Annotated in this window: 57 protein-coding genes (1 of these 57 only partly in view); 35 read left to right on the top strand and 22 right to left on the bottom strand. The window is 72.9% G+C overall.

Going from position 1 to position 55791, the window contains the following annotated elements:
• On the bottom strand, positions 1-967 hold the 5' portion of the coding sequence (locus tag DEJ23_RS11660) for a peptidoglycan DD-metalloendopeptidase family protein (protein WP_220034230.1). The gene continues 191 nt to the left of window position 1, outside the view; the window shows 967 of its 1158 coding nt (coding positions 1-967); the start codon lies at positions 965-967; its stop codon lies beyond the left edge, outside the window.
• Positions 968-1278: 311 nt separating this feature from the next.
• On the opposite strand from DEJ23_RS11660, the gene DEJ23_RS11655 reads away from it, so the two are divergent.
• From DEJ23_RS11655 to DEJ23_RS11615, 9 genes are all read left to right on the top strand, one after another.
• Complete coding sequence (locus tag DEJ23_RS11655) at positions 1279-2937, top strand: ABC transporter substrate-binding protein (RefSeq protein WP_111240420.1); 1659 nt, start codon at positions 1279-1281, stop codon at positions 2935-2937.
• The gene (locus tag DEJ23_RS11650; RefSeq protein ID WP_111240419.1) at positions 2934-3887 is read left to right on the top strand and encodes an ABC transporter permease; all 954 of its coding nucleotides are present in this window, start codon (positions 2934-2936) and stop codon (positions 3885-3887) included. The genes DEJ23_RS11655 and DEJ23_RS11650 overlap by 4 nt, the downstream gene beginning before the upstream one ends.
• Positions 3884-4759: an ABC transporter permease gene (locus tag DEJ23_RS11645; RefSeq protein ID WP_258375487.1), complete on the top strand. Its 876-nt coding sequence runs from the start codon at positions 3884-3886 to the stop codon at positions 4757-4759. The genes DEJ23_RS11650 and DEJ23_RS11645 overlap by 4 nt, the downstream gene beginning before the upstream one ends.
• A gap of 4 nt (positions 4760-4763) precedes the next feature.
• On the top strand, positions 4764-6671 hold the full coding sequence (locus tag DEJ23_RS11640) for a gamma-glutamyltransferase family protein (RefSeq protein ID WP_111240418.1): 1908 nt from the start codon (positions 4764-4766) through the stop codon (positions 6669-6671).
• 10 nt (positions 6672-6681) lie between these two features.
• Positions 6682-8346 carry an ABC transporter ATP-binding protein gene (locus DEJ23_RS11635; protein WP_111240460.1) on the top strand — a complete coding sequence of 555 codons (1665 nt, stop codon included), beginning with the start codon at positions 6682-6684 and terminating at the stop codon, positions 8344-8346.
• A gap of 46 nt (positions 8347-8392) precedes the next feature.
• A complete protein-coding gene (locus tag DEJ23_RS11630; RefSeq protein WP_258375485.1) occupies positions 8393-9094 on the top strand; it encodes a GntR family transcriptional regulator in 702 nt (233 codons plus the stop codon).
• A 242-nt stretch (positions 9095-9336) separates the two neighbouring features.
• Positions 9337-9777, top strand: a complete 441-nt coding sequence (locus tag DEJ23_RS11625) for an OsmC family peroxiredoxin (protein ID WP_066651628.1) — start codon at positions 9337-9339, stop codon at positions 9775-9777.
• A gap of 29 nt (positions 9778-9806) precedes the next feature.
• Positions 9807-10184, top strand: coding sequence for a hypothetical protein (locus tag DEJ23_RS11620; protein ID WP_146240284.1), 378 nt, complete (start codon positions 9807-9809; stop codon positions 10182-10184).
• Between the two features lie 55 nt (positions 10185-10239).
• Positions 10240-11748, top strand: coding sequence for a threonine/serine exporter ThrE family protein (locus DEJ23_RS11615; RefSeq protein ID WP_111240416.1), 1509 nt, complete (start codon positions 10240-10242; stop codon positions 11746-11748).
• 149 nt (positions 11749-11897) lie between these two features.
• Here the strand turns inward: DEJ23_RS11615 and DEJ23_RS11605 are convergent, their stop codons facing one another.
• Together DEJ23_RS11605 and DEJ23_RS11600 are read right to left on the bottom strand one after the other, a co-directional pair.
• Entirely contained in the window at positions 11898-12092 is a 195-nt protein-coding gene (locus tag DEJ23_RS11605) for a DUF2795 domain-containing protein (RefSeq protein WP_111240415.1), read from the bottom strand.
• A gap of 76 nt (positions 12093-12168) precedes the next feature.
• A complete protein-coding gene (locus DEJ23_RS11600; protein WP_181429235.1) occupies positions 12169-12849 on the bottom strand; it encodes a TetR/AcrR family transcriptional regulator in 681 nt (226 codons plus the stop codon).
• Between the two features lie 163 nt (positions 12850-13012).
• Between DEJ23_RS11600 and DEJ23_RS15475 the strand changes: the two genes are divergently transcribed.
• The gene (locus DEJ23_RS15475) at positions 13013-13336 is read left to right on the top strand and encodes a hypothetical protein (protein ID WP_146240282.1); all 324 of its coding nucleotides are present in this window, start codon (positions 13013-13015) and stop codon (positions 13334-13336) included.
• Between the two features lie 82 nt (positions 13337-13418).
• Here the strand turns inward: DEJ23_RS15475 and DEJ23_RS11595 are convergent, their stop codons facing one another.
• Positions 13419-14360 carry an SDR family oxidoreductase gene (locus DEJ23_RS11595; protein ID WP_111240413.1) on the bottom strand — a complete coding sequence of 314 codons (942 nt, stop codon included), beginning with the start codon at positions 14358-14360 and terminating at the stop codon, positions 13419-13421.
• Between the two features lie 158 nt (positions 14361-14518).
• Between DEJ23_RS11595 and DEJ23_RS11590 the strand changes: the two genes are divergently transcribed.
• Entirely contained in the window at positions 14519-15325 is an 807-nt protein-coding gene (locus DEJ23_RS11590) for a hypothetical protein (RefSeq protein ID WP_111240412.1), read from the top strand.
• 61 nt (positions 15326-15386) lie between these two features.
• Here the strand turns inward: DEJ23_RS11590 and DEJ23_RS11585 are convergent, their stop codons facing one another.
• The 5 genes from DEJ23_RS11585 to DEJ23_RS11565 form a co-directional block, all read right to left on the bottom strand.
• Positions 15387-16169, bottom strand: a complete 783-nt coding sequence (locus DEJ23_RS11585; RefSeq protein ID WP_111240411.1) for an endonuclease/exonuclease/phosphatase family protein — start codon at positions 16167-16169, stop codon at positions 15387-15389.
• 26 nt (positions 16170-16195) lie between these two features.
• Complete coding sequence (locus tag DEJ23_RS11580; protein WP_220034229.1) at positions 16196-16756, bottom strand: sigma-70 family RNA polymerase sigma factor; 561 nt, start codon at positions 16754-16756, stop codon at positions 16196-16198.
• 84 nt (positions 16757-16840) lie between these two features.
• Positions 16841-18352, bottom strand: a complete 1512-nt coding sequence (locus DEJ23_RS11575) for an LCP family protein (RefSeq protein WP_111240409.1) — start codon at positions 18350-18352, stop codon at positions 16841-16843.
• Between the two features lie 81 nt (positions 18353-18433).
• Positions 18434-19084 (bottom strand): GntR family transcriptional regulator, encoded by a 651-nt coding sequence (locus DEJ23_RS11570; protein ID WP_111240408.1) that lies wholly within the window; start codon positions 19082-19084, stop codon positions 18434-18436.
• Between the two features lie 12 nt (positions 19085-19096).
• The gene (locus DEJ23_RS11565; protein ID WP_111240407.1) at positions 19097-21289 is read right to left on the bottom strand and encodes an efflux RND transporter permease subunit; all 2193 of its coding nucleotides are present in this window, start codon (positions 21287-21289) and stop codon (positions 19097-19099) included.
• A gap of 83 nt (positions 21290-21372) precedes the next feature.
• Between DEJ23_RS11565 and DEJ23_RS11560 the strand changes: the two genes are divergently transcribed.
• Complete coding sequence (locus DEJ23_RS11560) at positions 21373-21771, top strand: MarR family winged helix-turn-helix transcriptional regulator (RefSeq protein ID WP_111240406.1); 399 nt, start codon at positions 21373-21375, stop codon at positions 21769-21771.
• A gap of 68 nt (positions 21772-21839) precedes the next feature.
• Positions 21840-22883, top strand: a complete 1044-nt coding sequence (locus DEJ23_RS11555) for an LCP family protein (RefSeq protein WP_111240405.1) — start codon at positions 21840-21842, stop codon at positions 22881-22883.
• A 58-nt stretch (positions 22884-22941) separates the two neighbouring features.
• Here DEJ23_RS11555 and DEJ23_RS11550 read toward each other — a convergent pair whose 3' ends face one another.
• The 4 genes from DEJ23_RS11550 to DEJ23_RS11535 all read right to left on the bottom strand — a co-directional run bounded on the left by DEJ23_RS11550 (position 22942) and on the right by DEJ23_RS11535 (position 26678).
• The gene (locus DEJ23_RS11550; RefSeq protein WP_111240404.1) at positions 22942-23637 is read right to left on the bottom strand and encodes a transglycosylase family protein; all 696 of its coding nucleotides are present in this window, start codon (positions 23635-23637) and stop codon (positions 22942-22944) included.
• A gap of 347 nt (positions 23638-23984) precedes the next feature.
• Complete coding sequence (gene rlmC / locus DEJ23_RS11545) at positions 23985-25136, bottom strand: 23S rRNA (uracil(747)-C(5))-methyltransferase RlmC (protein ID WP_111240403.1); 1152 nt, start codon at positions 25134-25136, stop codon at positions 23985-23987.
• Between the two features lie 7 nt (positions 25137-25143).
• Entirely contained in the window at positions 25144-26019 is an 876-nt protein-coding gene (locus DEJ23_RS11540) for an SMP-30/gluconolactonase/LRE family protein (protein ID WP_309147084.1), read from the bottom strand.
• Between the two features lie 38 nt (positions 26020-26057).
• The gene (locus DEJ23_RS11535; RefSeq protein ID WP_111240402.1) at positions 26058-26678 is read right to left on the bottom strand and encodes a DedA family protein; all 621 of its coding nucleotides are present in this window, start codon (positions 26676-26678) and stop codon (positions 26058-26060) included.
• A 258-nt stretch (positions 26679-26936) separates the two neighbouring features.
• Between DEJ23_RS11535 and DEJ23_RS11530 the strand changes: the two genes are divergently transcribed.
• The 6 genes from DEJ23_RS11530 to mnhG are packed head-to-tail and all read left to right on the top strand — an operon-like array spanning position 26937 to position 33275.
• Positions 26937-29864 carry a Na+/H+ antiporter subunit A gene (locus DEJ23_RS11530; RefSeq protein ID WP_111240401.1) on the top strand — a complete coding sequence of 976 codons (2928 nt, stop codon included), beginning with the start codon at positions 26937-26939 and terminating at the stop codon, positions 29862-29864.
• On the top strand, positions 29861-30319 hold the full coding sequence (locus DEJ23_RS11525) for a Na(+)/H(+) antiporter subunit C (protein WP_111240400.1): 459 nt from the start codon (positions 29861-29863) through the stop codon (positions 30317-30319). The genes DEJ23_RS11530 and DEJ23_RS11525 overlap by 4 nt, the downstream gene beginning before the upstream one ends.
• On the top strand, positions 30316-32010 hold the full coding sequence (locus DEJ23_RS11520; protein ID WP_111240399.1) for a Na+/H+ antiporter subunit D: 1695 nt from the start codon (positions 30316-30318) through the stop codon (positions 32008-32010). The genes DEJ23_RS11525 and DEJ23_RS11520 overlap by 4 nt, the downstream gene beginning before the upstream one ends.
• Positions 32003-32584, top strand: a complete 582-nt coding sequence (locus DEJ23_RS11515) for a Na+/H+ antiporter subunit E (protein ID WP_111240398.1) — start codon at positions 32003-32005, stop codon at positions 32582-32584. The genes DEJ23_RS11520 and DEJ23_RS11515 overlap by 8 nt, the downstream gene beginning before the upstream one ends.
• Entirely contained in the window at positions 32581-32922 is a 342-nt protein-coding gene (locus DEJ23_RS11510; protein ID WP_258375483.1) for a sodium:proton antiporter, read from the top strand. Before DEJ23_RS11515 ends, DEJ23_RS11510 begins: the two co-directional genes overlap by 4 nt.
• Positions 32919-33275 carry a monovalent cation/H(+) antiporter subunit G gene (gene mnhG, locus DEJ23_RS11505; RefSeq protein WP_111240397.1) on the top strand — a complete coding sequence of 119 codons (357 nt, stop codon included), beginning with the start codon at positions 32919-32921 and terminating at the stop codon, positions 33273-33275. Before DEJ23_RS11510 ends, mnhG begins: the two co-directional genes overlap by 4 nt.
• A 29-nt stretch (positions 33276-33304) precedes the next feature.
• On the opposite strand, the gene DEJ23_RS11500 is transcribed toward mnhG, so the two are convergent.
• The 3 genes from DEJ23_RS11500 to DEJ23_RS15470 are packed head-to-tail and all read right to left on the bottom strand — an operon-like array spanning position 33305 to position 36222.
• On the bottom strand, positions 33305-34333 hold the full coding sequence (locus DEJ23_RS11500; RefSeq protein ID WP_111240456.1) for an NAD-dependent epimerase/dehydratase family protein: 1029 nt from the start codon (positions 34331-34333) through the stop codon (positions 33305-33307).
• A 34-nt stretch (positions 34334-34367) separates the two neighbouring features.
• Positions 34368-35606 carry an MFS transporter gene (locus DEJ23_RS11495; RefSeq protein WP_111240455.1) on the bottom strand — a complete coding sequence of 413 codons (1239 nt, stop codon included), beginning with the start codon at positions 35604-35606 and terminating at the stop codon, positions 34368-34370.
• Entirely contained in the window at positions 35584-36222 is a 639-nt protein-coding gene (locus DEJ23_RS15470; protein WP_146240281.1) for a hypothetical protein, read from the bottom strand. The genes DEJ23_RS11495 and DEJ23_RS15470 overlap by 23 nt, the downstream gene beginning before the upstream one ends.
• Before the next feature lie 113 nt (positions 36223-36335).
• Between DEJ23_RS15470 and DEJ23_RS11485 the strand changes: the two genes are divergently transcribed.
• On the top strand, positions 36336-36833 hold the full coding sequence (locus DEJ23_RS11485; RefSeq protein WP_111240395.1) for a MarR family winged helix-turn-helix transcriptional regulator: 498 nt from the start codon (positions 36336-36338) through the stop codon (positions 36831-36833).
• Between the two features lie 16 nt (positions 36834-36849).
• Here DEJ23_RS11485 and DEJ23_RS11480 read toward each other — a convergent pair whose 3' ends face one another.
• Positions 36850-37152, bottom strand: coding sequence for a Dabb family protein (locus tag DEJ23_RS11480; RefSeq protein ID WP_111240394.1), 303 nt, complete (start codon positions 37150-37152; stop codon positions 36850-36852).
• Between the two features lie 125 nt (positions 37153-37277).
• Here DEJ23_RS11480 and DEJ23_RS11475 point away from each other — a divergent pair, with 125 nt between their 5' ends.
• On the top strand, positions 37278-37634 hold the full coding sequence (locus DEJ23_RS11475; RefSeq protein WP_111240393.1) for a VOC family protein: 357 nt from the start codon (positions 37278-37280) through the stop codon (positions 37632-37634).
• Positions 37635-37720: 86 nt separating this feature from the next.
• Here DEJ23_RS11475 and DEJ23_RS11470 read toward each other — a convergent pair whose 3' ends face one another.
• Positions 37721-38608, bottom strand: coding sequence for an SDR family oxidoreductase (locus tag DEJ23_RS11470; RefSeq protein WP_111240392.1), 888 nt, complete (start codon positions 38606-38608; stop codon positions 37721-37723).
• A 136-nt stretch (positions 38609-38744) separates the two neighbouring features.
• Here DEJ23_RS11470 and DEJ23_RS11465 point away from each other — a divergent pair, with 136 nt between their 5' ends.
• Positions 38745-39563, top strand: a complete 819-nt coding sequence (locus DEJ23_RS11465) for an SDR family oxidoreductase (protein WP_111240391.1) — start codon at positions 38745-38747, stop codon at positions 39561-39563.
• 74 nt (positions 39564-39637) lie between these two features.
• Here the strand turns inward: DEJ23_RS11465 and DEJ23_RS11460 are convergent, their stop codons facing one another.
• Complete coding sequence (locus DEJ23_RS11460) at positions 39638-40369, bottom strand: trypsin-like serine protease (protein WP_111240390.1); 732 nt, start codon at positions 40367-40369, stop codon at positions 39638-39640.
• Positions 40370-40594: 225 nt separating this feature from the next.
• Here DEJ23_RS11460 and DEJ23_RS11455 point away from each other — a divergent pair, with 225 nt between their 5' ends.
• Together DEJ23_RS11455 and DEJ23_RS11450 are read left to right on the top strand one after the other, a co-directional pair.
• A complete protein-coding gene (locus DEJ23_RS11455) occupies positions 40595-41329 on the top strand; it encodes a copper homeostasis protein CutC (RefSeq protein WP_111240389.1) in 735 nt (244 codons plus the stop codon).
• Positions 41330-41388: 59 nt separating this feature from the next.
• A complete protein-coding gene (locus DEJ23_RS11450) occupies positions 41389-42354 on the top strand; it encodes a helix-turn-helix transcriptional regulator (protein WP_111240388.1) in 966 nt (321 codons plus the stop codon).
• Positions 42355-42370: 16 nt separating this feature from the next.
• Here the strand turns inward: DEJ23_RS11450 and DEJ23_RS11445 are convergent, their stop codons facing one another.
• Positions 42371-42997, bottom strand: a complete 627-nt coding sequence (locus DEJ23_RS11445) for a metal ABC transporter ATP-binding protein (protein WP_258375482.1) — start codon at positions 42995-42997, stop codon at positions 42371-42373.
• A gap of 50 nt (positions 42998-43047) precedes the next feature.
• Between DEJ23_RS11445 and aztB the strand changes: the two genes are divergently transcribed.
• From aztB to DEJ23_RS11415, 5 genes are all read left to right on the top strand, one after another.
• Positions 43048-43938 (top strand): zinc ABC transporter permease AztB, encoded by an 891-nt coding sequence (aztB, locus tag DEJ23_RS11440; protein ID WP_111240387.1) that lies wholly within the window; start codon positions 43048-43050, stop codon positions 43936-43938.
• Positions 43935-45125: an ABC transporter gene (locus DEJ23_RS11435; RefSeq protein ID WP_111240386.1), complete on the top strand. Its 1191-nt coding sequence runs from the start codon at positions 43935-43937 to the stop codon at positions 45123-45125. Before aztB ends, DEJ23_RS11435 begins: the two co-directional genes overlap by 4 nt.
• A complete protein-coding gene (locus DEJ23_RS11430; protein WP_111240453.1) occupies positions 45125-46027 on the top strand; it encodes a metal ABC transporter substrate-binding protein in 903 nt (300 codons plus the stop codon). The genes DEJ23_RS11435 and DEJ23_RS11430 overlap by 1 nt, the downstream gene beginning before the upstream one ends.
• Before the next feature lie 26 nt (positions 46028-46053).
• A complete protein-coding gene (locus DEJ23_RS11425; protein WP_111240452.1) occupies positions 46054-47238 on the top strand; it encodes a hypothetical protein in 1185 nt (394 codons plus the stop codon).
• Positions 47239-47369: 131 nt separating this feature from the next.
• The gene (locus DEJ23_RS11415) at positions 47370-48392 is read left to right on the top strand and encodes an alpha/beta fold hydrolase (RefSeq protein ID WP_220034226.1); all 1023 of its coding nucleotides are present in this window, start codon (positions 47370-47372) and stop codon (positions 48390-48392) included.
• A 9-nt stretch (positions 48393-48401) separates the two neighbouring features.
• Here DEJ23_RS11415 and DEJ23_RS11410 read toward each other — a convergent pair whose 3' ends face one another.
• On the bottom strand, positions 48402-49016 hold the full coding sequence (locus tag DEJ23_RS11410) for a GNAT family N-acetyltransferase (RefSeq protein ID WP_111240384.1): 615 nt from the start codon (positions 49014-49016) through the stop codon (positions 48402-48404).
• A 79-nt stretch (positions 49017-49095) separates the two neighbouring features.
• On the opposite strand from DEJ23_RS11410, the gene DEJ23_RS11405 reads away from it, so the two are divergent.
• A complete protein-coding gene (locus tag DEJ23_RS11405; RefSeq protein ID WP_181429234.1) occupies positions 49096-49704 on the top strand; it encodes a TetR/AcrR family transcriptional regulator in 609 nt (202 codons plus the stop codon).
• Positions 49705-49874: 170 nt separating this feature from the next.
• Here DEJ23_RS11405 and DEJ23_RS11400 read toward each other — a convergent pair whose 3' ends face one another.
• Positions 49875-50135 (bottom strand): hypothetical protein, encoded by a 261-nt coding sequence (locus DEJ23_RS11400; protein WP_111240382.1) that lies wholly within the window; start codon positions 50133-50135, stop codon positions 49875-49877.
• A gap of 220 nt (positions 50136-50355) precedes the next feature.
• On the opposite strand from DEJ23_RS11400, the gene msrA reads away from it, so the two are divergent.
• The 5 genes from msrA to DEJ23_RS11375 all read left to right on the top strand — a co-directional run bounded on the left by msrA (position 50356) and on the right by DEJ23_RS11375 (position 55709).
• Positions 50356-50877, top strand: coding sequence for a peptide-methionine (S)-S-oxide reductase MsrA (gene msrA / locus DEJ23_RS11395; protein WP_111240381.1), 522 nt, complete (start codon positions 50356-50358; stop codon positions 50875-50877).
• Between the two features lie 146 nt (positions 50878-51023).
• Entirely contained in the window at positions 51024-51755 is a 732-nt protein-coding gene (locus tag DEJ23_RS11390) for an OBAP family protein (protein ID WP_258375480.1), read from the top strand.
• A 73-nt stretch (positions 51756-51828) separates the two neighbouring features.
• Positions 51829-53847 carry a glycogen debranching protein GlgX gene (gene glgX / locus DEJ23_RS11385; protein WP_111240379.1) on the top strand — a complete coding sequence of 673 codons (2019 nt, stop codon included), beginning with the start codon at positions 51829-51831 and terminating at the stop codon, positions 53845-53847.
• Positions 53848-53970: 123 nt separating this feature from the next.
• Entirely contained in the window at positions 53971-54681 is a 711-nt protein-coding gene (locus DEJ23_RS11380) for a GntR family transcriptional regulator (protein WP_111240378.1), read from the top strand.
• Positions 54678-55709 (top strand): ADP-ribosylglycohydrolase family protein, encoded by a 1032-nt coding sequence (locus DEJ23_RS11375; RefSeq protein WP_111240377.1) that lies wholly within the window; start codon positions 54678-54680, stop codon positions 55707-55709. Before DEJ23_RS11380 ends, DEJ23_RS11375 begins: the two co-directional genes overlap by 4 nt.
• The last annotated feature ends 82 nt before the right edge of the window (positions 55710-55791 follow it).

Here is a 55791-nt window from a genome sequence, read left to right as displayed (position 1 = left end):
TGACGACCACGTAGTTCCCGTAGCTGGCGTGGTTCCGCACGACGGTGGTCACCGTTCCGCGGCCGGACGAGTACACCGGGGTCCCGACCTTCACGGGGGCGTCGGTGCCCTGGTGGTAGCGCGGGACGTGCCCGGCGCCACGGTCGTCGCCGTACCGCCCGGAGATGGTCGTGCCCTTCACCGGCCACAGCAGGCCGGTCACGGGCTTCGTCGACCAGGTCCGGGTGTCCGCGCTGCCGTAGAGCACGACGTTGCCGTCGACCTGCACCAGCAGCTGGCCGGCTCCCCGCCCCGTGGTGTTCGAGGCCCACAGGACCCGCCGGCCGTCCTTGCTGCGGACGACGAGGTTGCCGTCGGTCTGCACGGCCGCCGTCGCCCCGGCGTTGTTGAAGGTCTGCGAGGACCAGACCGCCTTGCCGCTGACGTACTGCACGAGGTTGCCGTCGGCCTGCATCGTGAAGGTGCGGGGCCCGCCGGCGTCCGACCGGAGGACGGTGCCGGGCAGGATGGTGCCGCCGGACGCGACACGCGACTGGAACGACTTGATCCGCCACATGGCGTTGTTGTTGGTCTTCCGCATCCGCAGCTCGCCGTCGGCGCGGACCCCGAAGTCCTTCGCCACCCCGGTGGTCCCCCACTGGGCGATCAGCTTGCCGCTGCGGACGAGCGACAGACGCCCGTCCGTGCCGACGACGGCCACCGCCCCGTACTGGTTCGGGGTGTTCGACGCCCACAGCACCGCGTTGCCGATGCCGTACTCGACGAGGTTGCCGTCGCCCTGCATGACGAGCCGGAACTGGCCGTTCGCCGACGTGACGACGTCGTTGACCTGCAGTGTCGTGCCGGCCTTGACCGTTCCCTTGTACGTGGTCGCGGCCTGCGCCGGCGACGCGGTGGCGACGAGTCCCGCAGCCGCGATGACGACGGCGGTGACGGCCGCGGCGAACTTCGCCCGTGCCCTGATCATGTGGTGGAACCCCTGCTCGTGGTGCCGCGGGCGTCGAGCGCCGGCGCGGTGCATGTCTCGGTGTGGCGGGCCCCTGAAACCCACCGAGGTTCGATGTTCGCAGGAGGTCATCCGCTCGAACAGCCCCCGGACCGGGGGCATGACACGACGCGTCGATCGTGCAGCGGTCCGGCATCGGCGGTCGAACTGTTACAGACCGGAAACACACTGTGTACAAACAAGCGCCATCAGTCGTGATTGTATGCAATCACCGCACTCCTGAGCGCGACTCCACAAGAGCCGCCACGCACACCGCACGCTCCAGGATCACGATGTCCCACATCACCGCTCGACGCCGCCGGACGCTCATCGCACTGCCCGCCGTCGCCCTGGCCGCCACGCTCGCCCTCACCGCCTGCGTCCCGGTCCAACGCTCGAAGGCCGGCGGCGCGACCGCCGGCACCGTCACCACCGTCGCCATCGGCGACCAGCAGGTCCGCGAGGGCGGTGACCTCGTCATGGCGCTCTCCGCCGAACCGGACCGGCTCGACCCGACGACGTCGTCGTCGCTCTACACCCGGTACGTCATGGAAACGATGTGCCAGAAGCTCTACGACATCGATGCCGAGGGCACGGTCGTCCCCATGCTCGCCACCGAGCTGCCGACGGTGTCCGACGGTGGGAAGACCGTCACGTTCCCGGTCCACACCGGTTACCGCTTCGCCGACGGGACCCCCTTCGACGCCGACGCCGTCGTGACGACGCTCGAGCGGAACCTGACGAAGGACGACTCGAGCAGGAAGAGCGAGATGGGTCCGGTGTCCAGCATCGAGGCGGCGGACGACCACACCGTCCGGATCCGGTACGAGACGCCGTTCGCCCCCATCACCGCCGCGCTCGCGGACCGCGCCGGCATGGTGATGTCGCCGACCGCGCTCGAGCAGGAGGGCGACGGCTTCGGCGACGCACCGGTCTGCATCGGTCCGTACAAGTTCGTCGAGCGCGTCCCGCAGACCTCGATCACGGTCGAGCGCGACCCGATGTACCACGACCCGGAGAGCGCCCACTTCGACCGCATCACGTACCGGATCATCACCGACGCGAGCATCCGCGCGCAGAACCTGAAGTCCGGCGACGTGCAGGTGGCCGACACCATCTCCACGCAGGACGTCGACGAGCTCCGGGAGCGGGAGGACCTCAGCATCCTGCGCACCGGGTCGCTCGGCTACCAGGGCATCACGATCAACCTGGCGAACCAGGACGGCGTCGGCACCGACCCGAAGCCGCTCGACACCCCGCTCGCGACGCAACGGAAGGTCCGGCAGGCACTGTCCATGTCGATCAACCGGGCCGAGCTCGTGCAGAGCGTGTTCCGCGGCTGGGCGGACGTCGCGTGCTCGCCGATCCCGGACACCAGTGCGTTCGCCACCGACGCGAGCAAGGCGTGCCCGGAGTACGACCCGGACCGGGCGAAGGAGCTCCTCGAGGAGGCGGGCGTCGAACAGCCGTTCCCGATCGAGATGGAGGTGACGAACACCCCCGACACGGTCCGCTTCGCCCAGGCGCTGCAGGCCCAGGCCCGCGCCGGCGGCTTCGCGATCACGATCACGCCGGTGGAGTACACGACGCTGCTCGACGACCAGACCCGCGGCGACTTCCAGGCGCTGCAGCTCGGCTGGTCGGGCCGCGTCGACCCGCACGGCAACATCGGCGCGTTCCTCGGCACCGGCGGTGGCAACAACTACCCCGGGTACAGCGAGCCCGAGGTCGACGACCTGATCGCCCGCGCGGCGCAGGCCACCGACCAGCAGGAGCGCGCCGACCTGTACGGCGAGCTCGTGACGAAGGTCCAGCAGGACGACCCGATCATCTACCTCTACCGGACCCGCAGCATCACCGGCGTCAGCACGGACGTCGCCGGTGTCTCCACCTACGCCGATGGCGTGGTCCGACTCAGCCAGGCAGCGTTCGTGGAAGGCGGCAGCAAGTGATCCGGTACGTGGTGACCCGGCTCTGGCAGGCGGCGCTCACGCTGGTCCTCGCCTCGATCGTGGTCTTCTTCGGGGTCCGGCAGCTGCCGGGCGACCCGGCGCTGGCGCTCGCGGGTGAGGAGGCGAGCCCCGAACGGCTCGCCGCGGTCCGCGCCGACCTCGGCCTCGACGACTCCCTCGTCGTGCAGTACTGGCGCTTCGTGGTCAACGCGCTGCAGGGCGACTTCGGGCAGTCGACCCGGACCGGCACCCCGGTCACCGAGCTCCTCGGCTCGACGCTCCCCGTCACGCTCTGGCTCGCGCTGTACGCGATCGTCGTCGCGGTCGTCGTCGGTGTCGCCCTCGGCACCCTCGCCGAGCGCTACCGCGGTCGCTGGCCCGAGTGGATGGCGAACGCCGCCGCGCTGGTCGGCCTGAGCGTGCCGAACTTCTGGCTCGGCATCCTCGCGATCGTCTGGCTCGCCGCCGGCCTCGGCTGGTTCCCGGCGTCCGGGTACGTCCCGATGACGAGCGACCCGATCGGGGCGCTGCACCACCTGACGCTGCCGGCCCTCATCCTCGGCACCTCGCTGGCCGCGGTCATCATGCGGCAGACCCGCGCGTCGATGATCGAGACGATGAAGACCGACTTCGTCCGGACCGCCCGCGCGAAGGGGCTGAGCCGTCCGCGGGTGCTGTTCCGCTACGGCCTGCGGAACTCGATGATCGTCGTCGTCACGATCGTCGGCCTGCAGCTGGGCGGACTCATCTCGGGCGCCGTCGTCACGGAGCGGATCTTCGCGCTCCCCGGCTTCGGCAAGCTCACGCTCGACGCCGTCTTCACGCGCGACTACCCGGTGATCCAGGCCGTCGTGCTCGTGATCACCCTCGGGTACGTCCTCATCAACTTCGCCGTCGACGTCCTGTACTCCGTCATCAACCCGAAGATCCGCCTGGGAGGCACCCAGTGACCACGATCACCGCGCCGTTCGACCTCGGCTCGAGCCGCGGTCGTGTCTGGAAGCAGGTCCGGACGAACCGGCTCGGCATGACGGGTGGCATCATGCTCGCCGTCGTCGTGCTCGCCGGGGTCGCCGCACCGCTCGTCGCCCCGCACGACCCCACCGCGACGCACTTCGACCTGCCGTTCCAGGTGCCGTTCACCGTCGGCTTCGGGTTCGGCACCGACGACCTCGGTCGCGACATCCTGTCCCGCACCCTGTACGGCATCCGCGTCTCGCTCGTCGTCGGTGTGCTCTCGGTGCTGCTCGCGGTCGTGGTGGGCACCCCGCTCGGCCTGCTCGCCGGGTACTGGCGCTGGCTCGACGCGATCATCAGCCGTCTCACGGACGTCGCGCTCGCCTTCCCGTTCCTCATCATCGCGGTGGGCCTCGCGGCGATCAGCGGTCCGAGCCTGACGAACGCGGTCGTCGCGATCGGCATCTCGCACGTGCCGGCGATGATCCGCATCGTCCGCGGCGAGACCCTGCGGATCACGAGCGCCGACTTCGTCACGAGCGCGAAGACCCTCGACGCCGGCGGTGCGCGGATCATCGCGCAGCACGTCCTGCCGAACTGCGTCTCGGCGATCATCGTGCAGGCGACGGTGATCATGCCGGTCGCGGTCATCGGCGAAGCGCTGCTGTCCTTCCTCGGCCTCGGCATCCAGCCGCCCACCCCGAGCCTCGGCATCATGCTCTCGGACGCGCAGCAGTACCTCGGTCAGGCACCGTGGGCGGCCGTGGTGCCCGGCGTCGCGATCGCGGTCATCTGCCTCGGCTTCAACCTGTTCGGCGACGCCCTGCGCGACGCCCTCGACCCCACCGCCTCGGACCGGAAGTAGCACCATGAGCACCAACCCCGCCTTCACCGCACCACCGGTCGAGACCACCCGGCCGGACCTGCAGGGCACCTTCGGGATGACCGCGTCGACGCACTGGATCGCGACCGCGACGGCGCAGTCGGTCCTGGAGCGCGGTGGCAACGCCTTCGACGCCGCCGTCGCCGGCGCGTTCGTCCTGCACGTCGTCGAACCGCACCTCAACGGGCCCGGCGGTGACGTGACCGCCGTCTTCGCGACGGCCTCCGACAAGACCCCCACGGTCCTGATGGGCCAGGGACCGGCCCCGGCAGGCGCGACACCCGAGCACTTCCGGGCCGAGGGCCTCGACCTGGTCCCGGGCGCGGGCGCCCTGGCGGCCGCCGTCCCCGGCGCCGTCGACGCCTGGCTGCTGCTCCTCGCCGAGCACGGCACGTGGGAGCTCGCCGACGTGCTCGCCCCCGCGATCGGGTACGCCCGCGACGGCCACCCGGTCGCCCCGCGGGTGGTCGCCACGATCGCCACCGTGCAGGACCTGTTCCGCGACCACTGGCCGTCCTCCGCCGAGCAGTGGCTGCCGGGAGGCAGCGTGCCGACACCCGGGGCGATCGTGCGCAACGAGGCGTGGGCCGGGGTGCTCGACCGGCTCGTGCAGGCCGGATCCGGTGTCGACGCGGCCGGGGACGCGACGGCCGACGCGCGCGTCGCCCGGATCGAGGCCGCCCGCACCGAGTGGGCCGAGGGCTTCGTCGCGCAGGCGATCGACGCGTTCGTCCGCGCCCCGCACCGGCACGCGTCGGGCAGCGACCACGCCGGGGTGATCCGCGCGTCGGACACGGCGGCGTTCCGCGCGTCGACCGAGCCCGCGACCACCGCCGAGTTCCGCGGGCACACGATCGCGAAGACCGGGCCCTGGGGCCAGGGTCCGGCGCTCCTGCAGACCCTCCGCCTGCTCGACCCCCTCGACGACGACCGGCTCGACCCGTCGACCGTCCTCGGTGCGCACACGATCGCCGAGGCGCAGAAGCTCGCCCTGGCCGACCGCGAGGCGCACTACGGCGAGCGCGACGTCCCGATGGCCGAGTTGCTCTCCGACGCCTACTCCGACGAACGTCGCGCCCTGATCGGCGACCGCGCGTCGCACGAGTTCCGGTCGGGTTCGGTCTCGGTCGCGGCCGGCACGCTCCCCCCGCTCCGCGAGACCTACACGCCCGGTGGTGAACCGATCGCGGGCGTGGGCGAACCCACCGTGCCGGGCGCCAGGGGTGACGCCGTCGCGGCACCCGCTGAGGACGCCCCGACGGCCGAGGACCGCGGCGAGCCGATCGTCATGGAGACCGGCGAGACACGGGGCGACACGTGCCACATCGACGTCGTCGACCGCTGGGGCAACATCGTCAGCGCCACGCCGTCCGGCGGGTGGCTGCAGTCGTCCCCGACGATCCCCGGGCTCGGGTTCTGCCTCGGCACCCGCCTGCAGATGACCTGGCTCGAGGAGGGCACGGCTTCGACGCTCCGTCCCGGGGCACGACCGCGCACCACGCTGACGCCGACGCTCGTCCTCCGTGACGGGGAGCCGGTCGTGGCGCTCGGCTCCCCCGGCGGCGACCAGCAGGACCAGTGGCAGCTGCTGTACCTGCTCCGCACGATCGTCGGCGGGTACTCCCCCCAGCAGGCGATCGACGCCCCCGCACTGCACACGACGTCGTTCCCGGGGTCGTTCTGGCCGCGCACCTGGACCCCCGGCGGCCTCGTCGTCGAGGACCGCCTGGGCGACGACGTCATCACCGGGCTCGAGGAGCTCGGCCACGTCGTCACCCGCGCCGGCGACTGGTCGCTCGGCCGCCTGTCGTGCGTGACGCGCGACCCCGACACCGGCGTCATGGGCGCCGCCGCCAACCCACGAGGAGCACAGGGCTATGCCGCAGGACGCTGAGGACCGGACCATGCACGACGGACGCACCACGGGCCTCCCGGCCGAGCAGCCCGCACACGCCGCGCACGCGGCGACCGGGCGCGACCACCTGCTGTCGGTGCGCGACCTGCGGGTCGCGTTCGGCGACCGCGAGGTCCTGCACGGCGTCGACCTCGACGTCCGCCGCGGCGAGCGCGTCGCGATCGTCGGCCAGTCCGGGTCGGGCAAGTCGACGCTCATCGCGGCGCTGCTCCGGCTGCTGCCCGGTGCCGGGCACATCACCGGCGGCGAGATCCGACTCGGCGACGACGACATCGCGCACGCCGACGAATCGCTCATGCGGCGCGTCCGGGGCGGGCGGATCGGCCTGGTGCCGCAGGACCCGTCGACGAACCTCAACCCGTCGATGCGGGTCGGCGCGCAGATCGCCGACGCGCTGCGTGCCGGCGGGCTCCGGGGTCGCTCGGCGATCCGGCAGCGGGTCGTGGCGCTCATGACCGAGGCCGGGATCCCCGAGGCCTCGCGTCGCGCCGACCAGTACCCGCACGAGTTCTCCGGCGGCATGCGGCAGCGGATCCTCATCGCGGTGGCGCTCGCCCGTCAGCCCGAGCTGCTCATCGCCGACGAGCCGACCAGCGCACTCGACGTGACGGTGCAGCGGCAGATCCTCGACCACCTGCAGACCCTGGTGGACCAGCACGGCACGACGCTGCTGTTCGTGACGCACGACCTCGGGGTCGCGGCGGACCGGACCGACCGCGTCGTCGTCATGCTCGACGGCGAGATCGTCGAGCAGGGCGCGCCGGAGGCGATCCTCCGTGACCCGCAGCACGAGTACACGAAGCGGCTCATCGCGGCGGCACCCGCACTGTCCGGGGTCGCTCCCGAGCCCGCCGCGGCGGGCGAGCCGATCCTCGTCGTCTCCGACCTGGTGAAGGAGTACACGCTGCGCGGACGCGGCGCGGGCACCCTCCGCGCCGCCGACGGGGTGTCGTTCGCCGTCCGCCGCGGCACGACCACCGCGGTCGTCGGCGAGTCCGGCTCGGGCAAGACGACGGTCGCGCGGATCGTGCTCGGGCTCGAGACACCGACCTCGGGCACCGCGCTCGTCGACGGGAAGTCGATCGGGACGGCGCGCGGCGCCGAGCGGCGGGAGATCCGGCGCCGGGTGCAGCCCGTGTTCCAGGACCCGTACGGGTCGCTCGACCCGACGTCGACGATCGAGCGGATCATCGACGAGCCCCTGCGGGTGTTCGGGATCGGTGACCGGGCATCGCGCACCGAACGGGTGTGCACGCTCCTCGAGCAGGTCGCACTCCCCCGTGAGGTCGCGCAGCTCCGGCCGAACGAGCTGTCCGGCGGGCAGCGACAGCGCGTCGCGATCGCCCGCGCGCTGGCGCTCGAGCCGGAGCTGATCATCCTCGACGAGGCGGTCTCGGCGCTCGACGTGCTCGTGCAGGAGCAGATCCTGGCCCTGCTCGACGAGCTGCAGGACCGGCTCGGGCTGAGCTACCTCTTCATCACGCACGACCTCGGGGTCGTCCGGAGGATCGCGGACGACGTCGTGGTGATGCGCCGCGGCGAGGTCGTCGAGCGGGGCAGCGTCGCGGCGGTGTTCGACGACCCGCAGGAGCAGTACACGAAGGACCTGCTCGACGCGATCCCGGGTCGCTCGCTCGCCGAGGCCGCCGCGTGACGACGCACGGCGCCCCGCGACGAGACGGTGTGGCACGATCGGCACCGTGCTGAACGCCACGAGCGTCATCGACGCCATCCGCCACGACATCGTGACCGGTGCGCTGCAGCCCGGCACCCGGGTCACCGAGGCGTTCCTCGCGGAGCGCCACGGGGTCTCCCGGGTGCCGGTCCGCGAGGCACTCCGCGGGCTCGAGGGCGAGGGCTTCGTCGTCTCCCGCCCGAACGTCGGCTCCCGGATCGCCGAGATCCCGTTCGACGAGGCCGACGACCTGTTCGCGGTCCGCGAGTCACTGGAGACCGCCACCGCCCGCCGGGCCGCGACCCGCGCCAGGACGCTGTTCGACGCAGCGACCCCGCCGGAGGACTGGTGGCGCGTCCGCCGCGAGCTCGGAGCCGTCCTCGACGCCGGCGACGCGGCGGTCGAGCGGGACGAGCTCGACCTGCTCGTGGACCTCAACGAGCGGTTCCACCTGCTCGTCGCCGAGTTGTCGGGCAGCTCGACGCTCGCGACCCTGCTCCGCCAGTTGTCGCGGAAGATCGAGTGGCTGTACGCGCTCGACACCTCCTCGCGCGGCAAGCGGCTGTGGCCCGACCACCGACGGATCCTCGCCGCGATCGACGCGGGCGACGTGGAGCAGGCGGCCGAGCGGATGGCGTGGCACGTGCGGGAGAGCCGGATCGGCTACGCCGCACGCTCGTCCCCGGAGCAGGCCGACGCCCTGCGCGAGGTCGGTCCCGCCGCCTGACGCGGCCCCGGACCCTGGCGTGGCACTCCCCCACGGCGTCCGCCACGGCTCGGCCGTCGTTGATGGAGCAGAAGACGTCGAGTGCGCTCAGCTCGCTCGACGTTTCCTGCTCCATGGACGGGCACGCCGACCCCTCCGCGCGGCCGCCTGCGTCTTCCCCGAGAGCCGGTTGCGAGAACGAGCGTTCTCCGATTGACTGGCCACGGCCCTGAACGGGGCCTCCCCCAACGAAAGGAGCGGCTATGCCCACGCGCACCGCACGTACCGCCTGGCAGGGCGGCCTCAACGACGGTTCCGGTCAGGTCGAGCTGTCGAGCTCGAAGGTCGGCACGTACGACGTCTCCTTCCCGAAGCGCGCCGCGGACGAGGCCGGTGGCACCACCAGCCCCGAGGAGCTCATCGCCGCGGCCCACTCGGCCTGCTACGCGATGCAGTTCTCCGCGATCCTCGGCGAGGCCGGCGGCACCGTCGAGGCCCTCGACGTCAAGGCCGACGTCTCGCTCGGCCCGGACAGCGCGGGCGGCTTCAAGCTCACCGGCATCACCCTCACCGTCAACGGCGAGGTCTCCGGCATCGACGAGGCCGCCTTCCTCAAGGCCGCCGACGAGGCCAAGGCGACCTGCCCGGTCTCCAAGGCGCTCACCGGCGTCGACATCGAGCTCAAGGCGACCTTCGAGCAGTAGTCGTCACCAGCTGACGGACGGGAGGCGCGGTGCCAGCTGGCACCGCGCCTCCCGTCCGTCTGTCGGTACCCGCCTTCGTCGCCGGGGACCTCGACGGGCTGGTCGTCGCCGGGACGGTCCTCGCACTGGTCGGCGGCATCGTCGCGGTGGTCAGCGCCGCGCTCCTCGCTCGGGCACGGACGCTGCGCGCCCTCCTGGCGGGGATCGCCCTGCTCGTGGCCGGTGTCGTCCTCCTCCTCGCCGCGCCGAACCCGTCGTTCGGGTACTTCGCGTACGCGCCACTGTCCGACACGACGTTCCTGCCGAACGTGCACCCCTGGCAGGAGCGCACCGGGCAGGTGCTCGTGCTCGTGGGTGCCGTCGTCGTCGCCTTCGCGCTCGGACGACTCAGCGTCCGACGCCGCTGACCACGCGTTCAGCGCACGTCCGGACTCGTGTCCGGGCGGCTGGCACCATGGTCTGATGGCCGAGCAGTTCCTCCCCGGCGTCCCACGGCCCGGGCGCCCGCCCCGGCCGCGCGTCCGCAACCTCGCACAGCACGACATCCGCGACGCCCGTGCCCGGCTCCGCGGCACGATCTACGAGGACGTCTCCCCCGACACCCGCCCCCGCGAGCAGTACTCGCCGGTGCAGATCGTCGACTTCTGCCTCGACCTGGCCGAGGTGATGCTCGCCTCGGGCGCGGACACCCGCAGCGTCGAGACCGCGGTGGTCGCCGTGTCGACGAAGTGGAACCTCGCGCCCCTCGACCTCGACTTCTCCGGCAGCTCGGTGACGATCCAGTACGCGCCCGCCGACCAGCCGCCGCTGGTGAAGGTCCGCACGGTGCAGTCCGACGGCTCGGACCTGGACCGGCTCGCGCGGGCGAACCAGATCGTCGACGACCTGGTGCACGGTGAGCGCGACATGACGAGCGCGGTGAGCGCCCTCGTGGCCGTGCTGCGCCTGCCCACCCGCTGGCCGACCTGGCTCGCCGACGTCGGCCTGTCGGTCCTCGGCACCTCGATCGCGATGCAGGCCGGCGGCGGCTGGCGTGCCGGCCTCGGCGCGTTCGTGCTCATGCTCGGGATCATCGTGTCCGGCCGCTGGCTGACCGGGCGGGGCTTCCCGCAGTTCTTCGTGTCGGGCACGCAGGCGGCGGTGGCCTCGGCGCTCGGGACCCTGGCGATCTGGGGCGGTGTGCTGACCCCGACCGGCGCAGCCACCATGGTCGCGGCACTCGTGGTGCTGCTGCTGCCGCACGTGTCGCTCGTGACCTGGGCGCAGGACGCCATCTCGGGCTTCCGCGCGATGGCGGTCGCCCGGGCGTTCTACATCGTGCTGGTGATCGCCGCGATCGTCGTGGGCGTCCCCGCCGGCATCGCGGTCCTGCAGTGGCTTCGCATCGAGGTCGACCCGTCCGGCATCGTCCTGCAGCCGCTGCCGCTGTGGGCGTCGCTGTCCCTGACCGTGGTGTCGGCCGCCGCGAACTGCTTCGTGCAGCAGGCCAGCGCCCGGGTGATCCCCGTGGCGGTGCTGTTCTCGGTGACCGCCGGGGCGTTCCTCTGGGAACTCCGGCACCTCGGCATGCCGCTGCTCGGGGCGACCTTCATCGCCTCGGTGCTGCTCGGCGTGCTGTCCACCATCGCTGCGGCGCGGATGCGGACGGCCGTGGCGGCGATCGCGGTACCGGCCTTCTGCGGCGCCCTGCTGCCCGGTGTCGCGGTGTCGAACGCCCTGCTGCACTTCATGTCCGGGTCGTCCGGGGCGGCGCTCGACTTCGTGGCGGCGGTCTCGGTGGCGCTCGGCATCGGCGCGGGGCTCGTGCTCGGCGGCCTCGTGGCGACGCCCGGCGCGCGGCGGGCCCTGCGACGGGCACGCCGGGTCACGGTGCACTCGGTCCACAACGACACGACGGCGATCCCCGTGCTGCGCGACACCGGGTACGACCCCGGCGACGGCTCGGTGCCACGGGGACACCGCCCGCGCTGAGCGATCAGTCCGGACGCGAGACCCGGGCTGGGCGACCGTTCTCGGGCCCACAGGCACGAGGAACGTCGCTCAGCCCGAGTCTCGGGTGCGCGCGGTGCGCGCGGTGCGCGCGGTGCGCGCGGTGCGCGCGGTGCGCGCGGTGCGCGGTGTCAGCCCGCGTCGGTGACGGCCTTCGACACCGCGGTCGGTGCGTCGTAGTCGCCGCCCGGGATGTTCTTCAGCGCGTCGAGCACGTCGTCCGGCGCGCCCTCCTTCTCGGCGGTCGCGACGATGTCGTCCTTCGAGGCGGGGTAGTCGATGCCGCTGAGGTACTTCTGGACCTGGATCGGGTTCGGTGCTGCCATGTCGGCTCCTTCCGTCGGAGACTCCACGACTACGCCGACGGCCCTGCGAACGGGTGCGGCGAGTGCGCCTCGCGGCTCAGATCTCCCAGCTGCCGCCGCCGCTCCACGTCGAGAAGCGCTGTGCGGCGTGCGGCTCGTACCGCTCCATCCAGCCGCGCTCGAGCCGCGCGACGGCCCGGTCGAACGCCGGCACCAGGTCGAGGTCCGCGCGCAGCATCGCCTGCAGCTGCAGGCCCTCGTACAGCGCGATGAGCTGCTCCGCACCACGGCGCGGGTCCATGGTGTGCGGTGCGCGACCCACCGCGATGTCGTGCTGGAGTCCGCGCTTGATCTGCGAGAAGAACAGCTGGTAGCGCGACCGCAGGTAGGTCGCCATCGGGTGCGCCGGGTTGCCCGCGACGGACAGCAGCGCGACGAGGAGCCGCATGAGTGCCGGGTCCTCGGCGTTCGACGCGACGATCGCCCGGAGCAGTTCGACGGTCGAGCCGTCCCCGACCTCGCGCGTGACCTCGTCCATGCGTGCGCCGTTCCACCGGTCCAGGGCGGCGAGCACCAGGCCGTCCCACGAGGGGAAGTGCTGCCGCAGCTCGGCGGTGGTGATGCCCATCCGCTCGGCGACGGCGTCGACGCGGGCCTCGTGGAAGGGCACGTCGCGGAGCAGGTCGACGGTGGCGCCGACGATGGTGATCCGCAGGTGCAGCGTGGCGGCCGCGGCAGCCGCCGCCTGCGTGTCGGCGCTGGTGTGTTCGAGCATCATGCCCTCCGTCGTGCGGCGGACGTCCTGTCCGCACCCCCATCCAAGCGCAGCAGCGGGGGACACAGCATCCCCGGTACGGGTGTCGGCATGTCGGGGGACAGGCACCGTCCCCGCAGGGCAGTCCGCGCAGCGCCGTCCCGGCCGACCGTGCCACCATGCCGGCATGACCCCGGAAGACCCCATCGCGCAGGGACTCGCCACCATGGCGTCGGCGGGCTTCGAGTTCGGCGGCGACGACGAGCAGGTCGCGCACGACGTCCGGACGATGTGGCAGCAGCTCGGTGCGCCCGAGGGCGCCTTCGCCGCCGCCGCACGCGCGATCGCCGGCCTGCCGCAGCGCCCGGAGGTCCCGATCGCCGACCAGGCCCGTCGCCGCGCCCTCGAACGCGCCATCGGGATCAACCCCGTCGAGGTCGAGCTCACGGCGGCGATGTCGGCGCGGGAGCTGCTGGAGCGCATGGCACGGAGCGTCGCGTCCGGGTCCTGAACCACGACGGACGGGAGGCTCCCACCGAGTCCGGTGGGAGCCTCCCGTCCGTCGCTGCGCGCGTCGCGCGGTTCGGCGACGACTACGGGGTCGGCATGCCGCCGTCGACGTGCAGCGTCTCGCCGACCACGTAGGACGACTCCCCGCTCGCCAGGAAGACGAACGCCGGCGCGAGCTCGGCGGGCTGTCCCCAGCGACCCAGGTAGGTCTGCTCGCCCGCGGACGGCAGCGCCTCCGGCGGCTGGCCGCCCGCCGGCTGCAGGGGCGTCCAGATCGGCCCCGGGGCCACGGCGTTGACGCGGATGCCCTTCGGCGCGAGCTGCGCGGCGAGGCCCTTCGCCATGTTGTTCACGGTCGCCTTCGTGGCGGCGTAGTGCACGAGGTGCGGCGAGGGGGCGTAGGCCTGGATCGACGTGGTGTTGATGATGGTCGAGCCGGGCTGCAGGTGCGGCACGGCCGCCTTCGTGATCCGGAACGTCGCGTACGCGTTCGTCTTGAAGGTCTCGTCGAACTCCTCGTCGGAGATCTTCGTGATGTCGTCGACGTTCTGCTGCTTCCCGGCGTTGTTGACCAGGATGTCGAGCCCGCCGAGGCCGTCGACGGCCCGCTGCACGAGCTCCTCGCAGAAGGCGAGGTCCGTGATGTCGCCGGGGACCGCGACGGCGGTCCGTCCGGCGGCCTCGATGAGGCCGACGATGCGGTCGGCGTCCTCCTGCTCCTCGGGCAGGTACACGATCGCGACGTCGGCACCCTCGCGGGCGTAGGCGATCGCCACGGCGGCGCCGATCCCCGAGTCACCGCCGGTCACGAGGGCCTTGCGCCCCGCCAGGCGACCCGAGCCGCGGTAGGTGTCCTCGCCGTGGTCGGCGGGCACGTTCTGCGCCATCTCCTCGTCGGTGCCCGCACCCTGGAGGTACTGCTCGTCCGGCTTCTTGTCGGCGTACATCTTCGTGGGGTCCTGCATCGAGTACTGGTCCAGCCCCGACTGGCCGGGCCCCGTCTGGTCGTTCTGCTGCTCCGTCATGGGCTGGACGGTACGCACCGGCGCACTGCCGGACGTCCAGCCGGGCGTCCCCCGCAGGGAGCCCGTGACGCATCCACAAGGTCACGAACACGTGACGAGCGGGCTGCGATTCGGTAACACCTGTCGTCCTGTGCGGAACAAGCACGTACGGTCGACTGGTGACCCCTCGTACTGCCCTCGCGCTCGGTGCCGCCGCGCTCGCCCTCACGGTCGGCGTGGTCGGGGCCGACGCCACGGTGCTCGGGGGCGCGACACCGGCTTCCGCCGCCGAGGACCGCAGCGACGTCACGGCGACCGATGCACCCGTGGTGCGGGTCACGGACCGCGAGCTCCGACGCGTGGACACCATCGAGCTCGGTGCCGAGGGGCTCGTGTTCCAGGACGACGACGACACCGTGGCCGACGTCTCGATGCGCGACGCCCGCTCCACCGTGGGACTGCTCAACCGACTCCTCGGGACGCCCTCACGGACGCAGACCGCGGTCGGTGACGGTGGCGCGTGCTTCCCCTCCGGCACCACGTACACCTGGGGCGGCGCCGTCCGCGTCGCGGCCCTGGGCACCCCCTCGTCCGTCGGCAACGCGGTCGAGATCCGCGTGCTCAAGGACTCGGTCCGGTCCCGCACCGGCGGCCGGGTCGATCTCACCGGCCCCGACGGTGTCCAGATCGGCGACGACGTCGAGGACGAGCTGCAGGCGGCGCCGAAGGCCGACAAGGTCTCCTTCGGCTCCGGCGACTCCCGCGCCTGGCAGCTGCTGCTCGAGCCCGGGTGGGAGCCCGACGACGACGAGTCCGACGCTCCGCGCGCGCACGCCCCCCGGACCGAGCGGGGAGCACCGGGCGCACGACCGACCGACGCCCCGGACGACGAGCAGGGGACGAACGGCGTCTCCGCGCTGACGAACGGCACCGAGGTCACGGTCATCGGCTCCCCGATGCCCGTGCACACCCGCCGCTCCTGCTGACCGGTCCTGCCCGGTCCGGCGGGGCCCGTCTGGCCGGTTCCGTCCGGCCCGACGAGGCCCGTCAGACCCGCAGCGACGCCACCACCGGGAAGTGATCGCTGGCCGCCCAGGTCTCCGGTCCGTCGTGGTCGATCACGACGCGGTCGACCTCGACCCCGCCGCGGGTGAGCACCCAGTCGATCCGCTCGCCCGAGGCGACCGGCTCCTGCCAGTCGTTGTACGAGGCCGTGCGGTCCTCGGGATCGCCCGCCACCGTCCAGGCGTCCTCGTACCCGGCATCCGCGAACACCTGCGAGGCCGGCCCGCGCCCCCAGGGTTCGTTGCAGTCACCCGCGAAGACCACCGGGCCCTCGACCGGGGCGAGGCGCTCGACCACCAGCGCCGCGCTCCGGCGTCGGACCTCGTCACCGTGCTCGTTCGCCTCGTGGTCGAAGTGCGTCGTCAGGAGCGTGAACGCCCCGCCGTCGGCGTCGACGAACCTCGCGTGGTTCGCCACCCGCGGGTACAGACTCCCCCACGTGTTCGAGACCGGCTCGTCAGGGGTGTCCGACAACCAGAACGTGCCGACGTCGACGGGCCGGAGCCGATCGCGGCGGAAGAACACGGCGGCGTGCTCGCCCGCCGTGCCGCCCTCGCGCCCCTGTCCGACGTCGCCGTGGTCCGGCAGGCCTGCCCGCAGTGCGTCCATCTGGTGGCCGAAGGCCTCCTGCACGCAGAGCAGGTCGGGGTCGTGACGCCGGATGATGTCGAGCACCAGCGGGAGCCGCGCGGGCCAGTCGTGACGCGGGTCCGGGTTCTTCACGTTGTAGGTCATCAGGGTGATCGGACGCGCGACGTGGCTCACCGGTCGAATGTACCGACCGAGACCGCTCAGCTCCCCAGGGACCGGCGGAGTGCGAGCACGCCGTCGCGCGCCCGGGTCTTCGCCGTCCCGACGGGGACGCCGAGGCGTTCGGCGAGTTCGGGACCGGTCAGCTCCTCCAGGTGCCGGAGCACCACGGCCTCGCGTTGCCGTTCGGGCAGCGCCACGATCGCCCGGCGCAGGGCCTCCCGGTCGAGCACCCCCTCGGCCCGCTCGACCGAGGCGTGGTCCACCGTGTCGAGGTACCGGACGCCGGCCCGCACGTCGCGCCGCCGGTCCGCCTCGGCCTTCCGCACCCGGTCCACCGCTCGACGCTGCGCGATCGTCCGGACCCACGACACGGGCGGGTGCCGCGGGTCGTAGCGGTCGGCGAGGCGCCAGACCTCGAGGAAGACGTCCTGCACCACCTCTTCGGCCTGCCACCGGTCGACCAGGCACTGCCGGACCCACCCCTCGACGAGCGCCCGGAGCCGCTCGTGCAGGCGGGTGAAGGCGGCCCGGTCACCCTCGGCGGTCCGGAGCAGCAGTTCGCGCTCCTCGTCCCGGCGGATCAGCAGGTCGTCGTGCACCGTGGTATTCCACATGCCAGCTCGGCGGTGTGCAACCGGGGCGCTCCGCTGCCGTCGGATGGACAGGGAGCTGTCGGGCGTCTGTCAGTTGATGCAGACGCCTTCCTTGCCGTAGCTCTTGACGTCGGTCGAGCTCGGCTTCGGCTCGGACGACCTCGACGACCGCGGCTTCGACGGCTTCGTCTTCCCGGTGTCCGCGGAACCGTCCGCCGGCGCCGACGACGTGTCACCGGCCGGGGCCGGGGCGCTCACGGTCTTGCCGTCGGAGCCGAGCACCAGGGTGACGCCGGTCACGGCAGCCGAACGCACGGCGACCGCACCCGGGACCACGTCGGCCACGGCCTTCGCCTGGGCTTCCTGTCCGGCCGGGTACTGCACCTGGGTCGTCTTCGTCGTTCCCGACGAGCCGGGGGCGCCGGCCTGGAAGCCGCGCGCGGTGAGGTTCGCACTCGCCGTCGCCGCCGCAGCGGTGACGCCACTGCCGTTGAGCACCGTGACACTCGTCGCCGCGGGCTCGGCAGCGGTGGCCTCCGTGTACTCCTCCGGCTCGCCGACCAACCCCTGCACGAAGGCGGGGAGCCCGACGGTGTCCACCTCCACGATGGAGAGCGCGCCCGAGTTCGTCATGATGGTCGGGGTGCCGAGGGTCGGGATCGTGGCCGACTGGATGTTGCCGGGGCGGAGGTTCCGCATCTGGGCCCCGAGGGAGACCAGGTCGGTGTCCGTCTGGATCGATCCGCCCACCGCGCTGAGGATCGCGTTCATCTTGATCGGGTTCAGCAGCGTTCCGGCGGAGAGCACCTTCCGGGCCTCCTGCGACAGGAAGTACTGCTGGCGGACGTTGCGGTCCAGGTCGCCGTTCGGCAGCCCGTGGCGCTGGCGCACGAACGAGAGCGCCTGCTTGGCGTCGAGCTTCGAGGTGCCGGCGGGCAGGTCGACACCCGAGTACGGGTCGTTGACGGCGTTGTTCAGGCAGACCTCGACGGGGCCGAGCTCCTTGACCACCTGGTAGAAGCCGAGCAGCGACACCCGGACGTAGTGGTCGATCGTCAGGCCGCTGAGGTCCTGGATCGTCTGGATGAGCAGCTTCGCACCGCCGGTGTCGCCACCGCCGTTGAGGGTGCCGTAGTGGAACGCGCTGTTGAGCTTGCCCTTGCCGACACCGGGGATGTCGACGTACGAGTCGCGCGGGAACGAGATCATCGTCGCCTGCGACCCGTCGGCGTTGATGTGCAGCACGATCATCGTGTCGGTGTTCGTCGCACCGCCGTCGTCCTCGGTGCTGAGCTCCGCCATCTGCTCCGGCGTCGCGTTGTCCGGCCGGTGGTCGTCGCCGACGAGCAGGATGTTCTGCGCCTGTCCGTCGACGTCGTCGTCCCCGTTCGACCGCGGGGCGATCGCGTCGATCTTCGTGACGCCGTTGTTCAGGCTGGTGAAGGCGAACGCGGCGTACCCACCGGTCAGGACCAGGCCCATGGCCAGCACGCCCGCGACGGCGGGCAGGACCACCCCGCCCCCACGCTTCTGGCGCCCGTGGCGCGGCGGCACGGGGCCGCGGCGGGCACGGCGCGTCGTCTGCTCGGGATCGATGCTCACCCGGAAACCATAACGGCAGACCGTCGAACGGACAGGGAAACCGCTGAGGGTCCCCCGTCGATGCTGAACGGGCGGTCGGGCTCAGTCGCGCGCGGGCAGGAGGTGGATCGCCTCCATCGCGAGCTCCGCGCGGATGGGGTCCCCGTCGAGCACGGCGGCCCGCAGCTCGTCGATCTCGGGCCGGACGACCTCGGTCGGCACCAGCTCGGTGAGCTCGGGGACGCGCAGCTTGAAGGCCAGTCCGTCGGTCGTCGCCCGGCACAGCTGCGCCAGCGAGGCGTTGCCGCACGCGTCCGCCCACATCGAGTAGATGTCGGAGCCCTCGCGCGCCACCTCGTCCTGGTGGTCGGCGTCGATCCGGGCCGCGACGTCGTCGAGCGTCGCGACGATCTCCTCCCGCTCCGCGGCGGTGAACCGCGGGACGGCGAGCCGCACGACACCGCCGTAGATGACGCCGAGCGTGCGGTACGCGTCGAGCAGCTCGTCCTTGGTCGGCGCAGCGACACGCGTGTACCGGTTCGGCGCCATCTCGATCAGCCCGGCGCGGGCGAGCTCCGCCAGCGCCTCACGGATCGGGGTCCGGGAGACCCCGAGCCACGCGATGAGGTCGTCGTCGTTCAGCCGTTCGCCCGGTTCGAGCGTGCCGTCCATGATCGCGTCGCGGATCTTGTCCTGCACGGTGTCACGGAGCAGCTTGCGCTCGGCGGCGGGCTGCGTGGAGGGGACTGGCATGCCACCAGCGTGTCACATGTGACGGGACGCACGCGAGAGGCGCGACGGCCACCAGGCACGGCGCCCCAGGTCGATCGCGAGCGCGGGGACGAGCAGGGACCGGACCACGACGGTGTCGAGCAGCACGCCGAACGCGACGACGAAGGCGATCTGGGCGAGGAACAGGATCGGGATCACGCCCAGGGCGGCGAAGGTCGCGGCGAGGACGATCCCGGCCGACGTGATCACCCCGCCGGTCGCCGCGAGTCCCCGGAGGACGCCCTCGCGCGGACCGTGCCGCAGGGCCTCCTCGCGCACCCGTGTCATGAGGAAGATGTTGTAGTCGAGCCCGAGCGCGACGAGGAAGACGAACGAGTACAGCGGGACCGACGGGTCCGCTCCGGGGAAGTGGAACAGGTGGTCGAACACGAGCGCGCCGACGCCGAGCGCGGCGGCGAAGGACACGATCACGCTGCCGACCAGCACGAGCGGCGCCACGACGCTCCGGAGCAGCAGCACGAGGATCACGAGGATCACCGCGAGCACCACGGGGATGATGACCGAGCGGTCCCGGATGCCCGCGTCGTTCGTGTCGAGCGCCGTCGCCGTGACGCCGCCGACGACCGCGTCCGGGTCCACCCGCTCGACGGCGGTGCGGAGGTCGCGGACGGTCTGCTCGGCGGCGGCGGAGTCGGCGGGGTCCGCGAGGGTGACCTCGAGCAGGACGTCCCCCCGGGCGACGGTCGGCTCGGCGGGAGCCGGAGCGCCACCGGACCCGGCGCCCCCGTCCTCGACACCGCCCCCGGCACCGCCGTCGGTCCCGCCGTCGGTCCCGCCGTCGGTCCCCCCGTCCACGGGGACGGTGCCCGACGGGGAGTCCTCCGACGCGGCGACCACGCCGTCGACGCCCCGAACCGACCGGACCGCGTCCACCAGGCCGTCCAGGTCGCGTTCGGCACCGATGACCCGTGCCGGGCTGCCGGATCCCCCGGGGAAGTGGTCCGCGAGGACGTCCTGCCCGTCCCGCGCCTGCGACGCCCCGATGACGAGGTCGCTCTGCGGGACGCCGTCCGCGCGGAGACCGACCAGACCACCGCCCATGGCCAGGAGCGCGACGGTGCACACGACCCAGACCGTCCGGGACCGGCGGGCCACGAGCCGCCCGACGCGTGCCCAGAGCCCGGCCGCCTCCGGCCCGGTCAGGGCCCGGTGTCCGCTGCCGTGGACCGGGCGGAGGGGCCAGAACGCGGCACGACGGAAGGCCAGGAGCAGTGCCGGCAGCAGCGTGAGCGCGGCGAGCAGGCTGAACGCGATGCCGATCGCCGCGACCGGGCCGAGCGCCCGGTTCGACTCGAGGTCGGACAGGAGCAGGCAGAGCACGCCGACGATGACGGTGCCGCCGGAGGCGACGATCGGCTCGAACGCCCCGCGCAGCGCCGCCCTCGTGGCGTCCCACCCCGCCCGGTGGTCGCGGAGCGCCTCGCGGAACCGAGCCGTGTAGAGGAGCGCGTAGTCGGTGGCCGCCCCGATGACGAGGATCGACAGGATGCCCTGCACCTGGCCGTTGACGGTGACGACGCCGGCCTCCGCGAGCTCGTACACGACGAGGATCGATGCGCACAGGGCGAAGGTCGCGGTACCGAGCACGAGGAACGGCAGCAGGGGTGAGCGGTAGACGACGACGAGGATGACGAACACCGCGGCGAGCGCGACGCCGAGGAGCAGGCCGTCGATGCCGGCGAACGCCTCGGTCAGGTCCGCGGTGAAGCCCGCCGGTCCGGTGACGTACCCGGCGACCCCGGACGGCAGCGCGTCGCCCACCTCGGACCGGATCGCCGCGACCGCGTCGCCGGTGTCGGCGTCCTCGGTCAGCGTCGCCACGATCTCGGCCGCGTCGCCGTCCTCGCTCGGGATGACGGGGCTGACGTCCTGCACGTCGTCGCGGTCGCCGAGCGCGGTCGCGATCCGGCGGGCACCGGCGAGGTCGTCGTCGGTCAGACCGCCGTCGCGCTCGAGCACGACGATCGCGGGCGCCCCCGACGCCTGACGGAAGTCGGAGGCGCGTTCCTGGACCTCCGTGGCGTCGGCCGAGGCGGGCAGGAACGAGGTCTGGTCGTTCGTCGCGACCTCCGAGATCTTCCCGAAGACGGGGCCGCCGACGCTGGCGGCGACGAGCCAGACGACGATGACGAGCGCGGGCAGGACGACGCGGAGGAAGCGGGGCACGTCGGTGAGCGTACACCGATGGTCAGCATGCTGACTATCTTCGTGGCCACGGGCGGGGGTGCCACCGCCCGTAGGATCCCACCATGCACGAACCCGCCGAGCAGTGGCCGCTCGGGCGCCTGCTCTCCGCCGCTGCCCGGGCCGTCGAACGCGAGTGGGACGAACGACTGCGGGCGATCGGGTTGACGCACGCCGCACTCATCGCGATCGACATCCTGCTGCGGACCGGGCCGACGGGCGCGGACACGATCGCCCGGACCGCGCACGTGCAGCCCCAGACGATGTCACGGACGCTCGAGCGGGCCGAGCGGGACGGCCTCGTCGAGCGCACGTCACACCCGGAGGACCGCCGCCGGCGCGTGGTCTCGGTCACGGATGCGGGGCGACGGGCATGGGAGACGGCGCGGCACATCGAGCGCGAGGTCCTCCCCGAGGACGACGACCTCCGGAGGAGACTCTCCGCGGTCCTCCACCGCCGCTGATACTGGAGTATCAGATGTAGTAGACTCCTCGGGTCGGCGCAGTGCCGACCCGACCGGCAGGAGTCCCGATGTCCGAGCGTCGCGCCGCCCGAGCCGCGGCAGCAGCAACCCCCCGCGGCCGGCGGGAGCGTCCGTTCCTCGTCGCCCTCGCTGCGACGCTCGCCGCCCTGTCGGGCGTGGCCACCGTGCTCGCCGTCATCGCCGCGGTCTTCGTCGGCGGGTTGGCACGGAGCTTCGACAGCCGTACCGACGTCATCACCGACGCGTTCCCGGCCACTGACCGCCCGACACCCGCCGGCGATGCCGTGGACGTCCTGCTCGTGGGCTCGGACTCCCGCGCGGCGCGCGGCCCGGACGGCGACCCCGCCGGCACCCCTCCCGCCGGTGGCCGCTCGGACGCGCTGGTGCTCGCCCACGTGCCGGCCGACCGGCGGCACGTCTACCTGGTGTCGATCCTCCGCGACTCGTGGGTCGACGTGCCGGGGCACGGGACCGCGAAGATCAACGCCGCCTACTCGTGGGGCGGCATCCCGCTCACCGTGCAGACCGTCGAGCGCCTCCTCGACGTGCGGATCGACCACGTCGCGGAGATCGACTTCGCCGGGTTCGAGGACATGACCGACGCCCTCGGCGGCATCACCGTGCAGTCCGGGGACGACTTCACGGCACAGGGGTACCACTTCACGAAGGGGCCGAACCACCTCGACGGCGCACGGGCACTGGCGTTCGTGCGCGATCGGTACTCCTTCGCCGACGCCGACCACACCCGGGTACGGAACCAGCAGGCGTTCCTGCGCGGGGTGTTCCGGCAGGCCGTGTCGCAGGGCACCTTGACCGACCCTCGCCGCCTGCGGGACTTCGTGCGTGCGACGAGCGAGCACCTCGCCGTCGATCCGGGACTCGACGCCGCGACGGTCGCACGGCTCGGCTGGTCGCTCCGCGGCCTCCGGGCCGACGACCTCGTCACCTGCACGATGCCGACGGCGGGCAGCGGGACGTCGCCGGACGGGCAGTCGTACGTCGTGGTGGACGAGCACGACCGGCAGTCCCTGTCACAGGCACTCCGCTCCGACGACCTGCAGCACTGGATCGACGCGCGACCGCACCCGTGAGCGCACGAGACCCCCGTGACGTGTGCCACGGGGGTCTCGTGTCGGATCGGGAGCTCGATCAGGCGGGGAGCTGGAGCTCCTGGCCGGCGTAGATCAGGTTCGCGTCGTCGATGGCCGACGTGTTCGCGGCCCACAGCTTCATGTAGCCACCGTCGATGTTCAGCTTCGTCGCGATCTTGTCGAGCGTGTCACCCAACTGGATCGTGTACGTCTTGCCGCTGGTCTCGACCGCGGCGGGCTTGCTCGGGGCGGTGGACTGCGGTGCAGCCGGGGCCGCCGCCTCCGGGGCGGCCTGCTGCGGCGCCGCCTGCTGCGGCGCGGGCGCCGGAGCAGCCTGCTGCGGCGCGGGCGCCGGAGCGGCCTGCTGGGGGGCGGGCGCCGGAGCGGCAGGCTGCGGTGCCGCGTCCGCGGTCCCGCTCAGCCCGAGCTTCGCGGAGCAGGCGGGCCATGCGCCCCAGCCCTGCGAGGCGAGCACGCGCTCGGCGACGGCGATCTGGGCCTCGCGGCTCGCGGCGGCCGGGTTGCCGGCACCGCCGTGCGCCTGCCAGGTGCCGAGGTTGAACTGCAGGCCGCCGTAGTAGCCGTTGCCGGTGTTGATGGCCCAGTTGCCGCCGGACTCGCACTGTGCGAGGGCGTCCCAGGTCGAGCCGGACGCTGCGTTCGCGGGCGTTGCCGCGAGGCCGACACCGGTCGCGGCGATGCCGGCGAAGGCCAGGCCACCGACGAGGGTGCGGGTACGGGAAAGCTTCTTCATGGTTGATCGCTCCACCGGGACCACGGACCGAGAACCGGTCGCCACTGCCCGTCCCGACCGATCGCGGTCACGTTGTGGGGTGCTCCGCCGGGGGCAGTGGACTCGTGCCGGCGTCGCCTGGTCGGCAACCATAGGAAATTCGTCACTGTTATCAAACCGAGACAATGGTTCAGCCCCCAGGATGGTATGTCCCCCACCGGTCTTCCTGTACGGGCGGATCCCCGTGCTCGCGGCGATCCGCGTGTACCCGGGTACGCGACCTTGGCAATTCCCTGGCAATGCAGCGGACGGGAGGCGCAGGGCGGGCTGGCCGCGAGCCTCCCGTCCGCCGCCTGGTCACCACCTGGTCAGTGCCTGGACAGCAGCGTCACGACCTCGAGGTGCCCCGTCTGCGGGAACATGTCGAGCAGACGCGCCCGCCGCAGGCGGAGCGACGGCATGCGCGCGAGGTCCTTCGCGAGCGTGACCGGGTTGCAGCTCGAGTAGACGACGTGCTCGATCGCCGAGTCCTCGAGCCAGCGCGCGAGCGTCTCGCCGATGCCCCGACGGGGCGGGTTCACGAGGACGAGCTCCGGCAGGGCGTCGGGTCGGGCGCGGACCGCGTGCTCGGTCGCGTCGTCGGCGGCGAACCGGAGGTCCGACAGACCCGCCTCGCGCGCCGACTGCTTGGCCGACCGGACGGCCTCGCGGCTGGTCTCGATCCCCGTGACGGCCCGACCGGGACGGGCGGCGTGCAGGGCGAACCCGCCGACGCCGCAGTACAGGTCCCACATCGACGCGGGCGCCACCTCGTCGATCCAGGCCGACGCCTGGTCGTAGAGCTGTGCCGCCACGGCGGTGTTCGTCTGGAAGAAGCTCTGCGGACGCAGGTGCATCGTGACCCGGTCGAGCCGCATCGGCAGGGTCTCCTGCTCGGTGAGCACGACCTCGCGCTCCCCCTCGGTGACGGCCTTGTGCTCGGGGAGCAGGTTCGCGGTCACCACGACCGCCTGGGGCAGCACCCGCCGCAGGGCACCGAGGTGCTCGCGCAACCGGGGCAGCTGCCCCTCCGACCGCAGGACGAACCGCACCATCAGCTCGCCGTCGGGCGACTCGGTGACGAGCACGAACTTCAGTTCACCCCGGCGGGCGGCGACGTCGTAGGGGATGAGCCCGGCGTCGGCGACGAAGTCGGCCAGGACCGGGAGCGCACGCTGGATGCCCGGCGTGCAGATGCCGCAGTGGCGCAGGTCGACGCCGCGCTGCCGGTGGTCGAGGATGCCGACCGTCGGCCGTTGCACCGTCCCGGCCACGACCATCTTCGCCTTGTTCCGGTACCCCGACTCGGGGCTGGTGATCGCGGGGAGCCACTCGACGGCTCCGGGGCCGCCGGCCGCCTCGACCGCGTCGTGCAGGAGCTCGCGCGTGCGGATCTCCTTGTCGAGCACCTGGTCGGCGTAGGGCTGACCCATGAGCGTGCACGACCGGCACACCCCGCGGTCGAAGTAGTCGCACTGCATGGCCGGGTCAGGATACGGCAGCGGCGTCCCTCGTCGTGGTCGGGATGCGGTAGACCGAGGTCGTCGCGGCGACGAACAGCGTCGTGCCGCTCGCGCCGCCGAAGCACAGGTTGGCCACGACCTCGGGCACCCTGACGTCCCCGACACGCGTGCCGTCCGGGCCGAACACGGTGACGCCGCGGTGCGTGGACGACCAGACGTCGCCGTGCTCGTCGACACGGATGCCGTCCGGCACGCCCTCGTCGTCGTGCAGCCGGGCGAACACGCGCCCGTTCTTCACGCGCGCGCCGTCGACGTCGTACGCGCGGACCACCGGCTCGGCCGACGAGGAGCTCGCCACGTAGAGCACGCGTCCGTCCGGCGAGAACGCGAGGCCGTTCGGTTCGTCCACGTCGAGGACCACGGGGCGCAGGTCCTCGCCGTCCGGCCCGCACCGGAAGACCCAGTGGTCCCCGTACTCCCGCTCACCCGGGTGCCCCTCGCGCGGCTGGGTGATGCCGTAGGCGGGGTCGGTGAACCACACCGCGCCGTCCCGCGCGACGACGACGTCGTTCGGGGAGTTGAGGCGCACGCCGTCCCACCCGTCGACGACCGTGGTGACGACCCCGTCGCGGTCGCGCTCCACCCGCCGGCGCCCGTGCGAGCACTGCACGACCGAGCCGTCGCGGTCGAGGGTGCGCCCGTTCGGGTACTCGACCCCCTCGGCGTACACCGTGGTCTCGCCGGTGTCCTCGTGCCACTGCAGGATCCGGTCGCCGGGGATGTCCGACCAGCGGAGCGCGCGCGTGGCCGGGATCCAGCAGGGCCCCTCGGCCCAGGTGCTGCCGGTCGCGATGCGCTCGAGCGCGGCGGGGTCGGGGACGAGGTCGGTCAGGCTCAGCACGCAGGTCCTCCTCCGGTCGGTGTCCCCACGCTACGACGTCAGGCCGCCGCGGCCGTCTCGCTGCGCCGCCGCACGGCCTTCTCCACCGCGGAGATCACGAATCCGAGCAGGATCGACGCGACCACGGCGAGCGTCGTGACGAGGAAGGGCTCCTCGCGGCTCCAGCGTCCGGTCGCCGCAGCGATCGCGACGCAGTACGCGGCCCAGAGGACGTCGGCGACCACGCAGCTGACCAGGAAGCGCCGGACGTCGAGGCCGCTGTCCGCGCCGACGAGGTTCGTCGTCAAGCGCCCCATCGGGATGAAGCGACCGAGGACCGCGATGCGCACGGGAGCCGCTCGGTACCGGCCGTCGATCGACTCGCGGGCCCTGCGGACCTTCGGTCGCGAGAACCAGGAGCGCGAGCCGAGGTCGACCGACCGCGCCAGGTGGTAGAGCCCGAGGTCCCCGAGCACCATGCCGGTCGAGGCGGCGAGCACCAGGAGCAGCACCGGGAGGAGACCGCCGTCTCCCCCGACCAGGAGCGTGCCGATCGCGACGACCATCGCCTGGCTGGGCAGGAACACTGCGACGCTGCCCACCGCGAGCACGAGCCCGACGACGAGGAAGGCCCACGGGGTGCCGACGAGCTGGAGCACCATCTGCTGCGCCGCGTCCACCGAGCACCTCCACCGGCGCGGGGAGGCACGCCCACCTCGATCATCCCAGGTCGGCGGCCGGTCAGCACGCGCGACGCGCTCCGACGGAGACCCCGGGCAGGCGAGCGGTCGACGGTCCCGTCGCCGGAGCAGAGTGGGAGTGGAGTGTGGCCCGCTGACGGACGCCTGTCCGGCCGCTCAGGAACCTGTCATCCCTCATTCCGTAGTCTGTGAAGGCCCAGTGAGCCGGACTGCAGCCCGACCCCGAGGAGGTGCCCGATGGTCTCCGTCCTCATCGCGTTCGCGATCGTCGCCCTGATCGTTCCCGCCCTGACGCCCCTGATGGGACGGCGCGTCTTCTTCCTCGCGGCACTCGCTCCCGCTGCCGCCGCGGTCCTGACGGTCGTGCAGACCGACGCCGCCCTGCACGACGGGGTGACCAGCCGGTGGCAGTGGATCCCGCAGCTCGACCTCGCCGTGTCGCTGCGGATGGACGCCCTGTCGTGGGTCCTCGCCCTCGTCGTGTCCGTCGTCGGGGCCCTCGTGCTCGTCTACTGTGCGTCGTACTTCGAGTCGGACGAGCCCGGGCTCGGCCGGTTCGCCGGCGTCCTGACCGCGTTCGCCGGATCGATGTACGGCCTGGTCGTCGCCGACGACGTCATCGTGCTCTTCGTGCTGTGGGAGGCCACGACGGTCTTCTCCTACCTGCTCATCGGGCAGGACGCCGCGAAGCGGGCCAGCCGCGCCGCGGCGATGCAGGCGCTCGTCGTCACCACCGCCGGCGGCCTGGCGATGCTCGCCGGGCTCGTCGCGCTCTCCGTCACCGCGGGCACCACGAGCCTGTCGGGCATCATCGCGCAGGCCCCCGAGCTGGTGGACCGGCCGGGTCCGCTCGTCCCGGTCGCGGTCGTCCTCGTGCTGCTCGGCGCGCTGACCAAGTCGGCGATCGTGCCCTTCCACTTCTGGCTCCCCGCGGCGATGGCGGCGCCGACGCCGGTCAGCGCCTACCTGCACGCCGCGGCGATGGTGAAGGCCGGGATCTACCTCGTCGCCCGCCTCGCGCCGGCGTTCGCGCTGATGACCGGCTGGCGCGAGACGGTCACGGTGCTCGGCGTGCTCGGCATGCTCATCGGCGGGTACCGCGCACTCCGGCAGACCGACGTCAAGCTGCTGCTCGCGTACGGGACCGTCGCGCAGCTCGGCTTCCTCGTGCTCGCCGCCGGCTGGGGTGCCCCCGCCGTCGCCCTCGGCGGCGTGGCGCTGCTCGTGGCGCACGCCACCTTCAAGTCGACGCTCTTCCTGGTCGTCGGCGCGATCGACCACGTCACCGGCACCCGCGACCTCCGACGCCTGAGCGGGCTGGGCCGACGGATGCCGTGGCTCGTCGTGGTGAGCGTCCTCGCACTGGCGTCGATGGCGGGCATCCCCCCGACGGTCGGGTTCGTCGCGAAGGAGGCGGTGCTCACCGGGTTCGTCGAGGAGCTCCACGGACCGCAGGCCGGTTGGGCGTGGGTCGCGCTCGTCGGCGTGACCGTCGGCTCGCTGCTCACCGTGGCCTACTCGCTCCGCTTCCTCTGGGGAGCCTTCGCCCGCAAGCCCGGCGCGCAGGAGACCGAGGCGCACGGCCTGCACGGCCTCGGGCTCGTGCCGTCGGTCCTCGCGGTCACCGGTCTCGCGCTCGGCGTGCTCACCCCCGTCGTCGCCCACGGCATCGAGCCCGCGGCCACGGCGGCGGCGGTCCCCGAGGGCGCGGTCCCGCACCTGGCGCTCTGGCACGGCCTCGAACCCGCGCTCGGACTGTCCGCGATCACCCTGGTCGGCGGAGTCGCCCTGTTCCTGCTGCGCCGTCCGGTCGAGGCCCTGCAGCACCGGCTCGGCGGCTCGCCGAGCGCCTCCGGCACCTACCGGAAGACCATGCGCGGCCTCGACCGCCTGGCGACCGGCCTGACCGCCGGGGTCCAGCGCGGCTCGCTCCCCTACTACCTGACCGTCATCCTGTCGGTGTTCGTCGCCGGGGCGCTCGCGAACCTCGTGCTCGGGGGCCCGTGGAAGTTCCGCGTGCGGTTCGCCGACTCGTGGGGCCAGGTGCCCGTCGTCATCGTCATGGCCGTCGCCGCGATCGCCGTGCTCACCGCCAAGACCCGGTTCGCCGCCGCCGTGCTCGTCGGTGTCACCGGCTACGGGATGTCGGTGCTCTTCGTCCTGCACGGCGCCGTCGACCTCGCGCTCACCCAGCTCGTGGTCGAGACCGTCACCCTCATCGCCTTCGTCCTCGTGCTCCGCCGGCTCCCCCCACGCATCGCGACCGCGAACCCGTCGCGCTTCCGGATCGTGCGGGCGCTGTTCGCGGCACTCGCCGGTGCGACGATGGCGGTCGTCGTCGTGGTCGCCGCGTCGGCCCGGAACAGCACGCCGATCTGGCCGGACATCCCCGCCCTGACGAAGTCCTTCGGGCACGGGCTCAACGTCGTGAACGTGGCGCTCGTCGACCTGCGCGGCTGGGACACCCTCGGCGAGCTGACGGTCGTCGTCGCCGCGGCCACCGGCGTCGCGAGCCTCATCTTCGTCAACTCCCGCGAGGACACGCTCCCCCGTCTCCGCGACCTGCCCGCGAGCGTCGCGGGCGACAAGCACCGTCCCGACGGCGAACCGCGTGCGTGGTTGCCGACGAGCGCATCGATCCCCACCGGCCGCTCCGCCCTGCTCGACGTGGTCGTGCGCCTGCTCTTCCACGGGCTCGTCGTCCTGTCGCTCTACCTGCTGTTCGCCGGGCACAACGCCGCGGGCGGCGGGTTCGCGGGCGGTCTGGTCGCGGGCATCGCGCTGGCGGCGCGCTACCTGGCCGGCGGCCCCGCCGAGCTCGGCGCCGCAGCTCCCGTCCGTGCCGGTCGCCTGCTCGGACTCGGCGTCGCGACCGCCGCCACCACGGCGATCGTGCCGCTCTTCTTCGGCAAGGAGGCGCTGTACTCCGAGTTCTTCGAGGCGACGGTCCCCGTCCTCGGCCACGTCGAGTTCGTCACCGCGACCTTCTTCGACATCGGTGTGTACCTCGTCGTGGTCGGCCTCGTGCTCGACGTCCTCCGGAGCCTCGGCGCCGAGGTGGACCGGCAGCGCCTCGAGGACAGCCGGGCGCGGGTGCAGGACACCACCGAGGACGACCCGCACGACAACGCCGCCGCATCGACCCCGGAAGGGAGTGCAGTGTGACCATCACGCTGGTCCTCGTCATCGCGATGGCGGTGCTGTTCTCGTGCGGCGTCTACCTGCTGCTCGAACGGTCGCTCACCCGCATGCTGCTCGGCTTCCTGCTGCTCGGCAACGCGTTGAACCTGCTGCTGCTCATCATGTCGGGTGCCGCCGGCAGGCCGCCGATCGGCGGATCGGCCGAGGGCGTCACCGACCCGCTGCCCCAGGCGTTCGCCCTGACCGCGATCGTGATCACCTTCGCGGTGAGCGCCTTCCTGCTCGCGCTCATCCACCGCTCGTGGAAGCTGTCCCGCGCCGACGAGGTCGAGGTCGACGAGGCGGACGCCGCGATCGGCCGTGACCGCGAGGACGACGACGACGCGGACCCCGAGGCCGACTTCGACCCGAAGGCCCCGGAGGACGCCGACGACCCGCACGAGCGCTCCCCGCGGCCGGACCAGGAGGCAACCCGATGACCTGGCTCGTCCCCCTGCTCGTCCTCGTCCCGCTGCTCGGAGCCGCCATCGCGCTCGGGCTCCTCCGGCACCAGAAGCTGCAGCGCGCGATCACCGTCGCGGTCCTCGCGATCGCCGTCGTCGTGGCCGGCACCCTCATGGTGCTCGTCGACCAGCACGGCACGATCGTGGTCCAGGTCGGCGGCTGGCAGGCCCCGTACGGCATCTCGCTCGTGGTCGACCGGCTGAGCGCCCTGCTCCTGACCGTGAGCGCGAGCGTGCTCCTGCTCGTCCTGCTGTTCTCGATCGGCCAGGGGCTGGCCGCCGACGACGAGGACGCCCCGGTCACGATCTACTACCCGACCTACCTGGTGCTGGCGGCCGGCGTGCTCGACGCCTTCCTCGCCGGTGACCTCTTCAACCTCTACGTCGCGTTCGAGATGCTGCTCGTGGCGAGCTACGTGCTCATCACCCTCGGCGGCAGCGAGCAGCGCGTCCGCGCCGGCACGACGTACATCATCACGAGTCTCATCGCGTCGGCGCTCTTCCTCGCGTCGATCGGGCTCGTCTACGGCGCGACCGGCACCGTCAACATCGCGCAGATCTCCGAGCGTGTGGCCGGGCTGCCCGAGCACGTCCAGCTGCTCCTGCACACCGTGCTGCTCATCGCCTTCGGCATCAAGGCAGCGGTCTTCCCGCTGGCGTTCTGGCTGCCCGACTCGTACCCGACCGCCCCCGCGCCGGTCACCGCGGTGTTCGCGGGCCTGCTGACGAAGGTCGGCATCTACGCGATCATCCGCCTCGAGACGATCATCTTCCCCCGGCCGCAGCTCAACACGATCCTGCTCGTGGTGGCGGTGCTCACGATGATCGTCGGGGTGCTCGGCGCGGTGTCGCAGACCGACGTGAAGCGACTGCTGTCGTTCACCCTCATCAGCCACATCGGCTTCATGGTGATGGGCATCGGCCTCGGTTCCGTCGTCGGCACGGCCGCCGCGGTCTTCTACACGGTGCACCACATCGTCGTGCAGACCACCCTCTTCCTGGTCTCGGGCGTGATGGAACGGGTCGGCGGGACCACCTCGACCCGGTCCCTCGGCGGCCTGCTCAAGGCGGCGCCGCTGCTGGCCGCGCTCTACCTCGTCCCGGCCTTCAACCTCGGTGGGATCCCGCCGTTCTCCGGCTTCATCGGCAAGCTCGGCCTGTTCCGCGCCGCCGCGATCGACGGGTCCCCGATGGCCTGGGTGACCGTCGGCGCCGGGGTGGTCACGAGCCTCCTCACCCTGTACGCCCTGATGCGCGTCTGGGACGCGGCCTTCTGGCGGCCGCGTCCGGCCGCCGAAGCGGCCGCACCGCACGCCACCACGGCCGAGCCGCACGCGCACCTGCGGTCGCCGGAACCGGCGCCCCTGACCGTGTCCGAGGAGACGGGCGAGGCCTACCACCCGGGAGGCTCAACCACCGTGACCGACGAGGCGCACGCGAGCAGCGCCTCCCATCCGACCACCGGCTCGACCGCCACCGTCGGCGAGGCGCCGGAGCGTCCACGGCTGCCCCGGATGCTCGTCGCCGTCACGACCGTCGCGGTGCTCGGATCGGTCGCCCTGACCGTCGTAGCCGGACCGCTCTACGGCTACGCGACCCGCGCCGCCGAGTCGCTGGAGTCACCCGACCGCTACGTGCAGGCCGTCCTGGGAGGCACCGATGAGTGACACCCGCCGCATCTCGAACGCCCGACGGATCGCCCTCGCCTGGCGGTACGACGTCCCGCTGGTGGCCGGCCTGACCGTGCTGTGGGCGCTCCTGTGGGGGTCGTGGAGCGTCCTCACCCTGCTCTGCGGGTTGGTCGTGGCGCTCCTGGTGTCGCAGCTGCTGCCGCTGCCGCCCGTGCCCCTGTCCAAGCGGTTCTCGCTCCCGCGCATGCTGTGGTTCCTGCTCGTGTGGGCCGGGCACGTCGTCACCGCGTCGTTCCGCGTCGCGTGGGTCGCGGTGCGCCCACGCGGGGTGCAGCGGAGCTCGATCGTCCTGGTGCAGCTGCACACCACGTCGGAGATGACCTTCACCCTCGCGACCCTGGCGGTCTCGCTCGTCCCGGGCTCGTACGTGGCCGACGTCGACCTCCCCCGACGACGCCTGCTGCTGCACGTGCTCGACACCGAGCGACCGGAGCAGGTCGACCACGAACGGCGGACGGTGCTGCGCATCGAGGAGCTCGTGATCAGGGCGGTCGGGTCGAAGCAGGACGTCTCCGAACTGTCCGAGCCGCTGCCGGAGGTGGTCCGGTGAGCGCCGCGGTGGTCGTGATGGCGGTCGGAGTCGTGCTCGTCCTCGCCCTGCTCGGAGCCACGCTCGCCCTGGCGGTCGGCCGGATCGTGCGCGGCCCGACGATCCTCGACCGGATGATCGGCTCCGACATGGTGCTGACCACGGCACTCGTCGTGATCGCCGCGGCGATGGTGGTCCGTCGGGACCTGACCGGCGTCCCCGTGCTCGTGGTGATCGCCGCGACGAGCGTGTTCGCGACGATCGCCGTCGCCCGGATCGTCACCCCGTCGTCCGACCCGTCGGACGAGGGCCGCGACGCCACGACACCGGAGCACGCCGTCGAGGAGGAGCGCCCGTGATCGAGATCCTCGAGTCCTTCGTCGAGGGCGCCGGTGTCCGCGCCTGGATCGCCCTGGCGCTGCTCCTGGTCAGTGCGGCCCTGTCGCTCGGCGCGGCGGTCGGCATCGTGCGCTTCCCCGACCCGCTCGTCCGGCTGCACGCCATGGCGAAGCCGCAGGTCCTCGGCCTGGCGCTCGCCCTCGCCGCGCTGGTCGTGGCGGTGTGGACGTGGACCGCGTTCTGGGTCGTCGTGCCGATCCTGGTGTTCCAGCTGTTCCTCGTGCCGGTCTCGACGCACATGATCGCGCGGGCGGGGCTGCGGTCGAACGACTACCGGCACGAGGACCTGCTGGTGGACGACACCGAGGACTGAGCGCCTCGCGACCACCGGCTCGCCCGGGCTCAGCGCTGCCGGGCGGCCGACACGAGCGCGTCGTGCTCGGCGTCGGTCAGGCCGGCGCCGTGCGGGTGCTCCGGTTGCGCGGACTCCCAGCGCAGGGTGTCCGCGAGCGTCTCGGCGAGCGGACGGAGCGTCAGCCCGGTGGCACGGGCCCTGGCGTTCGACCGGTCGGACATGCCCTGCCAGTCGGCGTCCGGCAACCAGAGCGGCAGCGACCGTGGGCCGGACCACGGTGCGACGTCGTGTGCGGCGAGCCAGGCGTCGGAGACCGGCGCGGTCGCGTCCCCGGGGTGCACGGACGACGTGCCCCGGACGGCGACCGCTCGTGCCGTCGCGAGGTGCTCGCCGAGCGGGACCGCGTCCCCCGTGACGTCCACCGCCCCGGTCGCCGCGTCGACGCCGCGGGCGGTGGCCTGTGCCACGAGCCAGGCAGCGAGGTCACGCACGTCCACGAGGGACGTCGGGTGCGTCGACGGCGACCCGTCCTCCGCCGCGGGGACGAGCACCGTCCCGCCGGTCTCCGCGGCACGGGCGAACCGCCAGGGCCAGTGGCCGCTGCGGCCGGTGTGGTCGCCCGGTCCCCCGATCAGCCCGGCGCGGGCGAGGACCGCGCGTTCCGGCCCGAAGGCGTCGAGGACCGCGCGCTCGCAGGCCACCTTGGCTGCGCCGTACTCGGCGGGGTCGTCGGAGGGGTCGAGCACGGGCGCGTCCTCGTCGGCGCCACGCTCGGCGTGCGACGCGTAGACGCTCACGGTCGACACGAGGACGTACCGGTCGGCCACCAGCTCGAGGTCGCGGACCGCGCGACGGACGTGCTCGGGCGTGCGCGAGACGTCGACGACCGCGTCCCACCGTTCGTCGGCCACGACCGCGTGGGCGTCCGCGTCGTCACGGTCGGCGACGACGGAACGGGCGCCTGCGGGGACGTCGGCGCCACGCGCCAGGCACGTGACGTCGTGGCCGGCGTCGAGCGCGTGCTCGACCACGGTGCGGCCGAGCCAGGCGGTACCGCCGAGGACGAGGATGCGCATGCCGACCAGCCTGCTCCGCTCGCCGGCGACGTGGTCAGTCGGACGTGACGGCCGGGACGCCACTGCGACGTGCGAGCAGCAGGTCGGCCACCGCTGCGACGACCACCAGGGCAGCGGCGAACGCCGGGAACAGCATCGCGGCGCCGGTCCCCACCCGCTCGGCGACCTCACCGACGACGGCGGACGCGATCGACTGGCCGACGATGACCGCCGAGCCCAGGATCGTCATCGTGGTCGCCGATCGGCCCACCGGCGAGCGGTCCGACCCGAGGCTGTACTGCGCCACCAGGGTCGGACCGATGCCGATGCCCATGACGCCGAGCACGAGCGCGACCGCCGCGACCGAGTCGGCCTGGCTGAACGCGACCGCACCGCCGAGCAGCACGACACCGAACACGAGCCACCGCCAGGCGACCCCGAAACGCTGCGGGAACGCGGCCGACCCGAGGGCGAGGGCCGCGGAGCCGATCCCCATCACGCCGTAGAGCAGCCCGGCCTGGGACGACTCACCGTGCTGCTCCATGAAGGCCGTCAGCGAGGTCAGCGTCGACCCGAAGAACAGGCCGATGCCGAGGATGCCGACGACCACGACGAGCAGGCGCGGGCGGAGGAGCTGCCGCGCCGGCGCCCGGGTCTCCCGCGTCGGACCACCGACGACGAGCGCCCCGGTCGGGTGCAGGGCGAACGCCGTGACGAAGACGAAGGTCAGCGCGGAGGCCCCGGCCACGGCGACCCACGGAGCGATCGCGCTCGCGAGCAGCCCGACCAGGAACGGGCCGATGATGAAGACGGTCTCGTCGGCGGCCGACTCGTACGCCATCGTGCCGCTGAAGACCTTGTCACGGCGGGCCGGCGACATGCGCTGCCGGATGATGGCGACGAGTCGCGTCCTGGACATCGGCGCGACCTGCGGTGCCGTCGCCCCGATGAGGAACGACATCGCCAGGACGGCGAGGTCGTGTGCGGTGCTCGCGACGACGAGCGGCAGGACGCCGAGCAGCACGGCGTTCGCGAGCCCGACGGGCACGAGGACGGCGCGCTGGCCGAACCGGTCGGCGGCCGCGCCCACGAGGGGTCCGAAGACCGCCGAGCCGATGCCGACGAACGCGGAGTTGATGCCGCCGAGGGCGACGGAGTCACGGGAGGCGACGACAAGCGTCAGGACGCCGACCACCATCATCGCGAAGGGGAGGCGGGCGACGAACGCGATCGGGAAGTACCACCGACCGGCGAGGGAGACGAGGGACGCGTCAGAGCGTCGTTGTTGGAGCATGAGGGGGTGTGCCTTCTGGGGCCCCGCCTGATCGGGCAGCGGGCCCATCGGGTGCCGCCGTTGTCCGTCGGGGGCGCCGACGGCCGGTAGTTACACACTGCTTGATATGTTGCGCGCCAGTGTAGCAGGGGCGGCCGAGCGTCTGCCGAGGGCGGATCAGCGCCGGACCGGCACCGCCGCACCGCCGGGTCGCAGGAACGGGATGCGGTGCATGGTCCAGTCGCCCCACACCACGCGTGCCGCCGGTGCGACCGCGAGTGCCCAGAGGATCGATGCCGCGGCGTCGGTCGGGTTTCGTCATGCCGAACGCCAGCGCCGGTCGGACGTCCCGCGCCCGCCACCAGACCACGCCTGCGACGACGACGGTGATCGCGATCGCCGGCCCCGGGCTGATGACGTGGTACACCGCGGTGGCGAGGGCCCCGACCGCGCCGACGTGCAGGGCGTTGGACGCGGCCGCCAGCCCGATGTCGACCGACCCGAGGAAGAACCCGATCAGGGTGAGCACGAGCACGGTCCCGAAGGCGATGGTGACGGTCGCCAGCGGGTGAGGGTCCGGCTCGAGGATGCCGACGACATCGGCCCTCCTGCGGCGACGCTCGGGCTCGGTGCTCATCCCTCCATCGTCGCAGGGCCGGTCCCCGTCACCCGGGGAGACGGAGCCCGCCGGATCAGAAATCACACAGCCCCGGCTCGGTGCTTCGACTTCGCAACACCTAGCATGGAGCGGTGACCGACACGACGCCGCCCCTCGACCCAGCCCAGCTCGGCGCGTACTTCTCGCTGATCGAGGTCAGCAGCCTGCTCCGACACACCGTCGAGCAGCAGCTCAAGGACGCCGGCGGCCTGAGCTACGTGCAGTTCCAGCTCCTCGCGACCCTCGGTGACTCCCCGGACGACAGCGCACGCATGACCGACCTGGCCGACGGGGTCGTCTACAGCCGGAGCGGCCTGACGTACCAGGTGGGGTTGCTCGAACGCGACGGCCTGGTCCGGCGCGCCCCGTCGGTCGACGACGAGCGCAGCACCACCGTCACCCTGACCGACGCCGGGCGCGAGGTGCTCGCCGCGGTCTTCCCCGGGCACGTGGAGGTGCTCCGCCAGCTCTTCCTCGAACCGCTGTCGCACGACGACGTCGCGTCGCTCGCCGACGTGCTCGGTCGGGTCCGCGACCACATGCGCACGATCCCGCCCCGGTCGGCCCGGCCCCGGCGGAAGCGCACCTGACCCGGGTGCGGCGACCTCAGTCCTCGACGTCGAAGACGACCACGCGGCTGCTGCCCGCGCCGATGTGCTCGGCGACCGGCCGGTGCTCCGAATGGGGCAGGTAGGCGGCGAGCGCGTCGCGGTCACGGAAGCGCACCGTGAGCATCCAGTCGAACCCGCCCTCGAGCCCCTCGGTGCTGATGCTCGGCCCGGAGTGCACCGACTCCACCCCGTCGATGCGGGGCAGGTGCTCGCGGCAGAGTCCGTCCGCCCGCGCGGCGTACCCGCCGTCCCCGTCCCCGTCCCACGTCACCAGCACCACGTGCGTCACACCTGCCATCACAGCTCCCGTCGTCGTCGCCGATGGTGCCAGCTCCGCCCTGGGACACCATGCCGCCTGTGTCCGCACGCAACCGGGCGACCTAGCGTCGGTCGGGTACGAGACGGCACGACGAGAGGAACACCATGGCAAGCGGAGTGGCAGCGGTCTGGGTACCGGTCAGCGACATGCAGCGCGCGGTCGCGTTCTACCGCGACGCGCTCGGCCTGACGGTCGCGAGCGAGTCCGACGACTGGAGCGAGATCGACGCGAACGGTCTGCGCATCGGCCTGAACGGACGCGAGTCGGCGAGCCCGTCGGACGGCGGTGGCGCGGTCGTGTCGTTCCAGCCGGACGGCGCCATCGAGGACGAGGTCGCCGACCTGCGGTCGAGGGGCGTCGAGTTCGAGGGCGAGGTCAGCGAGCACCCGTGGGGCAAGATCATCCCCTTCAAGGACAGCGAGGGCAACGACCTGCAGCTCTACTCGCCGCCGCAGGGCTGACGCGAGCGGGTCGCGGAAGCAGCCCGTGACGGACGGGAGGCGCGCTGCCAGCTGGCAGCGCGCCTCCCGTCCGTTCGTCGTCCTGTCTAGAAGGCGGGCGTCCCACCCGCGATCGTGATGGTCGAGCCGGACTGGTAGCTCGACTCCGGGCTGACCAGGTGCACGTAGGCGGCACCGAGCTCGGCGGGCTGGCCGGGGCGGCCGAACGGCGACTGCTCGCCGAAGTGGGCGACGGTCTGCGCGTCGTCGGAACCGGGCTGCAGCGGCGTCCACACCGGACCGGGTGCGACCGAGTTCACGCGGATGCCCTTCGGGGCGAGCTGCTGCGCGACGGCCTCGGTGAAGGTCTTCACGGCGCTCTTCGAGATCGCGTAGTCGACCTTGTCGGGCGACGGGGTGGCGGCCTGGATCGAGCCGGTCGTCACGATCGTCGAACCGGGCTCGAGGTGCGGCACCGCCGCCTGGGTCAGCCAGAACAGCGAGTAGATGTTCGTCTTGAACGTCGAGTCGAAGTGCTCGGTGGTCAGCGACAGGATGTCGTCGTTGCTGTCCATGCGGCCGGCGACCATGACGAGCGTGTCGAGACCGCCGAGCTCGTCGACGGCCTTCTGGACGAGGTCCTTGCAGTACTGCTCGTCGGAGATGTCGCCCGGCACGAGCACGGCGCGGCGACCCTCGGACTCGAGGAGGTCGCGCACCTGCTCGGCATCCTCCTGCTCGTCCGGCAGGTAGGAGAGGACGAGGTCCGCGCCCTCGCGGGAGAGCGCGATCGCCGCGGCACGGCCGATGCCCGAGTCGGCACCGGTGACGATGCCGCGGAACCCGGTGAGCCGCTCCTTGCCGACGTAGCTCTGCTCGCCGTGGTCCGGCTCCGGGTCCATCTTCCACGCAGCGCCCGGCAGCGCCTGCTCCTGCTCGGGGAACGGCGGCTTCGGGTAGAGGGAGTTCGGGTCGCGCTTCTCGTACTGGCTCATGGGGCCATGGTGCTCGCCGACTGCTCCGTGACGGCCCAGTCGGCTCCCTGTCACCCGGGCACCCAGGTGGCGCCAGGGCGACAGGCGTTGCCTGCTCGCGGTCAGCCGATCACCGAACCGCAACAGGAGGCACCACATGGCCAAGACCTGGTTCATCACCGGAGCGTCGAAGGGCTTCGGTCGCGAGTGGGCGGAGGCCGCACTCGAGCGCGGAGACTCCGTCGCCGGCACCGCACGGAACACCGACGACGTGCAGGCGCTCGTCGAGCAGTACCCGGACACCTTCCTGCCGATCCGGCTCGACGTCACCGACCGGGCCGCGGACGTCGCCGCAGTACAGCAGGCCGCGTCGCACTTCGGCTCGCTCGACGTCGTCGTGAACAACGCCGGCTTCGGCCACTTCGGCATGGTCGAGGAACTCACCGAGGACGAGGTCCGCGCGCAGCTCGAGACGAACTTCTTCGGCGCCCTGTGGGTCACCCAGGCCGCGCTGCCGATCATGCGAGAGCAGCGCTCGGGACACATCGTGCAGGTGTCGAGCATCGGCGGGATCAGCGCGTTCCCGACGGTGGGTGCGTACCACGCATCGAAGTGGGCGCTCGAGGGCCTGTCACAGTCGCTCTCGCAGGAGGTCGCCGGCTTCGGCATCCACGTCACGCTCGTCGAGCCGGGCGGGTTCTCGACCGACTGGTCCGGCCCGTCGTCGAAGCACAGCGAGGAGATCGACGCCTACGCGGACGTCCGCGAGGCCGCGTCGAAGCGCCCGTCGGCCTCGGACCCCGGCAAGCCCGAGGCGACACGGTCGGCGATTCTGAAGGTCGTCGACGCGGAGCAGCCGCCGCTGCGCGTCTTCTTCGGCAGGGCACCGCTCGGCATCGCCGAGCAGGACTACGAGTCGCGACTCGCCACGTGGCGCGAGTGGCAGCCGGTCGCCGAGGAGGCACACGGCGCCTGACGGCACCACGTGACGGACGGGAGGCTCCTCACCGGCTGGTGGGGAGCCTCCCGTCCGTCACGAGGACCCGTCCGTCAGACGCCCGCCGTGGAACGGATCCACGACGACGACTGCGACAGCAGCGCGTAGTTCGAGCCGGCTCGGGTGTCCGCGCCCGGGTCGGCGCTGTCGCCGGTGGAGCAGACCGCGACGATCCTGCCGTTGACGAGGAGCGGACCACCCGAGTCGCCGTGGTTCGACGCCCCTGTCACGCCGGTGACGTGCTGGGCGCGACCGTTGTAGGCGTCGCGGGTGGAGCCGGTGAGCGACACCGTCGCCTGGTACAGCGCGTCCGACTGCTGCGCGTCCGCCCGCAGGCCGTAACCCTGGATCACGCCGGTGCCGCTCGACTTCGCGCTCGCGGTGAGGTCGAGGGGCGCGTAGGTGGACAGCGCGTACGCGCTGCGCAGGTGCACGAGCGCGATGTCGCCGGCCGGAGCCGCGCTCACACGGTCGACGGCGACGGGCGTCCCGCGGTCGACGGTGGAGTTCGAGTGGTAGACGTTCATCGCGCCGATGCCGTCGATGCAGTGGCGCGCGGTGAGCACCCACGACGCGGTGATCTGCTCGCCGGTGCAGTTGCTCACGTAGCCGGACGGGATCGTGCCGCCCGACGCCTCGAGCTGGACGGCCCACGTCGTGGTGGGTGCCTTCTCGCCGCCGACGACCTCGGTGCCGACGGGCAGCGCGGAGGCGGGGACTGCGGCGAACACGCCGCTGGCGACGACGGCCACGGCGGCGAACGCCGCTGCGAGGGTGTGCTTCACGGGGACTCCTCTGTTCCTGGATTCTGCACCGTTGCAGGATGCAACTGCGGTCATCCTGACCCCCGGTCGGGGGCCGCACCAGTCCGCACTTCCACCGACCCTGCAGGTGACACGGCGACCAGGTCGGGCCGGCGCGGACGACTAGCATCGGGAGTCCGGCCGCGCCGGAGGCCCCGCTGCGGCCGTCGCCCATGCCCCCTCGAATCCCTGGAGCCCGCCGCGCACATGACCGTCGCACTCGAGATCGCCGTCACCTCGCCCGCCGGGGCCCTCGTCGCGCGCGACGCCGGAGCCGACCGGGTGGAGCTCTGCGTCGGGCTGGAGCTCGGCGGCCTCACCCCGTCGCAGGCCCTGGTCGAGGCGACGCACGAGACCGGCATCCCCGCGCACGCCCTGGTGCGGTGCCGCCCGGGGGGCTTCACGTACGACGACGACGAGCTCGCTCTCATGGAACGGGAGGTCCGCACGGTCCTGCGCTCCGGTGCCGCCGGGGTCGTGGTCGGTGCGCTGCGGCCGGACCGGTCCCTCGACGAGGACACGCTCCGCCGCTTCGTGGACGCCGCCCGTTCGGTCTCCGCGCACGCCGAGGTCACGCTGCACCGTGCCGTCGACCACGCGGCGGACCCGGTCGCGACGGCCGCTCGGCTCGCCGGCCTCGGCGTCACCCGGGTGCTGACCTCGGGCGGTGCCGCGAACGCCCCGGCCGGTGCGGACACGATCGCCCGCATGGTCGACGCCGCCGGTCCGGTGCAGGTGATGGCGGGGGCGGGCATCCGGCCGGACGACGTCGCCGCGCTGGTGGCGACCGGGATCGCCGCGGTGCACCTGTCCGCGAAGCGTCCGGTCGACGCCACGGGGCACGGCGGTGTGCCGATGGGCAGCGGTGACGACGGGTCGGCCCACACCGTCACGGACGCCGGCGTCGTGGCGGCAGCGCGCAGGGCGCTCGACGCTGCCTGACACCGGGACGCACCCGCGTCCCGCCCTGCGCCCCTGGTCGCCTAGAGTGACCGGCACACATGGACGCAGCCCAGCCCAGCGGTGCCCCCGAGCCCGGCGACGTGCACCGCCGCCTCGCCTCGGGGTCCGACGTCGACACCGCGACCGACTTCTACGCGCAGCTGCACAACGCCCACAGGGTGCAGCTCGAGCCCGTGCGCGACCGTGACTTCGGGTTCCGCATGCGCTCCGTCGGCGACGAGCGGTTCTCGCTCCGCAGCTCGACGGTGACCGGGACCCGCTGGGGGCGCATCGAGCCGGTGGGCCGGTACCTCGTCACCTGGTCGCAGCACGGGAACGCCGTGTTCGACGCCGGGACCGCCGACGAGCACGTGCTGTTCCCGGGCGTCCCCGCGGCGTACCCGGTCGGCCGGCCGTTCACGATCGAGGCCGCGGCCGGCGTCGTGATGCACGCCGTCGACGTCGACGCCGTGTACCTGGAGCAGCTCAACGCGGCGCGCGGCGGGACCCCCGGACCGCTCTCGCTCACCCGTCGCCCGGAGGCCGGGTCCCTCACCCGGTTGCAGGACCGCCTGTCCGCCGCCGCGCCGGAGCTGCTCGACACCGCGACGCCGGCCGTGAGGCGGACCGCCCTGGTCGGTTCGGTCAGCCGGCTGCTGCTCGACGCCTTCGCCGTGGACACCCCGCCCCCGGGCACGCGGCAGACCGGTTCGGTGGACCGCGCCCGGGAGTTCATCGTCGACCACTGCGCCGAGCCGATCACGGTGCGGGACATCGCGGCGGCCGCGGGGATCAGCGAGCGCGGGCTCCAGCAGGCCTTCACCCGAGCCGGCCTGGAGTCGCCGACGGTCGAGCTGCGGCACGCCCGTCTCGAGCAGGTCAGGGTCGCCCTGCGGCACGCGGACCCGGGCACCGCATCGGTCGCGGACATCGCGCGCGCGTGGAGCTTCGGGCACCTCGGCCGCTTCGCCGGGTACTACCTGCAGCACTTCGGCGAACGGCCGAGCGACACCCTCCGCGGCTGACCGCCGGGAGCCTGCGTCAGCCCAGGGCCACGACCCGGTCGGCAGCGGCGATCGCGACGGCGTCGTGCGCGGCGTGCACGACGACGACGCCCGCGGCCGCCTCGTCGGCGAGCGCCGCCGTGACGAGTGCAGCCGAGGCTGCGTCCACCCCCGCCGTCGGTTCGTCGACGAGTAGCACGGGAGCACGCTGCGCCAGACCGAGCGCGACGAGGGTGCGCTGCCGCTGTCCGCCGGACAGTTCGTCGAGCGGCCGGTCCGCGAGGTCGGCGATGCCCATCCGGTCGAGCTGCGACTCGACCATCGTCCGGTCGGCCCGCCCGAGGGGACGCCACCAGGCCCGCCCGCGCCACCGACCCATCGTCACGGTCGAGCGCACGGTGAGCGGCAACGCGGTGGGCGGGACGGCCTGGGTCACGTAGGCGACGCCTCCGGACGGGAGGCCCGACACCCGCCCGCCGGCGATCGTCACCACCCCGGCGAGCGCGTCGAGCAACGTCGACTTGCCGGAGCCGTTGGCCCCGGTCAACGCCGTGACGACACCAGCGGGGAAGGTCGCGGTGAGCCCGTCGAGCACGGCCCGGTCCCCGCGGCGGACCACCAGTCCGGAGACCTCGAGGGCAGGGGTGACGGCGGTGGAGAGCACCTGAGCACGCTATCAGTATCGATAGTCGTTTTCATGTAGCGTCTCGGACCGTGACCTGGCTGACCGACCCGTTCTCCGTCGACTTCATGCTGCGCGCGCTGACCGGCGGCGCCCTGGCGGCGGTCCTCTGCGCGGTCGTCGGCACCTGGGTGCTCGTCCGTGGCATGGCGTTCCTCGGCGAGGCACTGGCGCACGGGATGCTGCCCGGCGTCGCGGTCGCCACCCTCACCGGGATCCCGGCGGTGCTCGGCGCCGCGGTGAGTGCCGGCGTGATGGTGCTCGGCGTCGGGGCACTCCGGCGCCGTGCCCGGCTGTCGTACGACACGTCGATCGGCCTGCTGTTCGTCGGGATGCTCGCGCTCGGGGTCATCATCGTGTCGTCGTCGCGGTCCTTCGCCACCGACGTCACGGCGATCCTGTTCGGGGACGTGCTCGCCGTGACGCGCGCGGACCTCGGCGGGCTCGCGCTCGCGGTCGCGGTCGCGCTCGTGCTCGCCGCCGCCTTCCACCGGGCCTTCACCGCCGCGGCGTTCGACGTGCGGAAGGCCGCGACGCTCGGCCTCCGACCACGCCTGGCCGAGGTCGTGCTCATCGGGCTCGTCACGCTCGCCGTCGTCGCGTCGTACCGGGCGGTCGGCACCCTCCTGGTCGTCGGGCTCCTGCTCGCCCCCGCCGCCGCCGCACGCGCCTGGACCCGTCAGGTCGGCTCGACGATGCTCCTCGCCGCGGTGATCGGCACCGTCGCGGTCGCCGCCGGCCTGCTCGTCTCCTGGCACGCCGGCACCGCCGCCGGCGCGAGCATCGCCGCGGTCGCGGTCGCCGCCGTGCCCGTCTCCCGGGGGCTCGCGGCCCTCGTGCCCCACCAGCTCCGCGGGCCCAGCCCGGCCCGCACTCCGACACCAGCACCAGCACCAGCACCAGCACCACGAGAGGGAGCATGAACGAGCCCACCACCCGGCGCGCCCCGGCGCGCCTCCTGACCACCACGGCGATCGCCGCCGGTCTCGCGATCGGCCTGACCGCCTGCTCGACCAGCGGGTCCACCGGACCGGCGGCCGACGACCCGACCGGCACCGCGAAGCCACACGGCTACGTCGAGGGGGCGAGCGAGGCCCAGGAGCCGCAGGTGCGCCTCCTGGCCGTGTCCGCCACCGGCGAGACCGCCGTCCACGACCTGCTCGGCGGCGAGACCACCGACCTCGACCGCGTCGACGCGCCGGAGCACTCCGCCACCGACGGGCGGTTCCTCGTGACCAGCACCGACGAGCGCACCACCATCGTCGACGGCGGGGCGTGGACGGTCGACCACGGCGACCACACGCACTACTACGCGGCCGAGCCCCGGGTGGTCGACACCATCGAGGGCGGCGGCCCGGTCGAGGTCCACTCCTCGGAGACCATGACGACCATCACCTGGCCGGAGCGCGGCGAGGCCGTCGTCCTCGACCGTGCGGCACTCGGGCAGGGCTCCGTCGAGGAGACGGCCCGCGTCGACGCCACCGTCCTGCTGCCGTTCGGCGAGCAGCTCGTCGCGGGCACTGCCGACGGCGTCCGCGTGCTCGACGGCGAGGGGACACCCACGGGGACGGAGCAGGCGTGCGCCGACCCCGCCGGTGGCATCGTCACCCGCGCCGGTGCCGTCGTCGGCTGCGCGGACGGCGCCGTGGTCGTCGACGAGGCCGGGGAGACGTCGACCGTGGCGCTGCCCGCCGGGGCCGAGCGGCCCACCGCGTTCTCCGCACGGGCAGGTCGACCGACGGTCGCCGGGATCGCCGGCGACCGCGGCTTCTGGCTGCTCGACAGCCGGGAGGGCGACTGGCGTCTGGTCGAGACCGACCGCCCGCTGCGCGCGGTGACCGCGGTCGACGACGAGGACGAGCACGTCGTCGCCGTGGACGACCGGGGCCGGGTCGTCGTCGTGACGGCGTCGACCGGCGCCGTGGCCACGACCGACCCCCTCGTGGACCCCGACGAACAGCCGCTCCTGCAGCTCGACGCACAGCGCGGGTACGTGACCGACGCGAGCGGTGCACGGGTGCACGAGGTCGACTTCGCCGACGGCGCCCGCATCGCCCGGTCGATCGACCTGCCCGCGGCGCCGGTGGCCTTCGCCGAGGTCGGGCTGTGATGCGCCGCACGCGGATCGTCACCGCGCTCGCCCTGGCCGCCGGGATCGTCGCCGCCACCGCGGGCTGCTCGTCGGCCGGGTCCGACCGCCCGCTCGTCGCCGTGACGACGAACATCCTCGGGGACGTCGTGAGCGAGGTCGTCGGGGAGGGCGCCGACGTCATGGTGCTCATGCCCCCGGGTGCCGACCCGCACTCCTTCGAGGTGTCCGCGCAGGAGGCCGCCCGGCTCCGTGCCGCCGACCTGGTGGTCGAGAACGGCCTCGGGCTCGAGGAGGGCGTCGCCCGGCACGTGGAGGCCGCGGCGTCCGACGGCGTCCCGGTGTTCACCGCCGGCGACCACGTGGACGCGCTCGAGTGGACGACCGAGGACGACAGCGGACCGGACCCGCACCTGTGGACGGACCCCGCGCGCATGGTCGACGTCGTCGAGGCGCTCGACGGTGCACTCCGCGACGCCGGTGTCGAGCCGGACGGCACGGACGCGTACCTCGACGAGCTCGGGACCCTCGACACGGAGATGTCCGACGCGTTCGACGCCGTCCCCGACGACCGCCGGGCCCTCGTCACGAACCACCACGTCTTCGGGTACCTGGCCGACCGGTACGACTTCCGGGTCGTCGGGGCCGTGATCCCGAGCGGCACCACCCTGGCGTCGCCGAGCGCGGCGGACCTGCGTGACCTCGCAGGGGCGATCGACGAGGCCGGCGTCCCGACGATCTTCGCCGACCTGTCGCAACCCGCCCGCCTGGCCGAGGTGCTGGCCGACGAGGTCGACGTGCACGTGGAGATCCGATCGCTCGCCACCGAGTCCCTGACCGAGGACGGCCCCGCGTCGACGTACCTGGGGATGATGCGGTCGAACACGACGGCGATCGTCGACGGCCTGTCGATTTCTAATTGAGAATGAGAATCAGTACAGTGAACCGCATGACAACTCTGCGCACCACGCTCGCGCCCGCAGCCCTGCTCGGCGCCGCAGCCCTGGTCCTCACCGGCTGCTCGACCACGTCCGCCGACGCGGAGGCCGAGGGCAGCCGCACCGCGAAGGCCGCGGCGGTCGACGGCGACCGCATCGTCCTCACCTACGACGGCGGCCTGCTGACCCTCGACCAGGACCTGCAGGTCGTCGCCGACGACGCCATCGACGGCTTCACCCGCGTGAACCCGGCCGGCGACGGCCGGCACGTGCTGGTCACCGTGCCCGACGGCTTCCAGGTCCTCGACACCGCCGCCGAGCCGGCCCTGACCGACGCGGTCTTCCCGGCCGACACCGGTGGACACGCGGTGGTGCACGGCGAGAAGACCGCGCTCTTCGCCGACGGCAGCGGCGACGTCACGGTGTTCGACCACGACGAGCTCGACGGCGACACGCTCCCCGACGTCGAGACCACGGAGTCCGAGGCCGCCCACCACGGCGTCGCGATCGTGCTCGAGGACGGCACGCTCCTCACCACGATCGGCACCGAGGAGGAGCGCACCGGGGTCCGCGCCCTCGACGAGGACGGCGACGAGCTCACCCGCTCCGAGGAGTGCCCGAGCGTGCACGGCGAGGGGGCCGTCAAGGACGAGGTCGCGGTCTTCGGCTGCACCGACGGCGCCCTGGTCTACCAGGACGGCGCCTTCACGAAGATCGACGCCCCGACCGAGTACGGGCGCACCGGCAACCTCTTCACCACCGAGACGAGCTCGATCGCGGTCGGCGACTACAACGACGACCCGGACAGCGAGGGCTACCTGCTCGACCAGGTCGCACTGATCGACGCCGCGTCCGGCGAGTACCGCCTGGCCGACATGCCGGAGGGCGTCGGCTTCACCTTCCGCGACATCGCGCGCGGTCCGGACGACGAGGCCGTCATCCTCGGCTCCGACGGTGCCCTGCACACCTTCGACCCCGAGACCGGCGAGGCGCTCGACACGTTCGACGTCATCGACGCGTGGGAGGGTCCGGCCGAGTGGCAGGACGCCCACCCCGCACTCAAGGTCGCGGGTGACGTCGCCTACGTGACCGACCCCGCCGAGCAGAAGCTCCACGCGGTGGACCTCACCACCGGGAAGGTCGTCGCCTCGAGCGACGAGCTGCCGGGCATCCCGAACGAGATCGCGGTCGCCTGACCGTCGACGGCACCACCTGGGGGACGGGAGGCGCGGTACCGGCTGGTACCGCGCCTCCCGTCCGTCCGGTGCTCGGCGTGCCAGCGGACGACGCTGGTCCGTTTTGATACGACTGTACTAGCATGGCCTGTGTGAGCACAGTCGTACCCAGAAGACCCCGTCGGCGCCGAGTCGCCCTGGCGTTGATCGCCGCCGCCCTCTGCCTCGTCCCCCTCCTCGGCGCCGGGTACGAGCACCTCAGTGCAGCAGCCGGTCGCGCAGCGCACCCGGCCCCGGGCCGCATGGTCGACGTGGGCGGCCACCGGCTCCACGTGGTGCAGCGCGGCACCGGTGGCCCGACGGTCGTCCTCGAGGCCGGCAGCGGCGAGGCGGCGTCGGGCTGGGCGGCCGTCACGGACCGCCTCGCAGCGACGACGACCGTGGTGGCGTACGACCGCGCCGGCATCGCGCGCAGTGAGCGCTCACCCCGACCGAGGACGGCCCGCGCGGTCGTCGACGACCTCCGCGCGGCGCTCCACGGGATCGACGCCCCACGGCCCTACGTCCTGGTCGGACACAGCCTCGGCGGGCTCTACGTCCGCGAGTACGTGCGCGAACACCCCGGAGAGGTCGCCGGTCTCGTGCTGGTCGACGCCCGCCCCGAGGACGACGCCCGGCGCACCGCGCACCTGCTGCCCGACGGCGCCGGAGCGGGGACGATCCCTCCGTGGGTGGGACGCTCCCTCCACGCCGTCGGTGCCCTGCGGCTCGGCGGAGGGGCCCTGCTCGACGGGATGGTGCCACCGGCGGGTCGTCGCGAGTTCCTCGACGTCACCGCTTCGCCCACCTACTTCGCGACGAAGCAGGCCGAGGCGGACCACATCGCACCGACGGAACGAGCGCTGCGGGGCCAGGACCTCGGCGCGCTCCCCGTCCGGGTGATCGCCCGCGGCGTGCCCCAGGACTACGCCGCCGCCGGGATCGACGCCGCGACGGGACGACGCCTCGAGGCCATCTGGCAGGACGGCCAGCGCCGCATGCTGCGACTGTCGTCCGACAGCGCCCTCGTGGTCGCCGACGGCAGCGGCCACCTGGTCCCCACCGAGCGGCCCGACGTGGTCGCGGACGTGGTCCGGTCGTTGATCACGGAGCTGCGGGACGGACCGACGCCGTGAGCGCCCCGGTCACACGACCGCGGGCCGCCACATCGAGACCGGCGCGGCGGCCCCCACGCCCGTGATCGGAGCACCGTCGCCGAACCCGTGCCGCCGGTAGAGCCGCCGGTTGTGCGGCGTCGACGACTCCAGGTACGCGTCCTGCCGGCGGCGGTCGACGCGGTCGAGGGCATGCTCGATCAGGAGCCCCCCGACGCCCCGACCACGTGCGGCCGCCGCGACCCCGATCTCCGCCAGGTACCAGTGCGGGGCCGCGGGACGCGCACGGCCCATCCGGCGCAGGTGCCGGACCGCCCGCAAGGCCCCACCGACGCCGAGCACCCGGAGGAACGCCGGGGCCTGCGCGACGAAGGCCTCGACGGCGCCGGCGTGCGGGCGCGGGGCCTCCCAGAGCGCGGCACCGACGATCCGCTGCCCGTCGACAGCGACGTCGAGGGCGCGCGAGGTCGCGGGGACCGACCGGACGAGCGCGGCGAACAGGTCGGAGAGCACGGCGACGCGGTCCTCCCCGGGGCGCGGCGGACGGAACTCGAGCAGGACCGGGTCATCGGCGAAGGCCTCGGCCAGCACGGCTGCGGCGGCGGTCAGCTCGGACTCGGATGCGGGACGGACGGTGATCGTCATCGGGACTCCTCACAGATCTGGCCAACTGGCCAGATCCAGCATGCCGAGGAGTCCTGGGGTCACGCCGTACGCTGCCTGTGTGATCGAGGAGCAGCATCCGCGCGGGTACCGGAGCCGCGCCGACCGCCGTGACGAGCTCCTCGACGCCGCCGCGCTGGTCGTCCGCGAGTCGGGACTGCCGGGCCTGACGACGCGGGCCGTCGCCGACCGGGCCGGGGTCGCCCACGGGGTGGTGCACTACGTGTTCGGAGCCCGACGGAACCTCGTCGTCGCGCTGCTCGAGCGGCAGGCGCGCGACGTCCTGCCGCGGGTGCTCGCCGCGGCCGACGCGCACGACGACCTGCTCGGCGCGCTCGACGCGGGGATCGGGGCCTGGCTCGACCTGGTGCGGCGGGAGCCCGAGCGGTTCCGGCTGCTCGAGGCGGTGAGCGGGACCGCGCTCGACGGCGACGACGCCCTCGCATCAGCGGAACGCACGCTCTGGCACGACGGGGTCGCTGCCGGCATCAGCCGGTGGACCGTGCGGCACGGGGTCGAGCTCGCGGAGCCGACCGCGGTGGCGGCGGACGCCGTGCTCGCCCTGGTGGACGGCCTCGGTCGGGCGGCGTGGAGCGACCCCGACGGCGTCGCGACCGAGCGTGCCCGCCGGCTGCTCGTCCGCGGTCTGGCGACCACGCTCGCGCGCTGACCCGGGCGAGCGGCGACGCCGGCGCCCTGCACGACGCCGGCGTCACGGCGAAACGCCGCGATCGCGGCGAGACACCGCCGGGAACGGGACCGTCTCGCGTATCGGGGACCGTCTCGCGCCGACGCCGCTGTCGGGCGCGGTGCCGGGTCGCGGCGGCGCCTCGACCGCGCTCACAGCCAGGTGCGCGCCACCACCCAGCCGTCCCCCTCGGGCACGATGTCGACGACGACCGCGTCACCCTCGGCGCTGACCTGGAAGCGCCACCCCACCGTGCGCTCCGGGGCGTGGGTCATCGCCGACGGCAGGAACTCGGCCGTCGCCGTCAGGCGCGTCGGGGTGTCGCTCACCCGCCAGCGCCGGTCCCGCCACACCATCCGGTCCGGCACGCCGCGCTCCCACCACACCGTGGCGACCTCGTGCGTCAACATCATCTCGACCTCCCGATTCGAACGTGTGTTCGAATGGTAGACCACCGATCCGACGCTCGCGACGCCCTCCGGCGCGGCGTCGGTCAGCGGACACTGGCCCGCGTCCCCAGCTCGCGCGGTGGTCCGCGGGGCAGCATCGACGGCCCGGGAACACCAGCCCCGGGTCACCGGTTGCACCCGGTGATGCCGCAGCCAGCGGCGCCACGACCCCCAGGAGGCCACCATGACCACGACCGAGACCGCCATCCTCGCCGGCGGGTGTTTCTGGGGAGCGCAGCAGCTCCTCCGTCGCCGTCCAGGAGTCATCAGCACGCGCGTCGGCTACTCGGGTGGCGACACCCCGAACGCCACCTACCGCAACCACGGCGACCACGCCGAGGCCGTCGAGATCGTCTTCGACCCGTCGCAGATCTCGTACCGGGACCTGCTCGAGTTCTTCTTCCAGATCCACGACCCGTCCACGAAGGACCGGCAGGGCAACGACGTCGGTCGCAGCTACCGCTCGGCGATCTTCTTCGCGAACGACGAGCAGCGCCAGGTCGCGCTCGACACCATCGCCGACGTCGACGCCTCGGGCATCTGGCCGGGCAAGGTCGTCACCGAGGTCGAGCCCGCGGGCGACTTCTGGGAGGCCGAGGAGGAGCACCAGGACTACCTCGAGAAGTACCCCGCCGGGTACACCTGCCACTTCGTGCGGCCCGGTTGGAAGCTGCCGCACCGCGACGAGGCGACCGCCACGGCGTGAGCGCGACGGTCGCGTGACGACGCGACCCGATGACGAACGGGAGGCTCCCCACCGGTCCGGTGGGGAGCCTCCCGTCCGTCACGTCCTGGGTCGACGGCCAGGGCGACGGGGGCAGCGTCGGACCCCACGACGCGAGGAGGCCGACCGTGGCGATCACACCCGGAGTACCGGACCGCAAGGCCGGCACCACCCCACCCGGCGAGGGCAAGGGCTTCGAGCTCGCGCTCCTCGACCGCGGCGCCGCTGTGCTCCAGCAGCACGCCCCGCTGAAGGGCTTCGACGCCTACGTCGTCGGCTTCCACTGCGTGAAGGGCGAACCAGACCTGCAGATGGAGGCGCACCACTACTGCAAGGTCGTCAACGGCGAGATGCTGCAGTGCGTGCTGTTCGACGGCAACACGGCGGACGCGAACCTCATCGGCATCGAGTACATCGTGTCCGAGCGGCTGTTCGCATCCCTGCCCGAGGACGAGCAGCCCTCGTGGCACCCGCACAACCACGAGGTGTTCTCCGGCGAGCTCGTCGCCCCCGGCCTGCCGATCGCCGTCGAGACCGAGCTCATGGGGCACCTCGTCAACTCCTACGGCAAGACCTGGCACACCTGGCACAGCACACCGATGGGCGCACACCCGGCCGAACCGCTGCCGACGGGCGACCCGATGCTCATGTGGTCGTTCAACCGCGAGGGCGAGGTCGACAGCGCCCTGCAGCAGGACCGCAACCGGGTGATGGGCACCGAGCCGGAGCCGCGGAAGGCCTCGCGGGCGAAGTACCTCGACCGGGCGCACCCGCAGCACGGCGTGGGGACGATGCGCGACGACTTCGCGGACACGACCCCGACGCCGGGCGTCGTGGACGCGGAGGACGGACAGCCGTGACACCGGGACGACTCTGACGTCCGGGGTACGCCGACGGCGCCGGAGCACAGACACCGACCGCTAGAAGGGCATCATGACCACTTCCTCCCGCACCCCGCTCGGCGTCACGCTCGTCGAGGGCGGCGCCAACGTCGCGCTCTTCTCCAGCACCGCCGAACGGGTGGAGTTCTGCCGCTTCGACGAGGACGGCACCGAACACCGCACCGAGCTCCGCAACCGCACCGGCTACACCTTCCACGACGTCGTGCCGGACGTCACCGTCGGCACCCGCTACGGCTTCCGCGTGCACGGCGCCTGGGACCCGGCGAACGGCCTGCGGCACAACTCCGCCAAGCTCCTGCTCGACCCGTACGCCACCGCCGTCGACGGCTCGTACGAGTGGGGCCAGGCCCTGTTCGGCCACGACATGGACGACCCGGAGCAGATCGACGAGACCGACTCGGCGAGCGCCATGCCGAAGTCCGTCGTCGCCGACCGCGCGTTCGACTGGGAGGGCGACACCCTCCTGCACACCCCGTACCGCGACACCGTCGTCTACGAGGTCCACGTCAAGGGCTTCACGAAGCAGCACCCCGACGTGCCCGAGGAGATCCGCGGCACCTACGCGGGCCTGGCGCACCCGGCGGCGATCAAGCACCTGACCGACCTCGGCGTCACGGCCGTCGAGCTGCTGCCGACGCACCAGTTCGTGCAGGACTCGACGCTCGCCGACAAGGGCCTGCGGAACTACTGGGGCTACAACAGCATCGGCTTCTTCGCCCCGCACGACGAGTACTCGTCCTCGGGCACGGCCGGCCAGCAGGTCACCGAGTTCAAGGAGATGGTCAAGGCCCTGCACGCCGCGGGGCTCGAGGTCATCATGGACGTCGTCTACAACCACACGGCCGAGGGCAACCACATGGGCCCGACGCTGTCGTTCAAGGGCATCGACAACCAGGCCTACTACCGCCTGGTCGAGGGCGACGAGGCGAACTACTTCGACACCACCGGCACGGGCAACTCGCTCAACGTGTCGCACCCGTCGGCGCTCGGGCTCATCACCGACTCGCTCCGCTACTGGGTCGAGGAGATGCACGTCGACGGCTTCCGCTTCGACCTCGCGACGACCCTGACCCGCCAGGACGGCGAGGCCGAGAAGCACTCCGCGTTCCTCGACATCATCCACCAGGACCCGGTGCTCCGCGAGGTCAAGATGATCGCCGAGCCGTGGGACACCGCGGGCTACCAGGTCGGCGGCTTCCCGGCCGACTGGTCGGAGTGGAACGGCAAGTACCGCGACGACCTCCGCGCGTTCTGGCGCGGCGACGAGGGCACGCTCGGCGACGCCGTCCAGCGCACGCTCGGCTCCCCCGACGTGTACGAGGGCTCCCGTCGCTCGCCGCTCTGCTCGGTCAACTTCGTCACCGCGCACGACGGCTTCACGCTGGCCGACCTGACGATGTACGCCGAGAAGCACAACGAGGCCAACGGCGAGGACAACAACGACGGCGAGAGCAACAACACCTCGTTCAACGGCGGCATCGAGGGCCCGACCGACGACGGCGCGGTCAACGACTACCGCGACCGCCAGCGCCGGAACTTCCTCGGCACGCTCATGCTGTCCGCGGGCATCCCGATGGTCCTGGGCGGCGACGAGATCGCCCGCTCGCAGGGCGGCAACAACAACGCCTACTGCCAGGACGACGAGATCTCGTGGTTCGACTGGGCGGCGGCGGACCAGGACCTGCTCGCCTTCACCACGGCGGCGATCGCGTTCCGCAAGGAGCACGAGGCGCTCCGTCCGGAGTGGTACCGCACGGCGCCCGACCACTCGGACTCGACCGTGCAGGTGCTCCGTGCCGACGCGCAGGGGTTCGAAGACGGCGACTGGGCCGACGGCGGCAACCGTGCGGTGATCCTCGTGCTGCAGCGCGGTGACGACACGGTCGCGGTGCTGATGAACGCCTCGGACACCACCGTCGAGTTCACCCTGCCGGAACGCCCGGGCGGCGGCAGCTGGACGCTCGGCCTGTCGAGCGACCACGACCAGGCGGTCGAGGGCGACGCGACGACGCTGCTCGTGCGCGACGCGTCGTTCACCACCCTGGTCTGAGCTGAGACGGTCCGGAGACGGACGAACGGGAGGCTCCCCACCGCGGTCCGGTGGGGAGCCTCCCGTTCGTCCGGTGACGGTGGTCCTGTACTGGACAGGACTTGTACATGTACACTCGTGTCCATGCCCGTCTCATCGAAGCGACGCCTCGTCGCCGACGCCCTCCGCGACGCGATCGCGACGGGCCGGTACCGCGCCGGCGAGCGCCTGCCCGGTGAGCACGACCTCGCCGCCCGCTTCGCGGTGAGCCGCGGCACCGTCCGCGCCGCCCTCGCCGACCTGGCCGACGACGAGTACATCTCGATCCACGGCGGCATCGGGTCCGTCGTGACGTTCGACGGCGCAGCGCTCGACCCGCGCGGCGGTTGGGCGCGCTCGATCGCCGCATCGGGCACCGAGGTGACCACCCGCGTGCTGCGGCTCGCCCGTCTGGACGACCCGGGCCTCCAGGCCGAGGTGGAGGCGTCGGACGCGACCTTCGTGGCGGTGGACCGGCTCCGCACCGTCGTCGGCGAACGGCCCGTGTCGCTCGAGCGGAGCGTCCTGCCGTACGTCGGCCGCCTGGCGGCCGCGACCGCCGACGGCCTGGTCGACGGCTCGCTCACCGCCACCATCGCCGAGGCCGGTCTCGTCCCCGCGAGCGCCGAGCAGTGGGTCGACGTCGTGCCGCTCGCGGGCGAGGACGCCCACCTGCTCGAGCGCGCCGAGGGCACCCCGTTCCTCCGCAGCCGCCGGATCTCCCGCACCGGCGAGGGCGCGTTCGTCGAGCGCGTCGACAGCCTCCTCGACCCCGACCGCTTCCGGCTGCACATGCGCTTCGGGACGGCACGATGACCACGCTCCCGACCCACCAGGACCCCGCCGTGCACCAGCACCCCTCCCACGCCCTCGCCGCCCTGACCGGACTGGCGATCGGCGACGCCCTCGGCATGCCGACCCAGTCGATGTCCCTCGCGCAGATCCGTGCCGACCACGGCACGATCACGGGCTTCGCGGACGCCGGACCGCACCAGCGGATCGCCGCCGGCATGCCCGCCGGAACGATCACCGACGACACCGAGCAGGCGCTGATGGTCGCCGAGCTGCTGCTCGAGGGCGACGGACGGCTCGATCCCACCCGCTTCGCCGAGGCGCTCATCGCGTGGGAGCGCGACATGGAGGCCAAGGGCTCGCTCGACCTGCTCGGACCGAGCACGAAGACCGCCGTCCAGCGCATCCTCGACGGTGTCCCCGCGTCCGAGGCCGGATCGACCGGCACGACGAACGGCGCCGCGATGCGGATCGCCCCGGTCGGCATCGCCGTGCCGTCCGGCGACCTCGGACACCTGGTCGACGCCGTGCAGGACGCCAGCCGGGTCACGCACGACACCGGCATCGGCATCGCCGGTGCGAGCGCCGTCGCCGCCGCGGTGAGCGCGGGCGTCGACGGCGCCACCCGCGCCGAGGCACTCGACGCCGCCGTGGCGGCCGCGACGATCGGCGCAGCACGCGGCAACTGGGTCGCCGGTGCCGACATCGCCGCGAAGACGGCGTGGGCGCGCAGCTTCCTGCCGACCGTGCCCGCCGACGGACGGATCGACGCGGTCTCGCGCCTCATCGGCACGAGCGTCGCCAGCCAGGAGTCCGTCGTCGCCGCGCTCGCCCTCGTCGCGCTCGACCTCGACCCGTGGGAGACGCTGTGCACCGCCGCGTCCATCGGCGGCGACACCGACACGGTCGCCGCGATGGCCGGTGCCGTCCTCGGTGCCGTCCACGGGCCGGACGCCTGGCCCGCCGACGCCGTCACGACCGTGACGACCGTGAACCACCTCGAGCTCGGCCCGCTGGTCGACGGACTGCTCGCGCTCCGTCACCGGGCCTGACCCGACGCCGGGCGGTGGCGGTCCCCCCTCCGCCACCGCCCGGCGTCGGGTCAGGCCCGGTGACGGAGCGCGAGCAGTCCGT

Origin of the sequence: Curtobacterium sp. MCSS17_008 (genome assembly GCF_003234185.1) — a bacterium.
Taxonomy (GTDB): domain Bacteria; phylum Actinomycetota; class Actinomycetes; order Actinomycetales; family Microbacteriaceae; genus Curtobacterium.
The sequence above is the reverse complement of the archived record's forward strand: the minus strand, read 5'-3'. Positions and strand labels throughout refer to the sequence as shown.

Excerpts from the sequence above, each read along its gene's own strand:
- DEJ23_RS11655 (WP_111240420.1), top strand. The coding sequence starts at position 1,279 with ATGTCCCACATCACCGCTCGACGCCGCCGGACGCTCATCGCACTGCCC.
- DEJ23_RS11640 (WP_111240418.1), top strand. The coding sequence starts at position 4,764 with ATGAGCACCAACCCCGCCTTCACCGCACCACCGGTCGAGACCACCCGG.
- DEJ23_RS11635 (WP_111240460.1), top strand. The coding sequence starts at position 6,682 with ATGCACGACGGACGCACCACGGGCCTCCCGGCCGAGCAGCCCGCACAC.
- DEJ23_RS11625 (WP_066651628.1), top strand. The coding sequence starts at position 9,337 with ATGCCCACGCGCACCGCACGTACCGCCTGGCAGGGCGGCCTCAACGAC.
- DEJ23_RS11615 (WP_111240416.1), top strand. The coding sequence starts at position 10,240 with ATGGCCGAGCAGTTCCTCCCCGGCGTCCCACGGCCCGGGCGCCCGCCC.
- DEJ23_RS11605 (WP_111240415.1), bottom strand. The coding sequence starts at position 12,092 with ATGGCAGCACCGAACCCGATCCAGGTCCAGAAGTACCTCAGCGGCATC.
- DEJ23_RS11600 (WP_181429235.1), bottom strand. The coding sequence starts at position 12,849 with ATGATGCTCGAACACACCAGCGCCGACACGCAGGCGGCGGCTGCCGCG.
- DEJ23_RS15475 (WP_146240282.1), top strand. The coding sequence starts at position 13,013 with ATGACCCCGGAAGACCCCATCGCGCAGGGACTCGCCACCATGGCGTCG.
- DEJ23_RS11595 (WP_111240413.1), bottom strand. The coding sequence starts at position 14,360 with ATGACGGAGCAGCAGAACGACCAGACGGGGCCCGGCCAGTCGGGGCTG.
- DEJ23_RS11570 (WP_111240408.1), bottom strand. The coding sequence starts at position 19,084 with ATGCCAGTCCCCTCCACGCAGCCCGCCGCCGAGCGCAAGCTGCTCCGT.
- DEJ23_RS11560 (WP_111240406.1), top strand. The coding sequence starts at position 21,373 with ATGCACGAACCCGCCGAGCAGTGGCCGCTCGGGCGCCTGCTCTCCGCC.
- DEJ23_RS11555 (WP_111240405.1), top strand. The coding sequence starts at position 21,840 with ATGTCCGAGCGTCGCGCCGCCCGAGCCGCGGCAGCAGCAACCCCCCGC.
- DEJ23_RS11550 (WP_111240404.1), bottom strand. The coding sequence starts at position 23,637 with ATGAAGAAGCTTTCCCGTACCCGCACCCTCGTCGGTGGCCTGGCCTTC.
- rlmC (WP_111240403.1), bottom strand. The coding sequence starts at position 25,136 with ATGCAGTGCGACTACTTCGACCGCGGGGTGTGCCGGTCGTGCACGCTC.
- DEJ23_RS11530 (WP_111240401.1), top strand. The coding sequence starts at position 26,937 with ATGGTCTCCGTCCTCATCGCGTTCGCGATCGTCGCCCTGATCGTTCCC.
- DEJ23_RS11520 (WP_111240399.1), top strand. The coding sequence starts at position 30,316 with ATGACCTGGCTCGTCCCCCTGCTCGTCCTCGTCCCGCTGCTCGGAGCC.
- DEJ23_RS11515 (WP_111240398.1), top strand. The coding sequence starts at position 32,003 with ATGAGTGACACCCGCCGCATCTCGAACGCCCGACGGATCGCCCTCGCC.
- DEJ23_RS11500 (WP_111240456.1), bottom strand. The coding sequence starts at position 34,333 with ATGCGCATCCTCGTCCTCGGCGGTACCGCCTGGCTCGGCCGCACCGTG.
- DEJ23_RS11495 (WP_111240455.1), bottom strand. The coding sequence starts at position 35,606 with ATGCTCCAACAACGACGCTCTGACGCGTCCCTCGTCTCCCTCGCCGGT.
- DEJ23_RS15470 (WP_146240281.1), bottom strand. The coding sequence starts at position 36,222 with ATGAGCACCGAGCCCGAGCGTCGCCGCAGGAGGGCCGATGTCGTCGGC.
- DEJ23_RS11480 (WP_111240394.1), bottom strand. The coding sequence starts at position 37,152 with ATGGCAGGTGTGACGCACGTGGTGCTGGTGACGTGGGACGGGGACGGG.
- DEJ23_RS11475 (WP_111240393.1), top strand. The coding sequence starts at position 37,278 with ATGGCAAGCGGAGTGGCAGCGGTCTGGGTACCGGTCAGCGACATGCAG.
- DEJ23_RS11470 (WP_111240392.1), bottom strand. The coding sequence starts at position 38,608 with ATGAGCCAGTACGAGAAGCGCGACCCGAACTCCCTCTACCCGAAGCCG.
- DEJ23_RS11465 (WP_111240391.1), top strand. The coding sequence starts at position 38,745 with ATGGCCAAGACCTGGTTCATCACCGGAGCGTCGAAGGGCTTCGGTCGC.
- DEJ23_RS11455 (WP_111240389.1), top strand. The coding sequence starts at position 40,595 with ATGACCGTCGCACTCGAGATCGCCGTCACCTCGCCCGCCGGGGCCCTC.
- DEJ23_RS11450 (WP_111240388.1), top strand. The coding sequence starts at position 41,389 with ATGGACGCAGCCCAGCCCAGCGGTGCCCCCGAGCCCGGCGACGTGCAC.
- DEJ23_RS11435 (WP_111240386.1), top strand. The coding sequence starts at position 43,935 with ATGAACGAGCCCACCACCCGGCGCGCCCCGGCGCGCCTCCTGACCACC.
- DEJ23_RS11430 (WP_111240453.1), top strand. The coding sequence starts at position 45,125 with ATGCGCCGCACGCGGATCGTCACCGCGCTCGCCCTGGCCGCCGGGATC.
- DEJ23_RS11425 (WP_111240452.1), top strand. The coding sequence starts at position 46,054 with ATGACAACTCTGCGCACCACGCTCGCGCCCGCAGCCCTGCTCGGCGCC.
- DEJ23_RS11410 (WP_111240384.1), bottom strand. The coding sequence starts at position 49,016 with ATGACGATCACCGTCCGTCCCGCATCCGAGTCCGAGCTGACCGCCGCC.
- DEJ23_RS11400 (WP_111240382.1), bottom strand. The coding sequence starts at position 50,135 with ATGATGTTGACGCACGAGGTCGCCACGGTGTGGTGGGAGCGCGGCGTG.
- msrA (WP_111240381.1), top strand. The coding sequence starts at position 50,356 with ATGACCACGACCGAGACCGCCATCCTCGCCGGCGGGTGTTTCTGGGGA.
- glgX (WP_111240379.1), top strand. The coding sequence starts at position 51,829 with ATGACCACTTCCTCCCGCACCCCGCTCGGCGTCACGCTCGTCGAGGGC.
- DEJ23_RS11380 (WP_111240378.1), top strand. The coding sequence starts at position 53,971 with ATGCCCGTCTCATCGAAGCGACGCCTCGTCGCCGACGCCCTCCGCGAC.
- DEJ23_RS11375 (WP_111240377.1), top strand. The coding sequence starts at position 54,678 with ATGACCACGCTCCCGACCCACCAGGACCCCGCCGTGCACCAGCACCCC.